Source organism: Amylibacter marinus (assembly GCF_030160015.1).
Taxonomy (GTDB): domain Bacteria; phylum Pseudomonadota; class Alphaproteobacteria; order Rhodobacterales; family Rhodobacteraceae; genus Amylibacter; species Amylibacter marinus.
Window position 1 is genome coordinate 400438 of sequence record NZ_BSNN01000002.1, and the last position, 57671, is coordinate 458108.

51 protein-coding genes (2 of these 51 only partly in view) are annotated in these 57671 nt (G+C 51.5%); 24 read left to right on the forward strand and 27 right to left on the reverse strand.

The window, feature by feature from the left end; genetic code table 11:
• A protein-coding gene (gene uvrA / locus QQL62_RS02830; protein ID WP_284375988.1) for an excinuclease ABC subunit UvrA crosses the window boundary here: on the reverse strand, positions 1–740 show its 5' portion. It extends 2095 nt beyond the left edge of the window; only the first 740 of its 2835 coding nucleotides appear in the window; its start codon is at positions 738–740; the stop codon falls past the left edge of the window.
• A 92-nt stretch (positions 741–832) separates the two neighbouring features.
• Positions 833–1402, reverse strand: a complete 570-nt coding sequence (locus QQL62_RS02835) for a lytic transglycosylase domain-containing protein (RefSeq protein ID WP_284375989.1) — start codon at positions 1400–1402, stop codon at positions 833–835.
• A 147-nt stretch (positions 1403–1549) separates the two neighbouring features.
• On the opposite strand from QQL62_RS02835, the gene ssb reads away from it, so the two are divergent.
• From ssb to gluQRS, 5 genes are all read left to right on the forward strand, one after another.
• The gene (ssb, locus tag QQL62_RS02840; protein WP_284375990.1) at positions 1550–2059 is read left to right on the forward strand and encodes a single-stranded DNA-binding protein; all 510 of its coding nucleotides are present in this window, start codon (positions 1550–1552) and stop codon (positions 2057–2059) included.
• Positions 2060–2168: 109 nt separating this feature from the next.
• Positions 2169–3125 (forward strand): NAD(P)-dependent oxidoreductase, encoded by a 957-nt coding sequence (locus tag QQL62_RS02845; protein WP_284375991.1) that lies wholly within the window; start codon positions 2169–2171, stop codon positions 3123–3125.
• A 155-nt stretch (positions 3126–3280) separates the two neighbouring features.
• Entirely contained in the window at positions 3281–6001 is a 2721-nt protein-coding gene (gene gyrA, locus QQL62_RS02850; protein ID WP_284375992.1) for a DNA gyrase subunit A, read from the forward strand.
• Between the two features lie 670 nt (positions 6002–6671).
• Positions 6672–8024 carry a methylenetetrahydrofolate--tRNA-(uracil(54)-C(5))-methyltransferase (FADH(2)-oxidizing) TrmFO gene (gene trmFO / locus QQL62_RS02855; protein ID WP_284375993.1) on the forward strand — a complete coding sequence of 451 codons (1353 nt, stop codon included), beginning with the start codon at positions 6672–6674 and terminating at the stop codon, positions 8022–8024.
• Positions 8024–8866: a tRNA glutamyl-Q(34) synthetase GluQRS gene (gluQRS, locus tag QQL62_RS02860; protein ID WP_284375994.1), complete on the forward strand. Its 843-nt coding sequence runs from the start codon at positions 8024–8026 to the stop codon at positions 8864–8866. Before trmFO ends, gluQRS begins: the two co-directional genes overlap by 1 nt.
• Here the strand turns inward: gluQRS and hisI are convergent.
• Complete coding sequence (gene hisI / locus QQL62_RS02865) at positions 8847–9209, reverse strand: phosphoribosyl-AMP cyclohydrolase (RefSeq protein ID WP_284375995.1); 363 nt, start codon at positions 9207–9209, stop codon at positions 8847–8849. The genes gluQRS and hisI overlap by 20 nt on opposite strands.
• 77 nt (positions 9210–9286) lie before the next feature.
• On the opposite strand from hisI, the gene QQL62_RS02870 reads away from it, so the two are divergent.
• Positions 9287–9739: an iron-sulfur cluster assembly scaffold protein gene (locus tag QQL62_RS02870; RefSeq protein WP_284375996.1), complete on the forward strand. Its 453-nt coding sequence runs from the start codon at positions 9287–9289 to the stop codon at positions 9737–9739.
• 173 nt (positions 9740–9912) lie between these two features.
• Here QQL62_RS02870 and recG read toward each other — a convergent pair whose 3' ends face one another.
• From recG to sciP, 4 genes are all read right to left on the reverse strand, one after another.
• Positions 9913–12003 (reverse strand): ATP-dependent DNA helicase RecG, encoded by a 2091-nt coding sequence (recG, locus tag QQL62_RS02875; RefSeq protein ID WP_284375997.1) that lies wholly within the window; start codon positions 12001–12003, stop codon positions 9913–9915.
• 3 nt (positions 12004–12006) lie between these two features.
• Positions 12007–14139: an NAD-dependent DNA ligase LigA gene (ligA, locus tag QQL62_RS02880; protein ID WP_284375998.1), complete on the reverse strand. Its 2133-nt coding sequence runs from the start codon at positions 14137–14139 to the stop codon at positions 12007–12009.
• Between the two features lie 83 nt (positions 14140–14222).
• Positions 14223–14936, reverse strand: a complete 714-nt coding sequence (gene ctrA, locus QQL62_RS02885) for a response regulator transcription factor CtrA (RefSeq protein ID WP_284375999.1) — start codon at positions 14934–14936, stop codon at positions 14223–14225.
• Positions 14937–15036: 100 nt separating this feature from the next.
• Positions 15037–15315 (reverse strand): CtrA inhibitor SciP, encoded by a 279-nt coding sequence (gene sciP / locus QQL62_RS02890; protein ID WP_284376000.1) that lies wholly within the window; start codon positions 15313–15315, stop codon positions 15037–15039.
• A 121-nt stretch (positions 15316–15436) separates the two neighbouring features.
• Here sciP and mnmA point away from each other — a divergent pair, with 121 nt between their 5' ends.
• The 5 genes from mnmA (at position 15437) to QQL62_RS02915 (ending at position 20066) form a co-directional block, all read left to right on the forward strand.
• Entirely contained in the window at positions 15437–16573 is a 1137-nt protein-coding gene (gene mnmA, locus QQL62_RS02895) for a tRNA 2-thiouridine(34) synthase MnmA (protein WP_284376001.1), read from the forward strand.
• 61 nt (positions 16574–16634) lie between these two features.
• On the forward strand, positions 16635–17096 hold the full coding sequence (locus tag QQL62_RS02900; RefSeq protein ID WP_284376003.1) for a DUF2059 domain-containing protein: 462 nt from the start codon (positions 16635–16637) through the stop codon (positions 17094–17096).
• A 12-nt stretch (positions 17097–17108) separates the two neighbouring features.
• Entirely contained in the window at positions 17109–18485 is a 1377-nt protein-coding gene (locus tag QQL62_RS02905) for a M20/M25/M40 family metallo-hydrolase (protein ID WP_284376005.1), read from the forward strand.
• On the forward strand, positions 18482–19183 hold the full coding sequence (locus QQL62_RS02910) for a fumarylacetoacetate hydrolase family protein (RefSeq protein ID WP_284376007.1): 702 nt from the start codon (positions 18482–18484) through the stop codon (positions 19181–19183). The genes QQL62_RS02905 and QQL62_RS02910 overlap by 4 nt, the downstream gene beginning before the upstream one ends.
• On the forward strand, positions 19173–20066 hold the full coding sequence (locus tag QQL62_RS02915) for a 2-dehydro-3-deoxygalactonokinase (protein WP_284376009.1): 894 nt from the start codon (positions 19173–19175) through the stop codon (positions 20064–20066). Before QQL62_RS02910 ends, QQL62_RS02915 begins: the two co-directional genes overlap by 11 nt.
• Positions 20067–20109: 43 nt before the next feature.
• Here the strand turns inward: QQL62_RS02915 and QQL62_RS02920 are convergent, their stop codons facing one another.
• The 10 genes from QQL62_RS02920 to gap form a co-directional block, all read right to left on the reverse strand.
• The gene (locus QQL62_RS02920; protein WP_284376011.1) at positions 20110–21063 is read right to left on the reverse strand and encodes an ABC transporter substrate-binding protein; all 954 of its coding nucleotides are present in this window, start codon (positions 21061–21063) and stop codon (positions 20110–20112) included.
• Positions 21064–21121: 58 nt separating this feature from the next.
• The gene (locus tag QQL62_RS02925; protein WP_284376013.1) at positions 21122–22708 is read right to left on the reverse strand and encodes an ABC transporter permease; all 1587 of its coding nucleotides are present in this window, start codon (positions 22706–22708) and stop codon (positions 21122–21124) included.
• Position 22709: 1 nt separating this feature from the next.
• Positions 22710–23771, reverse strand: coding sequence for a quaternary amine ABC transporter ATP-binding protein (locus QQL62_RS02930; protein WP_284376018.1), 1062 nt, complete (start codon positions 23769–23771; stop codon positions 22710–22712).
• A gap of 283 nt (positions 23772–24054) precedes the next feature.
• Positions 24055–24276: a hypothetical protein gene (locus QQL62_RS02935; protein ID WP_284376019.1), complete on the reverse strand. Its 222-nt coding sequence runs from the start codon at positions 24274–24276 to the stop codon at positions 24055–24057.
• 159 nt (positions 24277–24435) lie between these two features.
• A complete protein-coding gene (locus QQL62_RS02940) occupies positions 24436–25407 on the reverse strand; it encodes a glucokinase (RefSeq protein WP_284376021.1) in 972 nt (323 codons plus the stop codon).
• Between the two features lie 42 nt (positions 25408–25449).
• Positions 25450–26106, reverse strand: a complete 657-nt coding sequence (gene eda / locus QQL62_RS02945; protein ID WP_284376023.1) for a bifunctional 4-hydroxy-2-oxoglutarate aldolase/2-dehydro-3-deoxy-phosphogluconate aldolase — start codon at positions 26104–26106, stop codon at positions 25450–25452.
• 10 nt (positions 26107–26116) lie between these two features.
• The gene (gene edd / locus QQL62_RS02950; protein ID WP_284376025.1) at positions 26117–27925 is read right to left on the reverse strand and encodes a phosphogluconate dehydratase; all 1809 of its coding nucleotides are present in this window, start codon (positions 27923–27925) and stop codon (positions 26117–26119) included.
• Between the two features lie 9 nt (positions 27926–27934).
• A complete protein-coding gene (gene pgl, locus QQL62_RS02955; protein WP_284376027.1) occupies positions 27935–28624 on the reverse strand; it encodes a 6-phosphogluconolactonase in 690 nt (229 codons plus the stop codon).
• Positions 28621–30078 carry a glucose-6-phosphate dehydrogenase gene (gene zwf, locus QQL62_RS02960; RefSeq protein WP_284376029.1) on the reverse strand — a complete coding sequence of 486 codons (1458 nt, stop codon included), beginning with the start codon at positions 30076–30078 and terminating at the stop codon, positions 28621–28623. The genes pgl and zwf overlap by 4 nt, the downstream gene beginning before the upstream one ends.
• A gap of 12 nt (positions 30079–30090) precedes the next feature.
• Positions 30091–31092: a type I glyceraldehyde-3-phosphate dehydrogenase gene (gap, locus tag QQL62_RS02965; RefSeq protein WP_284376031.1), complete on the reverse strand. Its 1002-nt coding sequence runs from the start codon at positions 31090–31092 to the stop codon at positions 30091–30093.
• 201 nt (positions 31093–31293) lie between these two features.
• On the opposite strand from gap, the gene QQL62_RS02970 reads away from it, so the two are divergent.
• Genes QQL62_RS02970 through QQL62_RS02980 form a run of 3 tightly spaced genes read left to right on the forward strand, consistent with a single transcriptional unit; the run spans position 31294 to position 33862 of the window.
• Complete coding sequence (locus QQL62_RS02970) at positions 31294–32508, forward strand: acyl-CoA dehydrogenase (protein ID WP_284376033.1); 1215 nt, start codon at positions 31294–31296, stop codon at positions 32506–32508.
• A gap of 38 nt (positions 32509–32546) precedes the next feature.
• Complete coding sequence (locus tag QQL62_RS02975; protein ID WP_284376035.1) at positions 32547–33248, forward strand: DUF502 domain-containing protein; 702 nt, start codon at positions 32547–32549, stop codon at positions 33246–33248.
• Complete coding sequence (locus QQL62_RS02980) at positions 33245–33862, forward strand: LysE/ArgO family amino acid transporter (protein ID WP_284376037.1); 618 nt, start codon at positions 33245–33247, stop codon at positions 33860–33862. Before QQL62_RS02975 ends, QQL62_RS02980 begins: the two co-directional genes overlap by 4 nt.
• A gap of 1 nt (position 33863) precedes the next feature.
• Here QQL62_RS02980 and QQL62_RS02985 read toward each other — a convergent pair whose 3' ends face one another.
• Positions 33864–35678, reverse strand: coding sequence for an extracellular solute-binding protein (locus QQL62_RS02985; protein WP_284376040.1), 1815 nt, complete (start codon positions 35676–35678; stop codon positions 33864–33866).
• Between the two features lie 254 nt (positions 35679–35932).
• Between QQL62_RS02985 and QQL62_RS02990 the strand changes: the two genes are divergently transcribed.
• Genes QQL62_RS02990 through QQL62_RS03005 form a run of 4 tightly spaced genes read left to right on the forward strand, consistent with a single transcriptional unit; the run spans position 35933 to position 38970 of the window.
• Positions 35933–36424 carry an arsenate reductase ArsC gene (locus QQL62_RS02990; protein WP_284376042.1) on the forward strand — a complete coding sequence of 164 codons (492 nt, stop codon included), beginning with the start codon at positions 35933–35935 and terminating at the stop codon, positions 36422–36424.
• A gap of 11 nt (positions 36425–36435) precedes the next feature.
• Positions 36436–37089, forward strand: a complete 654-nt coding sequence (locus QQL62_RS02995) for an MIP/aquaporin family protein (RefSeq protein WP_284376045.1) — start codon at positions 36436–36438, stop codon at positions 37087–37089.
• Between the two features lie 41 nt (positions 37090–37130).
• Positions 37131–37781, forward strand: a complete 651-nt coding sequence (locus QQL62_RS03000) for a DsbA family oxidoreductase (RefSeq protein WP_284376047.1) — start codon at positions 37131–37133, stop codon at positions 37779–37781.
• Entirely contained in the window at positions 37774–38970 is a 1197-nt protein-coding gene (locus tag QQL62_RS03005; RefSeq protein WP_284376050.1) for a multidrug effflux MFS transporter, read from the forward strand. The genes QQL62_RS03000 and QQL62_RS03005 overlap by 8 nt, the downstream gene beginning before the upstream one ends.
• Before the next feature lie 9 nt (positions 38971–38979).
• Here the strand turns inward: QQL62_RS03005 and mfd are convergent, their stop codons facing one another.
• Both mfd and QQL62_RS03015 read right to left on the reverse strand, forming a co-directional pair.
• Positions 38980–42447, reverse strand: coding sequence for a transcription-repair coupling factor (gene mfd / locus QQL62_RS03010; RefSeq protein ID WP_284376054.1), 3468 nt, complete (start codon positions 42445–42447; stop codon positions 38980–38982).
• Between the two features lie 41 nt (positions 42448–42488).
• Entirely contained in the window at positions 42489–42992 is a 504-nt protein-coding gene (locus QQL62_RS03015; protein WP_284376057.1) for a hypothetical protein, read from the reverse strand.
• A 104-nt stretch (positions 42993–43096) separates the two neighbouring features.
• On the opposite strand from QQL62_RS03015, the gene hemB reads away from it, so the two are divergent.
• Entirely contained in the window at positions 43097–44101 is a 1005-nt protein-coding gene (gene hemB, locus QQL62_RS03020; protein WP_284376059.1) for a porphobilinogen synthase, read from the forward strand.
• Between the two features lie 116 nt (positions 44102–44217).
• The gene (locus QQL62_RS03025) at positions 44218–44775 is read left to right on the forward strand and encodes a lipid-binding SYLF domain-containing protein (protein ID WP_284376061.1); all 558 of its coding nucleotides are present in this window, start codon (positions 44218–44220) and stop codon (positions 44773–44775) included.
• 45 nt (positions 44776–44820) lie between these two features.
• Here the strand turns inward: QQL62_RS03025 and rpe are convergent, their stop codons facing one another.
• Positions 44821–45504 (reverse strand): ribulose-phosphate 3-epimerase, encoded by a 684-nt coding sequence (rpe, locus tag QQL62_RS03030; protein ID WP_284376063.1) that lies wholly within the window; start codon positions 45502–45504, stop codon positions 44821–44823.
• A gap of 117 nt (positions 45505–45621) precedes the next feature.
• On the opposite strand from rpe, the gene QQL62_RS03035 reads away from it, so the two are divergent.
• The 3 genes from QQL62_RS03035 to QQL62_RS03045 all read left to right on the forward strand — a co-directional run bounded on the left by QQL62_RS03035 (position 45622) and on the right by QQL62_RS03045 (position 50104).
• On the forward strand, positions 45622–48108 hold the full coding sequence (locus tag QQL62_RS03035; RefSeq protein ID WP_284376064.1) for a penicillin acylase family protein: 2487 nt from the start codon (positions 45622–45624) through the stop codon (positions 48106–48108).
• 79 nt (positions 48109–48187) lie between these two features.
• Complete coding sequence (locus tag QQL62_RS03040; protein WP_284376065.1) at positions 48188–49201, forward strand: SRPBCC family protein; 1014 nt, start codon at positions 48188–48190, stop codon at positions 49199–49201.
• Complete coding sequence (locus QQL62_RS03045) at positions 49202–50104, forward strand: acyl-CoA desaturase (protein WP_284376066.1); 903 nt, start codon at positions 49202–49204, stop codon at positions 50102–50104.
• Here QQL62_RS03045 and QQL62_RS03050 read toward each other — a convergent pair.
• Positions 50101–50997 (reverse strand): LysR family transcriptional regulator, encoded by an 897-nt coding sequence (locus tag QQL62_RS03050; protein WP_284376067.1) that lies wholly within the window; start codon positions 50995–50997, stop codon positions 50101–50103. The two genes, QQL62_RS03045 and QQL62_RS03050, sit on opposite strands and share 4 nt — an antisense overlap.
• A gap of 83 nt (positions 50998–51080) precedes the next feature.
• On the opposite strand from QQL62_RS03050, the gene QQL62_RS03055 reads away from it, so the two are divergent.
• A complete protein-coding gene (locus tag QQL62_RS03055) occupies positions 51081–51710 on the forward strand; it encodes a class I SAM-dependent methyltransferase (RefSeq protein ID WP_284376068.1) in 630 nt (209 codons plus the stop codon).
• Here QQL62_RS03055 and hflX read toward each other — a convergent pair.
• The 5 genes from hflX to ntrX all read right to left on the reverse strand — a co-directional run.
• A complete protein-coding gene (hflX, locus tag QQL62_RS03060) occupies positions 51707–52960 on the reverse strand; it encodes a GTPase HflX (RefSeq protein WP_284377181.1) in 1254 nt (417 codons plus the stop codon). The two genes, QQL62_RS03055 and hflX, sit on opposite strands and share 4 nt — an antisense overlap.
• Positions 52960–53208 carry an RNA chaperone Hfq gene (hfq, locus tag QQL62_RS03065; protein ID WP_284376069.1) on the reverse strand — a complete coding sequence of 83 codons (249 nt, stop codon included), beginning with the start codon at positions 53206–53208 and terminating at the stop codon, positions 52960–52962. The genes hflX and hfq overlap by 1 nt, the downstream gene beginning before the upstream one ends.
• A 132-nt stretch (positions 53209–53340) precedes the next feature.
• Positions 53341–54777, reverse strand: coding sequence for a TrkH family potassium uptake protein (locus tag QQL62_RS03070; protein ID WP_284376070.1), 1437 nt, complete (start codon positions 54775–54777; stop codon positions 53341–53343).
• Between the two features lie 75 nt (positions 54778–54852).
• Positions 54853–56229, reverse strand: coding sequence for a Trk system potassium transporter TrkA (gene trkA / locus QQL62_RS03075; protein WP_284376071.1), 1377 nt, complete (start codon positions 56227–56229; stop codon positions 54853–54855).
• A 77-nt stretch (positions 56230–56306) separates the two neighbouring features.
• A protein-coding gene (ntrX, locus tag QQL62_RS03080) for a nitrogen assimilation response regulator NtrX (RefSeq protein WP_284376072.1) crosses the window boundary here: on the reverse strand, positions 56307–57671 show its 3' portion. The gene runs 42 nt beyond the window's last position; only the last 1365 of its 1407 coding nucleotides appear in the window; its start codon lies beyond the right edge, outside the window — the gene reads right to left on this strand; the stop codon is at positions 56307–56309.

Here is a 57671-nt window from a genome sequence, read left to right on the forward strand (position 1 = left end):
TCTGCTTCGCCATCACTTGGGGCAGTTTCTAGGATTGCGATACCATCGGCCAGATCAAGGGCGGTGCGAAAGCTGTCCGCCAGACGGGTTTCAAGGCCGGGCTTTACAACCAAACGATCCACCACCACATCAATATTATGACGGAATTTCTTGTCTAGCTTGGGGGCATCATCCAGTTCGTAGAACTCACCATTGACCTTAACGCGTTGATAGCCTTGTTTTTTAAGGCCTGCGAACTCCTTGACGTATTCGCCCTTGCGATCTCGTACAATGGGGGCCAATAGATAGGCGCGTGTGCCCTCGCCCATTGCCATCACACGATCAACCATATCGGACACCTGTTGGGCCTCAATCGGCAGGCCCGTCGCAGGCGAATAGGGTGTGCCCGCCCGCGCAAACAGCAGGCGCATGTAGTCGTAAATTTCCGTCACCGTCCCGACCGTAGAGCGCGGGTTTTTAGATGTGGTTTTCTGTTCAATCGATATGGCTGGTGACAGGCCCGCTATGTGATCCACATCAGGTTTTTGCATCATATCCAAAAACTGGCGCGCATAGGCCGATAGGCTTTCTACATAGCGCCGCTGGCCCTCGGCATAGATGGTATCAAAGGCCAGCGATGATTTACCAGACCCGGACAATCCGGTAATCACCACCAGCTTGTCACGGGGAATATCTACATCAATGGATTTAAGATTATGTTCGCGCGCACCGCGAATTTCGATATTTTTCAGCTCAGCCATAATAACCCGTCACAAAAATTGAAAGTGTTGCGGTCATTTGTACTGATTTCTCACCAGAACAAAACAAGAAAATTAAAATACTGCGCCCTGCACTATCGCCCGAGAATTTTCTTTACGTAATTCTGGGTTTCGCGGTATGGCGGAACGCCGTTGTACTTTTCAACAGCGCCGGGGCCGGCATTATAGGCCGCAAGAGCCAAACGCCAGGTGCCGAATTTTCGATACTGTTGAGATAGGTAGCGCGCGCCCCCCTCTAGGTTCTGTTTCGGATCCTTGGGATTGACCCCTAGGCCACGGGCGGTGGCGGGCATCAATTGTGCCAGCCCAATGGCGCCTTTGTTCGAGCGCGCCTTGGGGTTCCAGTTGCTTTCCTGTTGCACCAAGCGCTTAAACAGATCACTTGGTACGCCGTACTTGCGCGCGGCGGCTTCGGCCATGGGGGTATATACACCGCGGTAGCGGCCGCTATAGGCAGGTATATTCTCTTGGCTGCTAATCCCGCGCCCCGTTAGATCATAGGATTTGGTATATTGGGTCGACAGCCGATCATCCAATAGGCGGGTGTGGCTGGGCAGAATAACAGGTTTAGCAAGGGCCAAGCCCCCTATCGAGCAGCTGGCGACGATCAATACAGCGTATTTAAGTCTAATTCTCATCAACATCAATTCCACTATCCCTTGCGCGATATAGAGCAGTTTTTCGCCCAAAGCTCAAATAATTAAATTTGATCGGCGGAAATTCACCTTTTATTCACTCGGTAACAAGGTAATATTAACCAAACTAATTTCGTGGATTCGACAGGGAAACAAATGGCAGGCTCATTAAACAAGGTCATGATTATCGGAAATTTAGGCGCGGATCCAGAAATTCGCACCTTCCAAAATGGTGGCAAGGTGTGCAATCTGCGCATTGCAACATCAGAGCGCTGGCGCGATAAGAACACCGGCGAAAACCGCGAAAAGACCGAGTGGCATACTGTGGCGATCTTTTCCGAAGGTTTGGTGCGTGTTTGCGAACAGTATCTGCGCAAGGGATCCAAGGTGTATGTAGAGGGTCAATTGCAAACCCGAAAATGGCAGGATCAATCTGGAAATGACCGCTATTCAACCGAGGTGGTTTTGCAGGGCTTTAATGGCACGTTAACCATGCTGGATGGCCGTTCTGGTGGAGATAGTGCTGGTGGTGGCTATGGTGGCGGTCAATCTGGCGGGTATGGTGGCGGCCAATCTGGTGGTCAATCTGGTGGATACGGCGGCGGTGGCGGCGGTGGCCAATCAGCCCCTGCCCCAAGCGATTTAGACGACGAAATCCCGTTCTAAATCCATCTGTTTACAGTATTAAATCCTTCGAAAGCGGCGCCCTTGGTGTCGCTTTTTGGCATGCAATGGATGGGAAATTTCGGCTCTGTGGGGGAAACAGGAGCACATGATGAACGTTGGATTTGTGGGATTAGGGAATGTCGGCGGCAAGTTGGCTGGGGCATTGTTACGAAATGGTGTTGATCTCTATGTCAGAGATCTGAATTCGGATTTGGTGCAAGAATTCATCGATCTCGGTGCGAAAACCGCCCCAAGCAATCAAGAGCTGATGCGAATTTGTGATGCGGTGATTACCTGCCTGCCCTCGCCTGTGGCCTGTGCCAGCGTGGTAGAGGGCAAGGAGGGGCTGTTGGAGGGGGTCAGTGATGGCAAGATCTGGATGGAGATGTCGACCACCGATCAGGCCGAGGTCACGCGATTAGGAGCCTTGATTCAGGCCCGAGGTGGGCGCGCAGTTGATTGTCCGGTTTCCGGGGGGTGTCACCGCGCCGATACTGGCAATATTTCGATTTTCGCGGGCTGTGATCGCGAAACTTTTGACATCATTTTCCCGCTATTACAAAAGATGGGTCGCAGGCTGTTACATACGGGGGATTTGGGCTCTGCCTCGGTATTGAAGGTGGTGACCAATTATCTAGCTACGGCGAATTTACTAACATGTTGCGAGGCATTGGTCACCTGCAAGGCAGCTGGGATGGATTTAGCCACAGCCTATGAGGCGATCAAAATCAGCTCTGGCACGTCGTTTGTACATGAAACCGAAAGCCAGGTTATCCTAAACGGATCACGCGATATCAGCTTTACCATGGATTTGGTAAAGAAAGATATCGGGCTGTTTGATACATTGGCCAGACAGCATGATGTTCCATTGGAAATCTCGCCATTGATGGTGAAAATCTTTGACGACGGGATTGAAAAATATGGGCCGCGTGAATGGTCGCCTAACATCATCAAGCGCCTGGAAGATGCCACCGGATTATCGATTACTGCGGCGGGATTCCCTGCAGAAATGCGCGATGATGAACCAGAAGTTGCGGGATATGAGGTTGTGCCAAATTCCGCCTAGCAGATCCACACCCACATTTCGTCATAGAAGCCTGTTTTTAAATTATTTTCTGCGAAAAAACGCAAGTGGGTTTGCCCTGATCAATCCCCAGCTACGGTTTGCCTTTGCGATCCGAACCTGTTATAAATGACACAAATATAACAGGTGAGTAAACCGTGAGCGACAACCCAGAGACCCCGCTAGAGGATCAACCAGAAAATCCAACATATGATGGCCCGCAAATTGCCATCGAACAAGAAATGAAAAGCGCATATCTTGATTACGCGATGTCTGTCATTGTCAGCCGCGCTATCCCGGATTTGCGCGATGGATTGAAACCTGTTCACCGCCGTATTCTTTATGCGATGCATAAAAACGGCTATACACACAATAAATCCTATCGCAAGGCGGCCAAATCTGTTGGCGATGTGATGGGCAGCTTTCACCCCCATGGTGATACAGCGATTTATGATGCTTTGGTGCGCATGGCACAAGATTTCTCGATGTCCCTGCCCTTGATTGATGGTCAGGGTAACTTTGGTTCGATGGACGGCGATAATGCGGCGGCCATGCGTTATACCGAGGCGCGTCTGGATAAACCCACGGTTTATCTATTGGAAGATATCGAAAAAGACACGGTCAACTTTCAAGACAACTATGATGGCAAGGAACGCGAACCCACTGTTTTGCCTGCGCGTTATCCAAATATGTTGGTCAATGGGGCTGGTGGTATCGCGGTGGGTATGGCCACCAATATACCGCCTCATAACCTAGGTGAGGTGATCGATGCCACATTGGCCCTGATTGAGAACCCAGATTTAGACAGTGCCAGCCTGATGAAATACGTACCAGCCCCTGATTTCCCCACGGGTGGGGTTATTTTGGGACGCGCTGGTGCGGCCAAGGCCTATACCGAGGGGCGCGGTTCGGTGATTGTACGCGCCAAAACCCGTGTCGAGGAAATCCGCAAGGATCGCTGGGCGATTATTGTGGATGAGATCCCCTATCAGGTGAATAAGGCAACGATGATCGAGAAAATCGCCGAGTTGTCGCGCGACAAAAAGATCGAGGGCATTGCCCATGTGCAGGATGAATCTGATCGCGTTGGTGTGCGGGTGGTTGTTGAGCTGAAACGCGATGCTACGGCCGAGGTGGTTCTGAATCAACTGTTCCGCTTTACGCCTCTGCAGACCTCTTTTGGCTGTAATATGCTGGCCTTGAATGGCGGGCGGCCAGAACAGCTGACTTTGTATAAATTCTTGGATTATTTCATCACCTTCCGCGAGGAAGTGGTGGCGCGGCGCACGGCATTTGAATTGCGTAAAGCGCGTGAGCGCAGCCATATCTTATGTGGTTTGGCGGTGGCGGTATCAAATGTAGATGAGATTGTGGCGACCATTCGCGGCTCATCGGATCCAGCCGAGGCGCGCGAGAAATTGATGACCCGCCGCTGGCCAGCAGCGGATATCGCAGAATATATCGCGCTGATCGATGATCCCAGCCATACGATCAATGAAGACAAGACCTATAATCTATCGGCAATTCAGGCCCGTGCGATTTTGGAATTGCGCCTACAGCGCCTGACGGCGATGGGTGTCAAAGAGGTGACGGACGAGCTGCAAGATTTGGCCGAGCGTATTACCGATTATTTGGATATCCTGCGATCCCGCGATCGCATCATGGCGATCATTACCGAAGAGTTGATTGAGGTGCGCGAGAAATTCGCTGTGCCACGCCGCACAGAAATCGTCGAATGGGCCGGCGATATGGATGATGAGGATTTGATCGAGAAAGAGGATATGGTGGTGACCATCACCAACTCTGGCTATATCAAACGGACCAATCTGGCCGAGTTCCGCGAGCAAAAGCGCGGCGGCAAGGGTATTCAGGGCATGTCGACCAAGGACGAAGATTTCGTAACCAATATGTTCGTTGCCAATACGCATACGGCGCTGTTGTTCTTCACCACCGACGGTATGGTTTATAAATTGAAAACATGGCGTTTGCCCATGGGCGGGCGAAATGCCAAGGGCAAGGCGATTGTCAATCTTTTGCCAATTGATGCAGGTGTTTCCATCGCCGCGTTGATGCCAATTGATGCACCCGATGATGAATGGGGTGATTTACAAATCGTATTTGCCACATCAGAGGGTGGTGTTCGGCGCAATGCCTTATCAGATTTCACCAATGTTAAGGCCAATGGTAAAATCGCGATGAAGCTGCCTGAGGGTGTTTCCATTGTGAATGTGCATATTGCCACTGAGCAGGATGATTTCTTGCTGACTACGGCACAGGGCAAGGCGATCCGTTTCCCAACCACCGATGTACGCGTCTTTAAGGGGCGCGATTCTACCGGAGTGCGCGGGATTAAGCTGGCCGAGAATGACACGGTGGTGTCCATGGCCGTTATTCGCCACGTAGATGCCAGCGCCGAGGAACGCACCAGCTACTTTAAGATGCGCCGTGCGCTTCTGGGTGAAGACGGTGAAGATGGGGCCGATGCCGTTGAACTAAGCCAAGAGCGCTATGACGAATTGGCGGCATTGGAGCAGTGGATTCTGACCATCACCGCAGGCGGATTTGGCAAGAGATCCTCGGCCCATGAGTATCGCGTATCTGGCCGTGGTGGTCAGGGTGTGGCGGCCGCAAATCTTTCACGGCGTGACGACAAGATAGTCGCGGCATTCACTGTGGAAGAAGAGGATCAGATCATGTTGGCCACTTCCACGGGTCAATCTATTCGCTGTCCGGTTTCGGGTATCTCTCGTCAGGGGCGCGCCTCATCTGGGGTGACCGTTTTCAACACCAAAGACGGCGAAGAAGTTGTGTCCGTAGCCTATATCGCAGACAGTGATGCCGATAGCGAAGACAGCGCAGAGGCGCAGACTACAGACTGATACTTAGATATATCTTTTCTGCACCTAACGATGGTATGAAATTAGGTGCAGAATAACTCGATTGCCAGGTGCGGTGAAACGCCTACGGGGATACTCTAATAAAATATAAATATTCGGAGTATCTATTATGATAAATCACGAGCATCTACTGTTTTAGTCGCCCTTGGCGCCCCTGCCTTTGCACCAACGGAGTTAAGAAAGCAGAAATTTCGACTGCTCATAACCGTATTGATACTGTCGATTACAAACTGGGTGTTGGGTTCACTATTGGTGATGTAGAAATCGAGCTGTCACATAGCGCCAATCGCGTGAATGATTCTGGAAATGTTTTGGCCATCGGCAAAACCCTTGCGGATGTTGGCGTAAATTAGGCCCGCTTTGATCAAAGTGTAAACATGTATAGATTCGAGATGACATATGAAATTGCAGATTTCAGATCGAAGCAGGTTTGCGCAATGCCGACATTGGCGAAGTTAATGGATGTGTCGCTTTTGCAGGGCTGCGCTATACATTTTGTCAAGCTACGCCAAAGGTGACCCCGGTAGCATCCTCCGCGGTGTTGGCTATCAGCAGCCGTTGTTGATCGAAACAACACCTAAATTAAACAATGCGTTTTGATGCGGGCCAATGGCCCCTTTCCTTTTTGTCCTGTGCCGACTAAATCAGCAATATGACAAAACCTATTCATATTATCGGCGGCGGTATGGCCGGATCCGAGGCAGCATGGCAAATCGCCACTGCGGGCCTTCCTGTTATTTTGCACGAAATGCGCCCCAACGTAGAAACATTTGCCCACCAAACACAGGATTTTGCCGAGTTGGTGTGCTCGAATTCTTTCCGATCTGATGATCACGAGGCCAATGCAGTCGGATTGTTGCATTGGGAAATGCGCGCGGCAAACAGCCTGATTATGGAAATGGGCGATGAACACGCCCTGCCCGCGGGTTCTGCACTGGCGGTGGATCGCGATGCGTTTTCAGCTGGTGTATCAAAGCGTATTTTGGCCCATGAGAATATCACCATCGAGCGCGGTGAGATCAGTGAAATTCCATCTGATGACTGGGGACAAACCATTATCGCCACAGGACCTTTGACATCGCAATCATTGGCCAACTCGATTTTGGAAAACACCGATCAGGCATCGCTGGCATTTTTTGACGCGATTGCCCCGATTATCCATGCCGACAGCATAGATATGTCCAAGGCATGGATGCAATCGCGCTATGATAAGGGCGATACAGAAGAAGAGCGTACCGCCTATCTGAACTGTCCGATGGATGAACAGCAATACAATGACTTCATTGATGCGCTATTGGCTGCAGAGAAAACGGAATTTAAAGATTGGGAAAAAGACACCCCATATTTTGATGGATGTTTGCCCATTGAGGTGATGGCAGAACGCGGGCGCGAGACCCTGCGCTGGGGGCCGATGAAGCCTGTAGGGCTGACCAATCCGCACCAACCGGGAATAAAGGCCCATGCGGTGGTGCAGCTGCGCCGCGACAATGCCTTGGGCACGCTTTTTAACATCGTTGGCTTTCAGACCAAGATGAAATACGGCGAGCAGACCCGTGTATTGCGCACAATTCCTGGCCTTGAAGAGGCGGAGTTTGCGCGCCTTGGCGGAATTCATAGAAATACGTTTATCAACTCGCCGCTATTGCTGGATGATCAGATGCGCCTGAAATCGCGCCCTAATATCCGCTTTGCGGGGCAGATAACCGGTGTCGAGGGCTATGTAGAATCTGCGGCCATGGGATTGCTGGCTGGGCGACTAGCTGTGGCACAGGCACAGGGGCGTGATATTGAGACCCCGCGCAACACCACGGCCATGGGCGCCTTGATCACCCATATCACCGGTGGTGCCGATGCAAAGACATTTCAGCCGATGAACGTGAATTTCGGGCTGTTTCCCCCTGTAGAAAACATCAAAGGCGGGCGACGCAATCGCAAGGAACGCTACAAGGCCTATACCGATCGGGCCAAGGCCGATTGGAGCGATTGGCTACAACAGGGGGCGTGATGTCAAAAGGCACCCCAATTGTTGAACGCTTTGCCCCATCACCAACGGGGTTGCTGCATTTGGGGCATGCCTACTCTGCCATCACGGCCTTTCAGGGCGCGCGCGGCGGGCGGTTTCTACTGCGCATCGAGGATATCGATTTTAACCGCTCGAAACCGGCCTTTGAGACTCAGATTTTCGATGATCTGCACTGGCTTGGTATAGAATGGGAACAACCGGTTCTGCGCCAAAGCGATCGCAAGCCCGCCTATGAGGCGGCACTGAAAACACTTTGGGATCAAAACCTTATCTACCCTTGCGAATGTACAAGACGGGATATTTCCATCGCCTCTGCCCCCCAAGAGGGGCACGAGACATTGCTGGGCCCAGATGGCGTGATCTATCCTGGCACTTGCCGCCATAAGACGCGCCCAGAGGACTATGGTAAATCTGCCTTGCGTTTGGATATGCACCAGCTAAACGAGGCTGAATTTCACTTCACTGATTTAGAACGTGGTCAAACAACGTTTAGCAAACAACAGGCTATCGACAGTATCGGCGATGTGGTTTTGGCGCGCAAAGATATCGGTATTTCCTATCATCTGGCGGTGGTTTTAGATGATGCATTTCAGGGGGTTACCCATGTGACGCGCGGTGCTGATCTGTTCGAAGCCACGCGTATCCATGTGATTTTACAGCGAATTCTGGGCCTACCAACACCGATTTACCGCCACCATAATCTGATCCGCGATGATGCGGGCAAGCGTTTGGCAAAACGAGACGATGCGAAATCTATAAAATCCTACCGCGAGGCAGGGTATTCACCTAGTGATCTGCGCAAGCTTATGTCATTGGGCTCATGATTTCGTGCTCAGCGCCATCTTTAACATCTGTATAAAAACAACTGCGGCGGTTGGTATGACAGGCGGCCCCCACCTGATTAACCAGCACCAGTAGGCAATCGCGATCGCAATCAAAGCGGAAATTTACCAATTCCTGGGTGTGACCAGAGGTCAGCCCCTTCACCCAAAAGGACTGGCGCGAACGGGACCAATAGGTCACCTGGCCAGTTTCAAGGGTTTTTTCAACAGCCTCGGCATTCATCCACGCCATCATCAATACCTCGCCGCTATCGGCATCTTGGGCAATTGCGGGGATCAACCCCTTATCATCAAACTTTAGAGAGCTAACTTCGAATTTACGCATTTGTCTCGCCTTTTGCTTTTCTTGCCTGATATTCTGTCCTACACAGGTGTAACACCCCACAGAAAGGCACCCCCTACATGAGCGATAACAGCGATATGATCAAGCTCTACTCTGGGAAAATCCTAGCTCTTGCATCTGACATTGAACTGACCGAGCCCTTAGCCCACCCAGATGGCTGTGCCAAACGCAGATCCCCTCTGTGCGGGTCTAATATTTCAGTCTGCATTGAAATAGAGGATGGCAAGGTGAAGCAATTCCAGCAGGATGTGAAGGCCTGTGCATTGGGCCAAGCATCGGCCAGTATTTTAGAGAAAGCAGTAATTGGCCAAAGCCAAGAGACCATTCAGCGGGGCCGTGATCAGCTGTTTGCGATGTTGGCGCAGGATGGGCCAAGCCCAGAGGCGCCCTTTGCGCAATTGTCCTTGCTGGAACCAGCCAAAGAATACCGAAACCGCCATGCCTCGATCCTGTTGGGGTTTGATGCTACATTAGAGGCATTTGAAACCGCTGCACAAAAAAAACGCGCCTAGTGGCGCGTTAGGTGGCGAGCTGAGGGGCGGCCCTCGTCTCGCTGGCGATAGCTGTGTTGTGTTCGTGATTTGTCTGTCTAGATAGACATTTTTTGTTGTATTTATCTATCACGTCACCCTTTGTTCTATCTATAGACCGGATTGAATGAAGGGTAAAGAACAAATTGAGAACATTACCCTACAGACAGCAATCCGATAGATTGATCTGCACCCATTAGATAGAGTAAAAACCGCAACGCCTCGCCCTGTTCGCCCTCAAGTTTGGGGTTTTGGGCCACAATCAGGCGCGCCTCGTCTTGCGCTGTGGCCATCAGCTCTGTGTCGTATTCCAAATCAGCAATTCGGAATTTTGGCAGCCCCGATTGTTGAACCCCCAGAACATCCCCTGCTCCGCGCAGTTTCAGATCGACCTCGGAAATTTTAAACCCATCATTGGTCTCACGAATGGCTTCTAGCCGTTTTTGCGCGGTTTTGCCAAGTGGTGGCGCATATAAGAGGATACAGCTGGATTGATCGTGGCCCCGCCCTACACGCCCGCGCAGCTGATGCAGCTGTGACAGGCCGAAACGTTCGGCCTGTTCTATCACAATTATCGTGGCATTTGGCACATCGACCCCGACCTCGATCACCGTGGTTGCCACCAGAACCTTGGTTTTGGCGCTAACGAAATCGGCCATTGCGGCGGATTTTTCTGCCGCAGACAGGCGCCCATGTACCAGCCCAATATTCTGCGGCCCCAGTGCCGCGCCTAATGCACGGTGGCGCTCGTCTGTTGCGGCTAAATCCATGACTTCGCTTTCACTGACCAGCGGGCATACCCAATAAATTTGCTTGCCTGAATCAATCGCGGCCTTCAGCCGCTGAACCACCTGATCCATTCGCGTGTTGGATACCATCACGGTTTCGATATCTTTGCGCCCTGCGGGTTTTTCGTCCAGAATAGAGATATCCATATCGCCATGATTGGCCAGCGCCAGCGAGCGCGGGATTGGTGTGGCAGTCATAATCAGGATATCCACCGCACGCCCTTTGGCCCCTAGGTCTAGGCGCTGTTTAACGCCAAACCGGTGTTGTTCGTCTATAACAGCAAGTCGTAAATTGTTGAATTCAATATCTTTTTGGAAAACAGCGTGGGTACCGATCAAAATGTGGATCGCCCCTGACCTCAGCGCATCCAGCTTGCGCTTGCGTTCCGCGCCCTTGTCGGCACCGGTTAGAATTTCAAGCACAACTTGCGCCTGTTCGGCCAAGGGTTTTAGACCTTCGAAATGTTGCTGTGCCAAGATGCCCGTGGGGGCCATCAAGACGCCCTGACCGCCCGCCTCTACTGCCGCCAGTAGCGCCATCAGCGCAACCAGCGTCTTGCCTGACCCCACATCCCCTTGCAACAGGCGATTCATGCGGATCGGCGCGGCCATATCACTTCCAATCTCTCCAACAGCCCGTTTTTGCGCCGAAGTCATTGTAAACGGCAATGCGGTTTCAACCCGATGGGTTAGCACCCCCGTTGGCACGCTTGGTTGGCCTGGTTTTTTGCGGGCAGATTGGCGGGCAATGGCAAGGCACAGCTGATGCGATAACATCTCGTCATAGGCCAGTCGCGCGCGATGTTTGGAATTCAGGGCCATATCTTGGCGGCTCTTTGGATTATGGGCCAGATCAAGCGCGCGGCGCCACGACATAAACCCCATTTTGTCTGCCACAGCGGGTGTAATCCATTCCGTCGCATCCGGCGTCACATTCAAACAGTGGGCGGCGGCCTTGCTCATCAGCTTGTTTGATATCCCTGCACTTAATGGGTAAACGGGTTCGAATTCTGGAATTTCAGCCAGTTGGCTGGGCACAACGATGTGGTCGGGATGCACCATTTGGGGCATGGTATCGAACATCTCGATCTTTCCAGAGATGATACGACGCTGGCCAATAGGCAGGTTTTTTTCAATCCAATCTTTGCGCGGATGGAAAAAAACCAGCTGAAAGCTCTGGGCTGTATCCTTTACCATTACACGGTATGGGCGACCCTTGGTTGAATTGGGGCTGTGAGACAAAATCTCGACCTCCACTGTAACCACATCGGGGAAATTCACGCCCAGAATTGTGTCGCGCGGGGTACGTACGATTAAAGAGTGTGGCAACGTAAACAGAAGATCTCGCGGATTTTCGATGCCCATTTTATTCAAATGAGCGGCAGATTTAGGCCCAACACCGCCCAGTGACGTTAGCGCGCTAAAGAGCGGAAACAATTTTTCGGGGCGATTGCTCATGGGCTAGGAGTCCTGACCGGTGCCAATCAGCGCCAGCCATTCCTCTTCGTTTAGAACTGCTACCCCGAGATCGGCGGCCTTGGTCGCCTTGCTACCGGCACCGGGGCCGGCAACCAAATAGTCTGTTTTCTTGGAGACTGAACCAGAGACCTTAGCACCAAGGGCCTGTGCGCGCACCTTGGCCTCTGCGCGGGTCATCAGTTGTAGCGTTCCGGTGAAGACGACAATCTTGCCTGTAACTGGCGAGTCTTTATCACCCTGTGTTTCCATATCCTGTACATCTAAATGCGCGACAAGCGCATCGATCATTTCGCGCTGCTGTGGCGCATGAAATGTGGACACCAAGGCTTCGACCATCACTGCGCCTAACCCATCGATTTCCAGCAATGTTTGCCAAGCAGAGCTATCGGGGGATGTCGCCTGATCTATGGTGTTGACCAAACGCTGCCAGCTGATGAAATATTGTGCCAGCAATCGGGATGAATTTTCGCCAAGATGGCGAATACCCAAAGAGAATAATAGCCTATTGAGGGGGATTTTGCGTTTATCATTGATTGCAGCGAAGAGGTTTTTGGCGGATTTATCGCCCCAGCCTTCTCGGTTTTGCAATTTGGTCAGGTTCTCTGAATCGCGTTGCTCTAGTGTAAAAATATCGCTGTGTTGACGCACAGATAGGTCTCGATCATCAAAGAACATCTCGATCTGCTTTGCCCCCAGCCCGTCTATATCAAAGGCGGCACGCGATACGAAATGCTTTAACCCCTCCAGCGCCTGAGCCTCACATGTCATCCCGCCGCTACAGCGCGCGACACTATCGCCAGCCTCGGCCACCACGGGGCTATTGCACACGGGGCATGTGTTTGGGAATTGGTATTCAACGCTATCCTTTGGGCGTTTGCTCAGGTCAACATCGCGGATTTTGGGGATGACATCCCCGGCGCGGTAGACCTCGACCCAATCCCCCGCGCGAATATCGCGACCCTCGCGAATTGGCGCACCATTTGAATCTCGCCCAGCGATATAATCGGCATTATGAAGTGTTGCATTTGACACGACCACGCCCCCCACGGTTACTGGTTCAAGTCGCGCCACAGGAGACAAGGCACCGGTGCGTCCGATTTGAATATCGATGGCGCGCAGCCATGTTTGGGCGATTTCGGCAGGGAATTTATGCGCGATCGCCCAGCGTGGGGTGGTAGAGCGCAACCCCAACTTGTCTTGATCAGAGAGCTCATTCACCTTGTAAACAACCCCGTCGATATCATAGCCAAGCGTTGCGCGTTGGGTTTCAATGGATTGATAATGCGCGATTAGTTCCTGTGGCGAGATACACAAGCGTGTTAAGGGGTTTGTGGAAAATCCAAACTCTGCCAGCTGGTTTATCGCGCCCATTTGGCTGTCGGCGAAGGGTGCGCTGATTTCGCCCCATGCATAGGCAAAAAACAACAGAGGGCGCGAGGCAGTGATCGTGGAATCAAGCTGGCGCAGTGAACCAGCAGCCGCATTGCGTGGGTTTGCGAACCGCTTGGCCCCACGGGCCTCTTGGCGCTGATTTAGGGTCTGAAAATCCGCATGGCTCATATAAACTTCGCCGCGCACCTCGAAAATATCTGGTGCGCCAGAGATTTCGTGGGGAATGTCTGCGATGGTTTTGGCATTGGCGGTAACGTTTTCGCCAACTTGACCATCGCCGCGTGTAAGGGCTTGAACCAGTTTTCCCTGCTCGTAGCGCAGCGAAAGGGACAGACCATCAATTTTTGGCTCGGCGCTGTAGGCCAAGTGATCCTGTTCGTTTTTGCCCAGAAATTTGCGAATTCTCTGATCAAATTCGACGATATCGGGCGCGTCAAATGCATTGCCCAGAGACAGCATACGCTGAGCATGTCTCACCTTGGTAAAGGTATCTGAAACGGGGGCGCCAACACGATCTGTGGGGCTATCGGCGTGTTTTAGCGCGGGAAAGGCCTGTTCTATCTCTAAATTGCGCTGTTTCAGGCGATCATATTCTGCGTCGCTGATGGTAGGCGCATCATTTGTATGATAATCTGTATTGGCCCTATGCAGGATATCGGCCAGCCTTGCCAGTTCTGCAATCGCCTGTTGTTTGGTGAAGGAAGATATTGTTGGATCAGCCACGTTTTTCCGCTCAATTTTAGAAATGTTAAGCGAAAAATACGCAACCGATCTTGGAAGGTAAAGAACTTAGTCAGGCAAACCGGTTATCCGACTGCTGCTAGATGTTTGCCATCTGATGTTCCACGCGGATCCCTCAGCACATAACCGCGCCCCCATACGGTTTCGATGAAATTATCGCCTTGGGTTGCTTCGGATAGCTTTTTGCGCAATTTGCAGATGAATACATCAATAATTTTCAGCTCTGGTTCATCCATGCCACCGTAGAGATGATTCAGGAACATCTCTTTCGTCAGGGTTGTACCCTTGCGCAGAGATAAAAGCTCCAGCATTTGGTGCTCTTTACCTGTAAGGTGAACAGGTTCACCGCCCACATCCACTGTTTTGGCATCCAAGTTTACGTTTACCTCGCCCGTGGTGATAATCGATTGAGCGTGACCTTTGGAACGGCGGACAATGGCGTGAATACGTGCAACCAATTCTTCGCGGTGGAAAGGTTTGGTTAGATAATCGTCGGCGCCGAAACCGAATCCCTTAACCTTATCTTCGGCGGCATCATTGCCTGATAAGATTAGGATTGGCGTGGAAATTTTAGCCACGCGCAATTGGCGTAATACCTCTAGCCCATCCATATCGGGCAAATTAATATCCAATAGCATTAAATCGTAATCATAAAGCTTAGCTAGATCGACACCCTCTTCACCCAAATCTGTGGCGTAAACATTAAAGCTTGCGCTGGTGAGCATCATTTCAATGCTTTTGGATGTTGTCGGATCATCTTCCACTAATAATATACGCATTCTGAGTTCTCCGTCCTAAGTGATATCTTTCAGTTAATACGTTAATGGTTAATCAGTCGTTACAACTTAGAACATTAGTGGAAATAATTTAGAAGGCAATCTAAGGTTGTCTATATTTCATCAAGGCTGTGGCCTTAAGGGCCTCTGCGCCATGCTGTTTTGCCATCTTCAGCCATGACAGCAATTCTTCCTCGGATAGCTCGTAGGCCTCGCAGGCCTCTCTAAATGTGATCAATTCATACAAAACAGCATTCACAACCGTCATTTTATGACGTACAACCCAGCGTTTGGTGCCCTGTTCGGGCAGGTTTGAACGATTCAACCGCGTACCATTAGGCAAGACGACCTCTACGGGGCGGTTGTTTTTCTTTAATAACATACGATGCCTCTCACATATATTTGACGGATAAGGTCGTATAATTCGCTTAAGTAGGTGTGAATCATTCACTTGAGAGTATGTAAGGTTTTAATATAAAGCGATGGGATCAAGGAGCGTTGCTATGGCATTGGACAAACCCATGAAATTAAATTCGCTTGGCTTTGCCAAATCCCCACAGGACACCCGCGTTTTGGTGGCCATGTCTGGTGGCGTCGACAGTTCTGTTGTGGCGGCGGTATTGCATGATCAAGGCTATGACGTGGTCGGGATTACGCTACAGCTATATGATCATGGGGCGGCCCTGGCCAAGAAGGGTGCCTGTTGTGCGGGGCGTGACATCCACGATGCACGCCGTGTGGCCCAAGAGCTGGGCTTTCCGCATTATGTGCTGGATTACGAGAATCGCTTTAAGGAAAGCGTGATTGATGAATTCGCAGATGCCTATTTGGCGGGTTCGACCCCGGTGCCCTGCATTCGGTGCAACGAAAAGGTCAAGTTCCGCGATTTGTTGGAAACAGCCAAGGATTTGGATGCAGATTGTATGGCCACTGGTCACTACATTCAGCGCTTTATGGGCGTACAAAAGGCAGAGCTGCATGCCGCGGCGGATGCCAACCGCGACCAGAGCTATTTCTTGTTTTCCACCAAGCAAGAGCAATTGGATTATCTACGCTTCCCCTTGGGGCATTTAAAATCAAAATCCGAAACCCGTGATTTGGCCCGCAAATATGGGCTAGAGGTGGCGGATAAACCCGATAGCCAAGATATCTGCTTTGTGCCCAATGGGTCTTATGCTGCGGTGATTGAGAAGTTACGTCCAGAGGCTGCGGCCCCTGGGGAAATTGTAGATCTGACCGGCAAGGTATTGGGCGTGCATAAGGGTATCATAAATTACACCATCGGGCAGCGCCGCGGTCTTGGCATTGGCGGGGGGGATCCATTGTATGTGGTTAAATTGGATGCGGATAAAAAACAGGTGATCGTTGGCCCTAAATCGGCATTAGCCACCCGCATGGTAAATCTGAAAGAAGTAAACTGGCTGGGGGATGATATCTTTACCGATCTAGCCGAGCGGCGCATTGCGGTGCGCGTGCGCTCTACGCGCCCGCCGACTGATGCGATTCTACGCCCAACGGGGCCGAGCAGTGCCACAATCGAGTTGGCCGTCGCGGAAGAAGGTGTATCCGCGGGTCAGGCCTGTGTATTTTATGATCCAGACGGCACGCGGATCTTTGGTGGTGGCTGGATTACCCGCTAGCCTCGCCTCAGAATAATTGTAATATGAGCGGGAATACTCTCTAATTTTCAGGAAAAATAATATGAAATCTATAGCACTTGCAGCGACTTTTTTGCTGTCTTCACCCGTTTTTGCGGATACCTATGAACAGCGATTGGCCATTGCCACGGAATATGCACACGCCAGTGTCACCGATATGGACTTCCCTGCCCTAATCAAGCAAATGTATCAACCGATCCTCGACCAAGCCAATGCCAGTGGGAAACAGATTACCCCAGAGCAAATTGCATCACTGCAAGAATTATACATGGACACCTTTGAAGCTCCCATGCGCGACCTATTGCTAAAGCAAGATGTGGTTATGGCCGAGGTCTATACATTGGAAGAGATCACTGCATTGCATGATTTTTATCAAACTACAGCAGGCCGCTCTGTGATGCTTAAAATGCCAAAACTGCTGGAAAAACAACAACCTATGATCATTGGGATGATCACCGCTAAAATGCCAGAAGTTGTCCCTGCCATCCAAGAAATCTTAAAATAGTCTGGAAACCCGATGTCTCTTGATGCTGTTCTATCCCATGTGGACAACGACTTTGAAAATGCAATTGCGCGCCTGCTAGATTTGCTGCGCATTGAAAGCATTTCTACCGACCCTGCCTATGCACAGCAGTGCGATGCGGCCGCAGAGTGGCTGGTAGACGATTTGCAAGACATCGGGTTCAACACCGAAAAACGCCCAACCGCCGGTCATCCGATGGTCATGGGTACGGGCGGTACTGGCGGCACGCATGTTCTGTTTTATGGCCACTATGATGTCCAGCCGGTTGATCCATTGGATTTATGGGATAACCCGCCGTTTGAACCCCGCCTAGAAGAGACCGAAAACGGGCCTGTGATCCGTGGGCGCGGATCATCCGACGACAAGGGGCAGTTGATGACCTTTGTCGAGGCCTGTCGTGCCTATAAGGCGGTAACGGGTTCTTTGCCCAGTAAAATTAGTATCTTTTTTGAGGGTGAAGAGGAAAGTGGCTCGCCGTCATTGGTGCCTTATATGACAGAGCATGCAGAGGAGCTGCGCGCCGATGTAGCGCTGATTTGTGACACGGGCATGGTCGAGCCGAACACCCCCTCGATTGTAACGATGTTGCGTGGTTTGGTTGGTGCAGAGATTACCCTCAATGGCCCAAACAAGGATTTGCATTCTGGTATGTATGGCGGGCCATCAATCAACCCAATTCGCGTGTTAACGCGTGCCTTAGCTGATCTGCACAATGATCAGGGCGGCGTAACATTGGAGGGATTTTATGAGGGTGTGCCTGAGTTACCCGAACAGGTGGCGCAACAATGGCAAGGATTGGATTTTGACGAGGCCAAATTTTTGGCAGAGGTCGGCCTATCGGTACCCGCAGGTGAGCAAGGGCGCAGTGTTTTAGAACAAATCTGGTCGCGCCCCACAGCCGAGGTAAATGGTATCTGGGGTGGATATACGGGTGAGGGTTTCAAAACGGTTCTGCCAGCACAGGCTAGTGCCAAAGTCAGCTTTCGGCTTGTTGGAACTCAAGACCCAGATAAAATCCATGCGGCCTTTGAAGCGCATCTTAGATCCTATCTGCCCGCGGATTGCACATTGGATTATCACCGCCATGGGGCATCCAGTGCATCCAACATGAAAATTGACCACCCTGCCTTTGAAATCGCGCGTACGGCGCTAGGTGATGAATGGGACAATGCTGGTGTCTATGTTGGCTGTGGTGGATCGATCCCAATTGCGGGGCACTTCCAAGATATCGTAGGTATTGAAACCATGCTGATCGGGTTTGCACAGGATGATGACAGCATTCACTCGCCCAATGAAAAATACGATTTACGCAGCTTTCACAAGGGTATCCGTAGTTGGGTTCGCATATTAGATGCGCTGTCAAAAACATGAGCGCTGAGGAATTTGTAATCCCGCCTGCCCCACGGCCTGCATTAATTGTGGAGGGCAGTTCCAAGCGATTTCCGGTGCGCAGGCTCTATTGTATTGGCCGCAACTATGCTGCCCATGCGATTGAGATGGGCCATGACCCAGATCGCGAGCCGCCGTTTTTCTTTCAGAAGAATCCAGACAATATCCGCACCGACGGAATATTCCCAATGCCCGCCATCTCTGAGGATGTGCAATACGAGGTAGAGATGGTGGTGGCGCTGAAATCCGGTGGCCATAACATACCCATTGAACAGGCCAATGACTGTATTTTCGGGTACGGTTTGGGTTTGGATATGACGCGCAGGGATCTACAGGCAGAAATGAAAAAGATGGGCCGTCCATGGGAAATTGGCAAGGCATTCGAGCATTCAGCGCCAATGGGTCCCGTGGTTCCATTCGATCAGATCGGGCATCTTAGCTCTGGAGAAATATCGCTATCTATCAATGGGGTAACTGTGCAAACGGGAGATTTGGCGCAGATGATTTGGAAGACCCCCGAGATCATTTCAGTGCTTTCTCGGTATTTCACCCTTTGTGCGGGTGATGTGATTATGACAGGTACACCTGCGGGCGTCGGCCCCATTCAGGCAGGTGATCAAATGCGGGCCAGCCTTGCTGGTGTAGAGGATTTAACAATACAGGTGACAGATGGAATATAATCCAAATTGGATCGCGGTTGATTGGGGAACCAGCAACCTACGCGCTTGGGTGATGGATGCCCAGAACCGGCCGCAGCATGCACTTGAATCCGCGCGAGGCATGGGAACCTTGGAACCCGATCAGTTCGAAGCGGCCCTAATGGCCCTCATCGATCCCTATTTGCCAATTGGGCTGGTAACGGAAGTTCTATGCTGTGGCATGGTTGGCGCACGCCAAGGTTGGGCTGAGGCCGCATATGTGGCCGTGCCTGCCGCCCCGCCTACAGCCAAAACAGCCCTGCGTGTTCCCACCAGTGATCCGCGCATCAGCGTGTCGATTATACCGGGGATGATGCAGAAATCCCCCGCAGATGTGATGCGCGGTGAAGAGACCCAGATATTGGGTGTTCTGCATGATGATCCTGAATTTGATGGCGTGATTTGCCTGCCCGGTACCCACACAAAATGGGCGCATATCTCTGCGGGCGAGGTTGTCAGTTTTCGTACCTTTATGACCGGCGAAACCTTTGCCTTGCTGTCTACGCGATCAGTTTTGCGCCATTCGATGGCTGAGACAGATTGGGATATTCGTGCCTTTGAGGACGGATTGTCCACGGGGCTGACGGATCCCAAGCGTGTGGCGGCAAATCTGTTTTCATTGCGCGCAACGGGACTGGTGGATGAGGCATCAAACCTGAATGCCTATAGCACTCTGTCGGGGCTGCTAATCGGCCTAGAACTGGGCGGAGCCAAGCCATATTGGCTGGGGCAACAGGTTTTGATTGTTGGGTCTGGGCATCAAAGCGAGATCTATCGCCATGCCTTAGTGAAACAAGGTGCTGATGCCAAGATCCTGTCTGGGGATCACATTACTCGGCTGGGTCTTAGCCAAGCTCGCGCATAAAAAAAGGGGCCACTTGGGCCCCTTTTTGTTAATCAGTAAGGATTTACTGGATCCAAGAGTTAATCAGATCCATGTTTTCTTCTACCCACTCTTCTGCAACATCTTGAGGGTCTTCTTCGTCACGACCAATACGCAAAATCAGTGCGTTTACCTCATCAGGAGAGAACTTCATGTTCGCCAACAATTTAGCCGCTGTGGGGTTGCGAGTTTCAAGTGATTTTGAATAGGCGATGAAAACCTCTGCATCATTGTGCTTACATTTAAATGTAGACGCTTCAAGCCAGTCTTCTTGGCCTAATTTTAGATCACGACAGCCTTCGGTTACAGGTGGCTCGTTCAGTGCGGTCAGCTCATATGCCGCGAACAGCCATTCTGGTGTCCAGTAGTAGAACAAGATCGGTTTTTGGTTACCGTAGGCCGCTTTTAGCTGGGCTTTGAAAGTAGCGTCAGAAACAATTTCTGGCTCCCATAGCTCGTCCAGACCGTATGATTTAAACTTAACCTGCCACATTTTTGTAGAGGTCCATGCGGCATCACCTGCCCAATATTCGCCTTTACCATTGCCATCTTTATCAAACAGAGCAGCGATTTCAGGGTTGTTCAGATCCTCAAACGAGGTCACCTTATCCGCTAGGTAATGTGGTACAAACATACCTTGGGTACCTGTGTAGGGCGTGTTCACTGCAACTGTTTCGTTACCATCCACGAATTTATCCCAATTTGCAGCTTGGTTTGGCATCCAAAGGTCGGAATAGACATCCAAAGAACCATCGCCCTTGTCCATACCAGAGAAAATAACAGATGCATCAGATGCACCTGATACGATCTCGGCTTCGCCGCCCATTGGGCCGGTGATGATGGCTTGGATGATGTGTTCGATCGCATTCGCGCCAGTCCATGTTAGGCTGGAAATGCGGACTTTGCCGTCCTGGGCCATTGCGCCGGATGCCGCAACTGCCAATGCCGTAGTGGCCGCCAGTGTTTTTAATAGTTTCATTTTTCTCTCCTTGTTGAATTTTTGACCAAAACCCACCGAAGCAGGTTTTGGTATATTTTTATTGTTGACTAGCTTTGCTGGCCTTTTGCACTACACGATCAATCATCATTGCCAGCAATGCAATACCAATCCCCGCCAAGACGCCCTTGCCGGTATTTGAATTGGCCAATGCCCGGGTAACCAAGAAGCCCATGCCCCCTGCCCCGATCAAGGCCGCAACCACCACCATAGACAAGCTCATCATCACCACTTGGTTCACGCCCGCCATGATAGAGGGTAACGCCAAGGGCAATTCAACCTTAGTCAGCAATTGCCGCGGATTTGCGCCATAAGCCAATGCGGCTTCTTTGGTGGATTCAGGAACATGCTGGATGCCCAGCGATGTTAGACGCACCATCGGCGGCATAGCGAAAATAACCGTCGCCAGAATACCCGGCACCACGCCGATGCCGAAGAACGCCACCGCAGGTAATAGGTAAACAAAGGATGGGATGGTCTGCATGATATCCAATATTGGGGTGACAATTGCCCGCCCCAAATCAGATTTACCAACCCAGACACCCAAGGGCAGCCCAAACAGGATACACACACAGGTTGCCGCCGCCACCAATGACATGGTTTCCATCGCGGTTTGCCAGAACCCGAACAGGGCCAGATAAACCAGTGAGGATCCCACAAAAATGGCAATACGCGGCCCCGCCAAATAATAGGACAGCACCAACAGCCCCCCCATCATAATCGGCCAAGGTGTACCAACGAAAATTGCCGTAACAGCATTCAACAGAACCGTCAGAACACCAACAACCCCATCGAAGAAGTAGCCATAGAAGGCCGTTAGATATCCGACAACATTTTCGATTACACCAGATGTATAGGTGTGTAGGTTTATGGGCTTTTTGCCAGTTTGCGGTTCACGCTTTACAAAGCGAGTCCCGTCTTCGGCGCGTGGATAGCTAATTTTGTCTGGGCGATCGATCCAAAACAGCGTCGGGAAATCTGAAATCACCTTGCAATCAAAGCGATTCTTAAACGAAACGTCCTTGCCCTCGGTTACCGCCCGATCTTGTTTGATACAGGTTCGCGCATCTGGTGCAAATTGTGTAGAGCGATACAGCATCAAAGGTGCGATTAAGGCTACGATAACCGCGCTAAGCACCAACCGGTTCACCCGTAGGTTGGAGTTTTTCGAGCGATCCACCCGCCAGCTATTATATTGACGGTAATAAATACGATCTGCGAGCCAGCCGAACACCAATCGCCCGATGATAAAGATCACAATCGCGGTTAGGAAATTACTGCCCGTCCAATTTTCATAACGTTCTAATAATAGCGTTTTATTGCTGGCGGCAGCACTGTTACCTGCCGCGGTTAGGCTAACAATTTCATCTGCTACATTGATGGCTGCGGTTTTGAATTTATATGAAGCCCCAATATAAACCAGAGCCACCAGATCGATGAAAAAACCGATCCAGAACAACAACCAATTGCCACGCATGCTGGCCCAGATAAAGCTACCAATGGTTGCGGCGATATTGATATGCGCTTTGCCCAATGTGCTTTTCTGAATTTTAAGAAAAGTTTTGGCGTAGTAATCGCCAGCCGCCCCTGCAAAATCATGAAATGGGGTTTGAGTATCTTCAGTCATTTTATTGTTCCCCCTGAATAGCACGTAATAGCGCATCTTTGGTGACCACGCCAACCGGTGCATCATTGTCCATAATCACAACCGGGTTGTCTTGATCCACAGCTAAGCTTACCAAGCGATCCAGATCATCTTCTGGCCCCGCGGTTGGGCAATTTTTCAATGAGCCCAGCTTCTTATTCTCTTTTTCGTATTGTTCGACTGGAACCATCACCGTATGGGCAAAGACCAATTTCAGTTTCGAAATGCCCTGAACAAAATCGGCCACATAATCATCGGCCGGATTGGTTACGATATCTTCGGGCGTACCGACTTGAACAATCGCGCCGTCTTTCATAATCGCAATCCGCGACCCCATTCGAATGGCCTCGTCGAGGTCGTGGGTGATGAACAATGTCGTCTTGTTCATGGTCTTAGATAGGGCTAAAAACTCGTCCTGAAGTCCGCGCCTAATCAAGGGATCGAGGGCCGAGAACGGCTCGTCCATCAGCAAGATATCCGGATCAGCGGCCAAGGCCCGCGCCAGACCAACGCGTTGCTGCATACCACCAGACAATTCCGAAGGCATACGATCGCCGTAGCCTTGTAGGCTAACGGTTTCGATTACCTTGTTGGCCAATTCCGAGCGCGTAAAGGCATCAACATTACGTAATTCCAAGGCAAAGGCGATATTATCCCGCACGCTACGGTGCGGCAACAAGGCCATATTTTGGAAAACCATGCCGATTTTATCGGCGCGCATGATACGCAGGTCTTCTGGGCCAAGCCCACCGACATCCACGCCATCAATTGATATATTTCCGTGTGTGGGCTCAATCAAACGGTTTATATGACGCACCAGCGTCGATTTACCGGATCCGGATAGGCCCATGATACAAAACACTTCGCCTGCATAAACATCCAGCGATACATCACGTACGCCGACAACACATTCGAACCGCTCCAACACCTCTGCTTTGCCGATATTTTCATTCTGGACTGCGGCCATGGCCTCTTCGGCTCGATCCCCAAAAATTTTCCAGACATTTTTAACCTCGACGACTGGCTTGGTCGTTGGTTCTTGCATTCAAAACTCCCCATCATTATTGCCGCATAGAGTGCGATCTGTTCCTTACCTTATGGCATTTGACCCTTCGGTCAAACCCCAAGATCAGATTATTTGCCGAATGGGGAACAGAGGTGGTTATTACGACATAAATGAACAGTTTTGCGAAGTATTTCTATATAAATTTGAAAAGTAACAAATTTTCAGAAGGTTTTAAAATTTATACTCAAACCTTATCATCGTCCGGAAATAAAAAAACCGCCACCCAAAGGCGACGGTCAAAAGTCAAAAAGTGAGATCACGTTTAGCTCAGAGCTGTTTCGCGAAATACATAAGCGTTGATCTGGTCGCGGTTGATGCCGTATTTGTCAGCCAGATCTGCATCTGTCATGTTGTTCATTGCTTTGCTGATGTGGCTGCATGAATTCGCAGCCGCTAGGGCTTCGAAACCTGCTTCAATTTTCGTACCAATTGCTGCAAATGCTGAAACGATTGTCGCAGCGAACGAGCCGTTTAGTGTGTTCATTACATGTGCCATATTCGAAACTCCTATGATCCGTTAGCAATCTAAATCTTAGGCTCACAATGCGGCTTTTCGGGCATAGTTACTACAGACGATACAGAGTTCCCGATATGCGCTAGACGCATATCTATGGCGATTGCCATGCAAATAAACCGCCCCTAGTCAGGCTTGTTTGTGAGTCAGAGCATTTGCAGAGCCCCGCAGGCCAAACATCTCGCTGTTATACAGATAGATCGGTATATTCTGACGTATGGCCGTAAACCGACCCCCATCATTAAATGCCGCCACAAACTCGGCATCTAGCAGCCATGGGTTTTTTGCCAGCACGCCGCCGGTCAGGATAACGCCGCCATGAGCGGAATTGGTGATGGCCAGATCCCCTGCCATTTTGCCCAGATAGCATCGAAACATAGAAATTGCACGCTGGGCAATCGCATCGCTTTTGGATTGGGCTGATGCCATAATCATCTCGGCACTCATATCGGCAATTGTCTGCCCCTGTTCCAGCGCAATAGCACGGTACAAAATTGGCAGACCAGTTCCGCTGAGGATTGCCTCAGCCTCTATACACAATGGGCTATTCGCAAAATCAGCTTCGGGCCAGATTTCAGCAACACGCTGAAATACCCCCAAATCCGCAACACAGCGCGGGGAAATGCCGATATGGCCGCCCTCGCCGGCGATGGCGATATAGCCCTGCCCCTGCTGTGCCAACGATCCAACGCCCAGCCCTGTGCCTGGCCCGATAATCAGGCGGTGGCCTCTGGGTGGTATGACCGGCCCTTGCAGGCAGGTAACATCCGCATCAGAAATATTCACCATTGCCCAAGAGGCCGCCTCAAAGTCATTGATAAACTGTACCTCTTGGCAATTCAGAATATCGCGAACATCAACGCGCTTTATATATTGGTTTGCATTGGTAAGCGTAGCACCTAAGTCATCCACCGGCCCTGCAATGGCCAAACAGGCGCGTTCTGGGGCCCGATCGCCCGCCGCAACAAAATGGCGCAAGCCCTCCAGTACGCCCTGCGGGCCCTTAGAGGGATATTGTTGGATTTTGGTGATCTCGCCATCCTGAAGCGCCGCAAAACGGGCATTGGTACCGCCGATATCCGCTATCAAATTCCAATTCATGGCAATCCCCAGTTGCGCCCTAGACTACGACGGCGCTTGAATTTAGGCAGATTTCAAAGTGGAATGGGCGGTACGCGCTATTTCTTCGATCTGATCCCAGTTCCCCGCTTTTATCACATCTGTTGGCGCGACCCAAGAGCCGCCAACACAGACCACATTGGGCAGGTTCAGATAGGCCTGCGCATTTGTCAAACTTACGCCACCTGTGGGGCAGAATGTAATCTGCGACAGAGGGGAAGATAGTGATTTCAACAGCGGCGCACCACCGGCGGCCTCTGCTGGGAAAAACTTCTGCCATGTGTAACCGCGTTCAAGTAAGGCCATGGCCTCGGATCCACTGGCGGCCCCAGCCAACAAGGGCAGGCCTTCTGCTTCGCAGGCGTCAATCAGCGCCGGTGTCGCACCGGGTGATACGCCAAATTTGGCCCCCGCGGCCTTGGCGTTTTTAACATCTTGGTGGGTGAGCAAAGTGCCCGCACCCACGATCCCGCCTTTGACCTTGGCCATTTCAGAAATCACCTCTAGCGCACAATCGGTACGCAGGGTTACTTCTAGCGCCGGCAAACCGCCACGGACCAAGGCCGCCCCCAAATCGTAGGCAGTGCTGGCGTCATCAACAATCAAAACAGGAACGACCGGCGCCGCTTGGCAGATTTCGGCCGTGCGTTTACAGGCTTCGCTTGCGGTAATCTTTGACATCATTTTTCCTTTAAAACTCAAAAATTGAAGCGCCCGTATCCGCACGCCCCACGGCATTTCTAAACACGTTGAACAATTCGCGCCCTACCCCAAATTCATTGCCCGACAGATCGGGATGATCAACATCACGGGTAAAGAAAGTCTCGTCATGGGCGAACATTTCGCCAGTGTTTGCATTGACCGTCACGATATCCCCGTCCTTTAAAAAGGCCAAAGGCCCCCCTTGCGAAGCTTCGGGGCTGACGTGGATTACCGCCGGAACCTTGCCCGATGCCCCAGACATACGCCCATCAGTCACCAATGCCAAGTTGATCCCGCGATCTTGCAGAACCGTGAGACATGGGGTCAAGCCATGCAACTCAGGCATGCCATTACTTTGCGGGCCTTGGTAGCGGACAACGACCACCACGTCTTTGGTGAATTCATTGGCACGGAAGGCCGCAATGACGCTGGGCTGATCATGGAAGATGCGCACAGGTGCGGTTAGGCTGCGCCGCTCTGGGGCTACCGCCGAGATTTTCATAACCCCCTTGCCCAGATTGCCGTTCAGGCTGGCCAGACCGCCAGATGCTTGGAACGGATTTTCGACCGAGCTGACGATTTTGTTGTTCAGGCTTTTTTGGGGGCCTTGGCGCCATGTAACGGATGCGCCGTCAAGGATCGGATCTTTGGTGAAGTCTTCTAGGCCTTTACCCAGAATTGTGGTGGTGTCGTCATGCACCAGTCCCGCGTTCAGCAACTCTCGGATCACCAAGCCCAGCCCCCCTGCGGCATGAAAATGGTTAACATCGGCCAATCCATTTGGATAGACCTTGGTTAACAGTGGGATTACCTCAGACACTTTAGCAAAATCATCCCAATCCAGAATGATGCCGCTGGCGCGGGCCATGGCCAGTATATGGATCAATAGGTTTGTTGACCCGCCTGTGGCCATTAGGCCTACAATACCGTTTACATAGGCGCGTTCGTCCAAAATTCTGCTTACTGGCGTGTATTTATTACCCAGATCGGTGATAGAAAGCGCAAGTTTTGCGCCCTCTTTGGTAAGTGCGGTGCGCAGATCGGTGCCTGGATTAACAAAGCTCGATCCAGGGAGTTGCAACCCCATGATTTCCATCAACATCTGGTTGGTATTGGCGGTACCATAAAAGGTACAGGTCCCCGGCCCGTGGTAGCTGGCCATTTCTGCGGCCATCAACTCTTCGCGCCCCACATTGCCCTGGGCGAATTCTTTGCGTACGCGGGCCTTTTCATCATTGGTGATACCCGATGGCATCGGCCCTGCAGACATAAAGACCGCCGGCAAATGCCCAAATGTGGCCGCCGCAATTACCAATCCGGGTACGATTTTATCGCAAACACCTAGATAGATAGAGCTATCGAACACGTTATGAGACAGGCCAATGCCAGCGGACATTGCAATTGCATCGCGTGAAAACAACGACAACTCCATGCCTGTTTGGCCCTGTGTAACGCCATCGCACATGGCCGGAACACCTGCTGCCACCTGTGCGGTACCACCATTTTGGCGCACCACTTCTTTGATCAGGTCAGGATAGGTGGAAAACGGCTGATGCGCGGACAGCATATCATTATAGGATGTGATGATGCCCACGTTGCCGGCGGTTGCCTCTACCAATGTATCCTTGTCTTGGCCCATTGGGGCATAGGCATGGGCCTGATTACCGCAGGTGAGATGGGCCCGATTGGGGCCTTCGCCGCGCGCGGCTTCCATCCGATCCAGATAGGCCCGTCTGCTTTTCTCAGAACGCTGTATGATTGCATCGGTTACGTCGCTGATAACTTTATTGAGAGCCATGATAGCCTCCTAGGCTGCGAAATGAACATTCAGCGGGTTGTCAACCTGCATTACAGCCTTGATTGGGGCCTGTTTTACGCTGTTGATTTTCAATGCGCGTCCCAGTGCCATACGCTTGGCGCGTCCCGTGATCAATAGGTGCAAATTGCGTGCTCGGCGCAGGCTTGGGGCCGTAAGGGTTAGGCGCGGTGTTGCGCAATTGGCGGCCTCAATACAGACCACATTGCGCCGTTCTTCATCCCGCAGGGCGGTTTGTAGGTCTTTGGCCCCTGGCAGCAGACTGGCGGTATGCATATCCAGCCCCATCCCCAGAACACATACATCAATCGGCAAATGCTGTTCGATAGAGCGCCCCAATTTCAGGGCTTGGTCTTGTGCGCTGTTGTACGCGCTCCAAAAGCTGTGCAAATTGCACTTGGCGGCATGATTTTGCAGCAGTTCTCGACGTACCATACCAACATTCGAGCGCGCATCGGATTCTGGCACAAATTGGTCAGCGCAAACAAAGGTGTCGATTTTTTCCCATACAAGGCGTTTGGTCGATAGTTCGCGCAGGAAATCTGGTGATGTTGTGCCACCGGGAACCACTAATGTTGCGCGCCCCCGCGCGGCCAGCGCGCGCAACAGCTCGTCTGCGACGCGATTTGCCAATCCGATGATTTGGATTTGGCGCTCTTCGTAATTGACAATATCTATCATGTTTCCCCCATAGGTTGCCAGCGCCGTGCATCGCGCGCCAATAGCGCAATGGCATCCTCGGGGCCGGTGCTGCCTTGATCATAACTGTGGGGCTTGCTGCTAGAGGCGTCCCACTGGGCGATGATGTGATCTACCCACGCCCATGCGGCCTCGACTTCGTCGCCGCGCATAAACAATGTCTGATTGCCGCGTACCGCATCCATAATCAAACGTTCATAGGCATCAATGGTCACCCCCTCGGGCACCACATCCGCAAAGCTCATATCCAGCGGCACCTCAGTTAGACGCATCCCCCCCGGCCCTGGTTCTTTAACCGACATATGGAGGGTGATGCCCTCTTCGGGCTGTAGACGGATGATCAGCTTGTTTTGAAAACCCTCATTGCTGTCGTCAAATATCGAATGCGGCACAGGTTTGAACACCAGCGTGATTTCAGATACGCGTTTTTTCAGCGCCTTGCCGGTGCGCAGATAGAACGGTACACCTGCCCACCGCCAGTTGCCGATCTCGGCCTTTAGGGCCACATAGCTCTCGGTATTCGAGGCGCTGTTCCCGACATGGTCAAGAAAGCTGGCGATCTCACCCTCGCTGCGGTATTGGCCTCGAACGGTATTGCGCATCGAAACCGGCTCTAACGCGCGGATAACCTTTAGTTTTTCATCACGAACCGCATCGGCGTCAAAGCGCGATGGGGGTTCCATGGCCACCAAGCAAAGGAGCTGCATAAGGTGGTTTTGCACCATGTCCCGCATCGCGCCTGACAGATCATAGTATTCACCGCGCCCGTCCACGCTAACGGTTTCGGCCACGGTGATTTGCACATGATCTACGTATTTGCTGTTCCAAAGGGGCTCCAACAACACGTTCGCAAAGCGCAGCGCCATAAGGTTCTGCACAGTTTCTTTCCCCAGATAGTGGTCGATGCGGTAAATTTGGCGCTCTTCGAACACATCTTTTAGGGTTTTGTTCAACGATTTGGCACTGTCTAGATCCGTGCCAAGGGGCTTTTCCACCACCACGCGGGTCTCATGGGTGATCAGCTTGAAACTTGCCATTTGTCGCGTGGTTGGCGTGATCAATGTCGGGCTGATTGAAAGGTAGAATGTACGAATGGCGTTGTCGCCCATCGATAGGGTATCGGCCAATTTGGTCCAGCCCGCATCCGAAAACGCATCTACGGCGCAATACTCGACCATCAGCAAAAAGGCCTCTAAATCGGCGGCCTTAAATTCCTTGGCTGGTACGAATTCATTGATGGACTTGCGCACCATCTCGCGGAATTCATCTGCCGTTAGTTTACTGCGAGAAGCCCCAATAATGCGGCTCCCCTCAGGGCATTGCCCCGCCATAACACGGCGGAACAAGGCAGGTAATATTTTGCGCCGCGATAGATCTCCCGTGCCACCAAAAACAACCAGATCAAACGGTTGAACAGGGATAATCGAAGAGACCATGACGCTTGACCTTTAAATCAACTGACCAAGAACGCGGGCAGTATCAATCATTCGGTTAGAAAAGCCCCACTCGTTGTCATACCACGACACAACCCGTACCAGACCATCGGCTGTTACACAGGTCTGGGGGGCGGCGTAGTTACTGGATGTGGTCGTGTGATTGTAATCCACAGATACCAAAGGTGCATCTTCGTATTGCAAAACACCGGCCAAGTCATTCGCAGCGGCGGCCTTCATGGCGGCATTGATTTCTTCAACGGTCACAGGTTTTTCTGGTACAAAGGTCAAATCGACCATGGACACATTCGCTGTTGGGACACGAATGGCGCTGCCGTCCAATTTTCCGGTCAACTCTGGTATAACCAATGAGATCGCGCGCGCCGCCCCCGTTGAGGTTGGTATCATCGACAAGGCTGCAGCCCGTGCACGATACAGATCAGAGTGATCGGTATCATGGGTTGGCTGATCACCCGTATAGGCGTGGATTGTGGTCATGTACCCAGTTTTGATACCAGCCAATTCGTGCAGCACCTTTGAAATCGGTGCCAAGCAATTGGTCGTGCAAGATGCGTTTGAAACGATCACATCGTCCTTGGTCAATGTCTGGTGGTTCACGCCATAAACGATTGTTTTATCGGCATCTTTGCCAGGTGCAGAAATCAGCACACGCTTAGCGCCGCTTTCCAGCAACAACGCCGCCTTGTCGCGGGCGGTGAAAATACCGGTACATTCCATCGCGATATCAACATCGCCCCATGGCAATTCGCGTGGGTCACGGATTTCTGTGATGCGAACAAATTTCCCATCCACTTCGATGCCGCCGTCAACGACCTCTACACTCTTGGAAAAACGCCCATGAACGCTGTCGAAGCGCAACAAATGCGCCAGTGTCTCGTTATCAGCCAAATCATTGATCGCTACAATCTCAACGTCCTGTGCCTGTTGTTCGAACACAGATCTGAATACCGAACGTCCAATGCGCCCAAAACCATTAATAGCTACTTTAAGTGTCATTTTATCTCCATTGCCCAAGGGGCAGAATCGTTAACCGTTAGCGCTAACAGACCTATACTGACGTTAGGTAAAATGCAACGCTTCTGGCGGCAAAAATAAATTTCCTGATCACAGATTGTTATGCATTGCTCCGAAAATGCGCTTTCGCTCGGTGGAAAAATGGTCTTAGACTTGCGCATTAGTTAATCAAGGAGCGGCAGTATGGCACAAAACACACCAGAGATTGCACGGGCAAAACCAGCAAGCTTTGATTGGCAGGATCCCTTTCTTCTAGACCAACAGCTTAGCGACGAAGAACGCATGATCCGCGATACCGCGCGCGCCTATTGCCAAGACAAGCTGGCCCCACGTGTAATCGATGCCAATCGCCACGAGAATTTCGACACCAATATTATGCGAGAAATGGGCGCATTGGGCTTGTTGGGGGCCACCCTACCCGAAGAGTTTGGGGGGGTAGATGCCAACTATACATCCTATGGTCTGATTGCCCGCGAGGTCGAGCGCATCGACAGCGGCTATCGATCAGCAATGTCTGTACAAAGTTCGCTGGTTATGCATCCAATATTTGCATATGGCACCGATGACCAGCGAGCCAAATATTTACCAAAATTGGCTAGCGGCGAATGGATTGGGTGCTTTGGGTTGACGGAACCGGATCATGGTTCTGATCCCAATGGTATGCTAACGCGTGCGCGCGAGGTTGACGGTGGATTTATGCTGTCTGGTGCCAAAAACTGGATCACCAACGCGCCGGTTGCAGATGTATTCGTGGTTTGGGCAAAGTCAGATGCCCATGATGGAGCAATCAAAGGTTTTATTCTGGATAAGGGTATGAAGGGGCTAAATGCCCCCAAAATCGAGGGCAAGTTTTCTTTGCGTGCTTCGGTCACGGGTATGATCCAGATGGACGACGTTTTTGTGCCCGACGAGAATTTGTTGCCCCATGTGGCAGGCTTGGCGGGGCCATTTGGCTGTTTGAATCGCGCGCGATATGGCATTGCATGGGGATCAATGGGCGCGGCCGAGTTCTGCTGGCACAGCGCGCGGCAATATACGCTAGACCGTGTGCAATTTGGTAAACCATTGGCCCAAACCCAACTGATCCAGAAAAAGCTGGCAGATATGCAGACCGAGATTTCATTAGGCCTACAGGGTTGTTTGCAATTGGGACGTCTGTTTGACGAGCATCGCGCCCCTGCCGAACTGATCAGCCTGATGAAGCGCAACAATTGCGGCAAGGCCTTGGACATTGCCCGCCAGTCGCGTGATATGCATGGAGGTAATGGTGTCTCCGATGAATACGGTGTTATTCGCCATGTAATGAACCTAGAGGCCGTAAACACCTATGAGGGAACACATGATATTCATGCCTTGATCCTTGGGCGTGCACAAACAGGATTGCAGGCCTTTGCCTAACGTCCTATTCTGCCTTCGTAAAACCCAAAGAAGATCCGATGACACAGCCTCAAAAATTGAAAAAACCCGGCCTTATTTCGCGCCTCAGAAGCAATTTCTTTACCGGTTTGGTGATTGTACTTCCGGTAGCCCTGACGATTTGGATGATTTGGTCTTTCATGGGGTTTGTGGACAACCGCGTTCTGCCTTTGGTACCCAAAAGCTATAACCCGCAGTCTTATATTGATTTCAATATTCGAGGCTTTGGTGTGGTGTTCTTTTTGCTGTTTACCACAGTGATTGGCGCGCTGACCAAGGGGTTGTTTGGGCGTTCCTTGGTGCGTGTAGGCGAGCGCTGGGTTGACCGCGTGCCTGTGGTACGCTCGATCTATAACGGGGCGAAACAACTGGTAGAGACGATCACCAATTCCACGGATGCCAATTTCGAGAAGGCCTGCCTATTGCAATACCCCAGACAGGGGGTTTGGGCGATTGGGTTTATCTCTAAGACCACTGGCGGTGAAGTATCGGATAAATCTGGTGCCGCCCCCATGTACAGCGTGTTTCTACCAACTACACCCAACCCAACCTCGGGGTTTTTGCTGTTTGTCCCACAGAAAGATGTGGTGGTTTTGGATATGGATGTGGAGACCGCGGCGAAATTGATTATCTCTGCGGGTATCGTTGAGCCGCCAACCGCTGCTGAGATTGCGGCTGGCAAGACTCTAGCGCCCAAGAGCGATGATACGCCTACCAAATGATGACCGCTGTTTTAACGGGGTTCTTTACGGCCCTTTCGCTTATTTTGCCAATTGGCGCCCAGAATGCACTGGTGCTGCGCCAAGGGCTGGCAAAGTCTCATGTTTTCTGGACATGTATGTTCTGTGCGCTTAGCGATGCTATTCTAATCTGTGCTGGCGTGGCGGGGTTGGCCAGCGTGATGGCGCGCTTTCCCAACCTGCCATTTTACATGACGTGGGGCGGGATTATCTTCTTGGTTTCCTATGCCGCACTGCGCCTGATCGCGGCCTATCGCGGGCAATACGAGGCCGAGATTGAAGGCAAGCCACGCAGCCTGCGCAGAATTATAGCAACATTGGCCGCCGTTACATGGCTGAACCCACATGTCTATCTGGATACAACGGCGCTGCTGGGAACGGTATCGTTGCAATTTGAAACTGTCCCTTTGAAAATCGCCTTTACGTTGGCGGCCGTCAGCGCCTCGTTCGTTTTCTTCTTCACCGTGGGATATGGGGCGCGCTTGGTCGCCCCCGCGTTCAAATCGCCCCGTGTTTGGCGATACTTGGATGTGGCAATCGCCGGCGTGATGCTGGCGATTGCGCTTGGGTTATATGTGAGCCTAGCGGCCCATTAGCCTATTGTTCTAGCCACCATACATCGGGCAGAAAACCGCTCCAGTCGCCATACATCGGTAGGCGGTCTGGGAAGTTCAGCTCTTTCTTATGGGCCAGTCGAGAAACCTCGGAATACCACAAAGGCACAACATAGCGCCCGCTGGTCAGAATGCGATCCAATGCTTTGGTGGCCGCTACCGAATGTTCTGCGCTGTCGGCAGTCAGCATTTTTTCCACCATGGCTTCGGCGGCGGGGCTGTTCATGCCCATATAATTACGCGTACCAGGTGTGGTGATACCATTGGCGCCCCAGTACAGGGTTTGCTCGTTCCCAGGTGACAAAGACAAGTACCAGAAATTGTATATCATATCAAAATCATAGGCCTTGCGACGCTCGTTATAGGCGGCACTATCTACCAGCGTTATGCGGGTGTTAATGCCCAATCGTTTCAGGGCATCGGCGTAGATATTGAATACACCTTCGGTCTCAATTCCACCGACAGTGCCCCCAACCTTTAGCAAGACTTCGATCTCGAACACCTCGCCCGCCTCGTTTTTCAGAACGCCCTCTTGGATCGTCCAGCCTGCGGCGGCCAGCTGTTTCATTGCGACGCGCAGGTTTTTTCGATTGGCCTCGGAACCATCAGAAACAGGCAGACTATAGCCCTCGATCGCACCGGGGATCAGCTGATCCCGATAGGGCTCTAACAGCTCCAAAACCGCGCCTTGTGCCGCATCATGAGACATGCCCAATACCGAGTTCGAAAAATAAGAACTAGAGCGTGGCGCATCCACCGAATTTCGATTGCGCACGATAAACTCATAGTTAAATGCATGGATTAATGCATCGCGCACACGCCAATCGGCGAATTTATCCTTACGGGTATTAAACACGAAGCCTTTCATGCCCGAGGGGCGCGCGTGGGGCACGATAGATTTCACCACATCACCGCGCTGAACCGCAGGGAAATCATAGAGCTCGGCCCATTTTCCTGCATTGCCCTCGCGGTGCCAAGATGTATCGCCTGCCTTAAATGCCTCGAACAAGACATTGCCATCGCGGAAATATTCGTAGCGCAGGGTATCCGCATTATGGCGCCCCGCATTCACCGCCAAATCTTTGCCCCAATAATCTGGATTGCGGCTAAATTCGATAAAACGGTTAGGTTCAAAACCAGAGACGACATAAGGCCCAGATCCGGTGACGACATCGAGGCTGCTGTCCTCGAAAACCCGCCCTTCCCAATCGGCCTTACGCAAAATCGGGCGCAATCCCATGATCAACGGTGCCTCGAAGTCCACCACATTAAAAGTGAACCGCACACTACGATCCGCTGTTTTCTCGGCGGTTTTTATTTTCTGCCAAGCGCTTTGATAGCGAGGGTGCCCTTGGGTTCCTAAGGTCTCAAACGACCACAGAACATCTTCGACTGTTACGGGGGATCCATCCGAAAACTGGGCCTCTTTTCGCAGGGTAAACTCTACCCATTCGCGATTCGGTCCAGTTTCGACTGATTCTGCCAACAGACCATATAGCGTAAATGGTTCATCATAGCTGCGCATCAACAACGATTCGACCGTATGCGCGCGCACCCCCCACGGGGCCTTCCCCTTTAAAATATAGGGGTTCATTGAATCAAACCCGCCCTTTTCACCAAAAATAATTTTGCCGCCTTTGGGGGCATCAGCGTTAGCGTAGGGCAACGAAGTAAAGTCTGAGGGCAATGCAGGATCGCCATACATAGCGATTCCATGTTGGGGTTCAGCCCAAAGCGATTCCCCAGACATGGCGAAAACAGCGGCCAATACGCCGAGCGATTTTATATTTAGTGTCATCTACGCAACAACTTCCCTTGGATTCGTTCGATTTGTGCACAACAATACCCCGCCTTTTTCAAACTTCAAATTTTTCCTTGGTAATTCAGCGCCCAATCGCCTATAAATATTTTACTGCTCGATAGGTTTCTTGCCTGTATGAAACCTGCCTCAAGACTTGGCGCCCTCTCACGAGGGCGTTTTTTTTTGCACATAGGCGAGTTTGGGGCTGTTCTCGTCATAAAACTGTTATCAAGATCGGATTAAAGGTGAGTATGAATGTACTTATCCTCTGCACAGGCAATTCTGCCCGCTCTATTCTGCTCGAAGCGATATTTGATCACTTCGGTGCGGGACGTATCACCGCGCATTCGGCGGGCTCTCAGCCCACGGGTGTTGTAAATCCCGCAGCACTGGCTCTTTTGAAATCGAAAAAATTTCACACAGATCGTTTCAGTTCTAAATCATGGAATGTTTACTCTGGCCCACATGCACGGAAAATGGATCTGGTTATAACCGTTTGTGGTAATGCTCGAGACGAAGAGTGCCCCTTTTGGCCTGGTGCACCCCTGCGGACGCATTGGGGGGTCGAAGACCCTGCTGCGGTTGAAGGCCCGCCAGAAGAGATCGAGAAAGCGTTTAAAACCGCTTATAAAATTTTGAAAAACCGCGCCAAACGGTTCTTGGAGCTTGATTTCGAAACCATGACTCGTGCAGAACTGATGCGGGAACTAGAGGAGATTGGCACCTTGATGCCAAAAAAATAGCAGTGGGTACAATGGATAAATTCATCGCAGAGCTTCTAGGCACGGCGTTTTTGCTGGCCACTGTTATTGGCTCTGGGATCATGGGGGAAACCCTAGCAGATGGGAATACAGCTATTGCGCTGTTAGGCAATACAATCGCTACGGGGGCAATTTTATATGTGCTGATCACCATTTTGGGGCCGGTTTCCGGTGCACATTTCAACCCGGTTGTCACAATTGCCTTTTGGATCAAGGGTGAAATATCGACACGCCCTGCGCTTGTTTACATAGTTGTTCAAATTTTGGGCGGAATTATCGGCGTTTGGGCGGCACATTTGATGTTCGAGCAACCCATATTTCAGGCCTCGCAAAAATTGCGTGCTGGGCCAGCACAAGGGTTTTCAGAGATTGTCGCGACCTTTGGGCTCTTGATGGTGATTTTTGGTGGCATACGTCATCGCCCCGATCAAGTGGCAGGCCTGGTTGGTTTTTACATCACCGCGGCCTATTGGTTTACGGCCTCGACGAGCTTTGCCAATCCGGCAGTGACCCTAGCGCGAACGCTATCGGATACATTTGCGGGGATAAATGCCTTAAACGCACCGATGTTCGTTATCTGTCAGATTGTCGGTATGTTCTGTGCTTTGTGTGTAGCACGGTGGGTTTTTCCGCCAAGCGATGCCTAACGCACCTTGCAACTGTCTGATCTTTGGCGCACATACAGATTATGACAAAAATCGATATTATTTCTGACCCGATTTGCCCATGGTGCTATATCGGCAAAACCCGCCTTGATCGCGCCCTAGAGGCCCTGCCCGAGCATGATTTCATCATCGAGTGGCATCCATTTCAGCTGAACCCAAGCTTTCCACCCGAAGGCATGGATCGGCGCGAATACCTAGAGCATAAATTCGGTGGCCCAGAACAGGCTGTAAAGGTTTATTCTCAGATCGACCAAACAGCGAAAGATACGGGCCTGGATCTAAATCTGGCGGGTATAAAGCGAACGCCCAACACCATTGATGCCCACCGCTTGATCCATTGGGCCGGTATTGAGGGCAAACAAAATGCTGTGGTGGATCGCCTATTCAAGGCTTTTTTCAAAGAGGGGCGCGATATTTCCGAGCATTCTGTTCTGGTGCGTATCGCTAGCGGTGCGGGCATGGATGGCGATGCGGTACGCCGCTTGTTGGAATCGGATGCTGATACCGATGATATCCGCGCGCGCGATGCAGATGCCCGCAAGAAAGGTGTCAGCGGGGTTCCCTGTTTTGTTGTGGCAAACCAATATGTTGTCCAAGGCGCACAGCCCCAAGAAATGTGGGAAAATGTAATTCGCGAAATCAACGAAAAAGCGGCCGAAAGCCACGATGGGTAGGCGCTTAGGCCAGCGCGAGTTCGTCGCACTGATCGCGTTTCTTTTTTCAATGATCGCAATTGGCACAGATGCCATGCTGCCTGCCCTACAACAGATGGGGATGGATTTAGGCGTGGTAGAGCGCCGCTGGGATCCGGTGATTATAACCATATTCGTTTTAGGCACTGGCGTTGGCCAAGTGTTTGCAGGCCCCCTGTCGGATGCATATGGGCGTAAGCCGGTTTTGATCTCTGGACTTGGCCTCTTTGTCCTCGCCAGCATTTTTTGCCTGTTCACAGCCAGCTTTACCCATTTGTTGATTGCGCGCTTCATTCAAGGGCTTGGAATTTCAGCGATCCGATCCGTGGCCATTGCCCTTGTACGTGATGTTTACAAAGGCCGTGAAATGGCCAAGGTTATTTCACTAGCGATGATGCTTTTTGTCTTGGCCCCAACAATAGCGCCATTTTTAGGGCAGACCTTGATGCTGGCCTTTTCGTGGCGGGCAATCTTTTTCGTTTTTGTATTAACCGGTTTACTGGCGATCCTTTGGTTAGGTTTACGCCAAGAAGAGACCCTGCGCGTAGAGGGGCGCATTCCACTGTCTGTCCCGTCCCTAAAGGACAATACAATAGAGGTGTTAAGCCACCGGAGAGTTCAAATTTCGTTGATATGTCAATCCTTGGCCTATGGTATTGTCTTTTGTTACATTTCATTGGCCCAGCAAGTCTATGTCGTCTGGTTGGATGTCGGGACTGATTTCCCCCTATATTTCGCCATCACATCTATGATCGCATTGTTCGCAAATGCCCTAAATGCACGACTGGTCGAGAAATTGGGAATGTGGGTTATATCCACCTCTGCCCTACTAATCTTGTTTATATTTTCGGGCGTGTATGCGGTGTTGATCTGGGGCGGTCTGATATCAGCAGATCACCTACTGTTCAGCTTTGTGTTCTGGTCTTGTTTTGCATTTTTCATGAATGCGCTTTGCTTTGGCAATTTAAATGCGCTGGCCATGGAACCGATGGGGCATATGGCTGGGATGGCGGCGGCGATCACTGGCGCTATTTCCACCACATTTTCGGTGCTTATCGCCATGTTCGTGGGGTGGCTCTACAATGGTTCTGGTATCACATTGGTGCTGGCGGTTGCCTGCCTGTCGCTCTTGGCATTTTTGGCAAGCCTCTTTAACCCGCGCAAAGTTTAGCGCGCAGGGTTATTTTACTTTGGCGGCCTTTTTGGCCTCTTGCACCATCACGGCAAAATCGCGGGCAATGATATAGGCACCTTTCACCTTTTTATCATCATTTGGCCAATCTCGGCGCACTACGATCTTGTTGTCCTTCACCTTGGCGGTGCCATTGGATTTGGTGAGATATTGCGCCAGCCCCGCAGGATTGGCGAATTTATCTCGGTGGAATTGAACAACCGCCCCATTTGGGCCGCCGTCTAGTTTTGCAATACCCGCCGCACGACACAGCCCCTTGATACGCACAACCTTCAACAGGCTATCGACCTCTGCAGGCAGGCTGCCAAAGCGATCAATCAGCTCCGCGGCAAAGCCCTCTAGTTCTACCTTCTTGGCAAGGCTGGAGAGGCGGCGATACAGCCCCAAGCGCACATCCAAGTCAGGCACGTAGTCCGTGGGAATGACCACAGGTACGCCAATGTTTATCTGTGGAGACCAAGAGCCCTCGTCTACCAAACCCTCTGCGCCGCCAGATTTGATCTTGGCAATCGCCTCTTCCAACATTTCTTGGTAGAGCTCATAGCCGACCTCGCGCACATTGCCGGATTGCTCTTCGCCCAACAGGTTCCCTGCCCCGCGAATATCCAGATCCTGAGACGCAAGCGTAAACCCAGCCCCCAAGCTATCCAATGAGCCAAGTACGCGCAGGCGTTTGGTGGCCGCGGGTGTTAAAGGCTTGCGCGGGCGGGTGGTTAGATAGGCATATGCACGGGTTTTAGAGCGCCCAACGCGGCCGCGAATTTGATAAAGTTGTGCCAACCCAAACATATCTGCTCGATGAATGATAATCGTATTGGCCGTGGGGATATCCAGCCCACTCTCGACAATGGTGGTGGCCAGCAAGACCCCGTATTTACCGTCATAGAAGGCATTCATGCGGTCATCCAGCTCGCCTGCTGCCATCTGGCCGTGTGCCACCACATGGGTGACCTCAGGCACTTGAGTTGTGATAAACTCCTCGATCTCGGCCAAATCGGAAATGCGCGGCACCACGAAAAAGCTTTGGCCACCGCGATAATGTTCTCGCAGCAAGGCCTCGCGTAGGGTCACCGTATCAAATTCGGAAACATAGGTGCGAATGGCAAGGCGATCCACCGGCGGTGTACCGATGATCGACAATTCGCGCACACCAGACAGAGACATCTGCAAGGTTCGCGGAATAGGCGTGGCGGTCAGGGTCAACACATGCACATCGGATCGCAATTGCTTTAGCCGCTCTTTATGGCTGACGCCGAATTTCTGTTCTTCGTCGATAACCAAAAGGCCCAAATTAGCAAAGCTGACGTCCTTGGCCAGTAGCGCATGCGTGCCGACAATAATTTCAACTGCTCCGTCGCGCGCCGCTTGGCGGTTTTTCTTCATCTCGGCCGCACTGACGAAACGGGATAATTGACGCACCCGAATGCCCGTACCGCGGAAACGTTCCGCAAAGGAATTATAATGCTGACGCGCCAACAATGTGGTGGGGGCAATCACCGCCACCTGTGTGCCCGCCGCCGCTGCCACAAAGGCCGCACGCAAGGCGACCTCGGTTTTGCCAAATCCCACATCACCACAAATCAAACGATCCATAGGCGTACCCGACCCCATGTCGGACAACACGTCCTCAATGGCATTCAACTGATCATCGGTTTCTGTGTAGGGGAAACGCGCACAAAAGCGATCCCATTGATCTTGGGGCGGTTCCATCACCTCGGCGCGGCGCAAGGCGCGCTCGGCGGCGATGCGGATCAATTTGTCCGCCATCTCGCGGATGCGTTCCTTTAACTTGGCCTTTTTGGCCTGCCATGCTCCGCCCCCAAGCCTATCCAGCATGCCCGTTTCATGGCCAAATCGTGACAGCAGTTCGATGTTTTCAGCAGGCAAATACAAACGAGCATTATCTGCGTATTCGATTTGCAGACAATCATGGGGCGCCCCTGCGGCGGTGACAGTTTCCAAACCTTGATAACGACCAACCCCGTGATCAACATGGACGACCAGATCGCCCACAGATAGGCTAGCGGCCTCGGTCAGGAAATTTTCGGCGCGCCGTTTGCGTTTTGCACCACGAATTAGGCGATCACCCAGAACGTCTTGCTCAGATATCACCGTCAGGCCTTTGCCCTCGAACCCCTGCTCTAATGCCCAGACCACCACAAATACGCCACCGGTTTGTGTCAGCGGTATATCGCGAAAGGCCCCGACAGCGGTGGATTGTATACCCTGATCTTCTAGCAAGTTTTTCAATCGCTCGCGCGCGCCTTCGGAAAAGGACGCTAGTATCACTTGTGATGATTTACGTTTTTCGGTGATGTGATCAGCCAGTGTTTCAAACAAGCTGATGCCGTCATCTTGGCGTTCCGGAGCAAAGCTACGCCCCAAGCGCCCGCCAAGGTCGGTAACGGCCTGACCTGTTGGCTGTGGCAAGACCACCATGTTGCGTGTCAGCAATGCGCCGCTGTGTTCGGCGAATTTCTCTGGCGATAGATACAGTAAATCCGGGGTAATAGGTTTGTAAACGGTGTCCAGTTTCGCCTTGGATTTCAGAGCCTCGGCGCGGGCCTCATATTGATCGTTTATGCTATCCCAACGCGCGGCCATAGCAATCTGGGTATTCTCGTCACGAAACACTGTTACATCTGGCAGGTAATCAAAGAGGGTCTCCATACTGTCATGGAAAAAGGGGGCCCAGTGCTCTAGGCCTTGATGCTTGCGCCCTGCCGATACGGCCTCGTACAGCGGGTCATTGTTACCCGCCGCACCAAATTCAGTGCGGTAGTTCTGGCGAAATCGCGTGATCGAGGCCTCGTCTAGAATCACCTCGGAAACCGGTGCGAACTCAACCTTGGATAGCTTTTCAACCGTACGCTGGGTGGTTGGATCAAAGCGGCGCGCGGATTCGAGCACATCCCCAAACATATCTAGGCGCACAGGGCCAGTTTCACCGGGGGGATATACGTCAATAATACCCCCGCGCACCGCATAGTCCCCAGGTTCGGTTACCGTGGGTGTTTGCACAAAACCCATACGGGTGAAATAGGCGCGCAGCTTGGCATCATCCACGCGGCCAGTTACCGATGCCACAAAGCTAGACCCCGCCATCACTGCGCGACTGGGTAGGTATTGTCCCGCACCAGCAACAGTCGTGAGTACGACAAAGGGGGCCGGATAATCCCCTGCCAATGCCGCCAGGGCTGCCATGCGTTGCGCCGAGATGTCAGAATTTGGCGAAACCCGATCATAGGGTAGACAATCCCATTCAGGAAAGATCAACACCGGAATTTCGGGGGCAAAAAACCACAACGCACGGCGCATTGCCTCTAGGCGCTTGGAATTGGCTGCGATGAACAGCGCAGATTGATCAGAATCAAGCACAAATTGCGATAAGATGCGCGCATCGTAGCCCTCGGGCAGGCCAGACATGGTGACAGATGACTGTTTGGAGATTTTCATATCAGCGATTTATCCAACCTTTATGGATGGTGCAAGGGACACTAGATACCCGATTGTGAAACCCCGTAAATGCTGATCACTGTTACACAAAACATCCCCAGAAATTGCTTGTGCTTTTGGTGGCGGAAATAGGCCTGAACCAAGGGTTGGCCTGATAAACCACCCTGCATCAATTTTCGCGCGAACCGCAGGGCAATAACTTCTGCGATTACCACAAAAATCAGCAGCAGAAACATCGCCTGCAAAACCTCGAAATCGAAGAGAAACCCAAGAGTGCCCATTGTGGCAAGCAGAAAGGAAATGAACGCGACGAAAATCACACCATAGCTGTCAAAACTAGCGCAGAACCGGCGCGCATTGATCGCCAGTAAAATCTCGAAATCTTGTATGTTTTGCTCTGAATCCCGCCACGCTGCGCGGGCAATACTTAGGGGAACGCCGACAGACACATAGGTGATGCGCGACCATGTAACCGCCAGAAACAGCCAATACCACAGATTGAAGAAACTGCCTTCGTTTAGGATTTTAACCAGATCAATAGTCATGCGCGCCTGTATTTCGATGTTTTGAGAAGAGAGCGAATCCCGTTTTCTCTTGATTATCATTGCGAGTTTAGGCCAAACCATTGGGAAACAAAATCGAGAATCTGATGCCCTTTGAAACTGCTCCCTTTCCCATGTCCCGTCCGCGGAGATTACGCCAATCTGATTGGATGCGTCGGCTGATCAGCGAAACCCAATTGTCCGTGAATGATCTGATTTGGCCGTTGTTTATTACCGAGGGTACGAATGTGAAGGAGGAAATCCCCTCGATGCCAGGTGTTTATAGGTATAGCATCGATTTGGCGCTAGAGGCCGTGAACGAGGCCGCCAATTTAGATATCCCCATGGTGGCCCTATTCCCCCATACGGATGCGGCCCTAAAAACCCCCAGTTGTGATGAAGCCTTTAACCCTGACAATTTGGTCAGTCGCGCAACCCGTGCGATAAAGGCGGCGATCCCCGATATTGGTGTGATGTTGGATGTGGCCTTGGATCCCTATAATTCTGATGGGCATGACGGGATTGTACGCGATGGGCAGATTTTAAACGACGAAACCCTGTTTGCACTAGAAAAACAAGCTCTTGCCCATGCCGAGGCCGGTGCCGATGTATTGGGGCCCTCGGATATGATGGATGGGCGCATAGCCGTTATCCGCCAAGCACTAGAACAAAACGAATTCCAAAACGTATCTATCATGGCCTATTCAGCCAAGTTCGCCTCGGCGTTTTATGGCCCGTTTCGCGATGCGGTTGGCGCATCCGGGGCGCTAAAAGGCGATAAGAAAACCTATCAGCTGGATCCCGCCAATAGCCGCGAGGCCATTCAGATGGTCGCGCGCGATCTGGCCGAGGGCGCGGATATGGTGATGGTGAAACCCGGCATGCCCTATTTGGATATTTGCCAGCGGGTAAACACAGAAATAGGCGCACCTTGCTTTGCCTATCAGGTATCGGGTGAATATGCGATGATTGCTGGGGCGGCAGACAACGGCTGGATCGATCGCAACAAGGCGATAACAGAAAGCCTGCTGGCGTTCAAACGCGCGGGGTGTAGCGGTATTTTAACCTACTTCGCTGTGGAATTTGCCAACATGCAAGAAGATTTCCTGTAAGCACCTGCAGTTTTCTGCCGATCACAGGGATGCTAGGTGACAGCGCCGTGCAAATCCTTTATATTAAGGGTGAAATTCGCCACAGAGCGAAACAGGCAGTTTACAGGAGTATCCTCATGAGTATCTCTAACCGCAGAGACTTCATTCTTTCGTCTGGTGCCGTGGTTGCGGCGTCGGCACTGGCCAGCCCTGCGTTGGCCGCATCGCGGGGTAAAATTGATCGCCGCGTTCGCAGCGCAATCAACGTCATCCGCACACAAATGCCGCAGGTCTCTCGATTATATGATCAATCCGCAGGTGTTTTGATGATGCCACGCGTGCGTCGCGCTGGGCTTGGATTTGGCGCGGCATATGGCGAGGGTTCTTTGCTGATTGGCGAGACCCCCGTTGATTACTACTCGGTGGCCGCCGCTTCTTTTGGGCTACAGTTTGGTGTTCAGCAATATTCATCTGCACTGTTCTTTTCCGACAGCGAAAAGCTGACCAAATTCCGCCGCCAAGATGGCTGGACTGCGGGGGCAGATTTAGAATTCACCGTTTGGGATCAAGGCGATACCATCGATATTGATACCAACACCGGATCTGACCGCATTTATGGCGTGGTGTTTAGCCAAGAGGGGCTGCATCTGGGTGCCACCCTTGAAGGATCGAAATATTCGCGTATTTCGCGCTAGTTTCACATGCCTTAGCGCCACGCTATGCGCGCTAAGGCATTGATTTTAAGCGCAAGAATTTCTGATAGCATCCATATTGCGCTGATAATCCGCAGGGGTTCCCCCCTTAAACACCGCAGAACCAGCCACCAAGACATCCGCGCCGGCATTCCAACACAATGGTGCAGTATCGGGTGAAACCCCACCATCGACCTCTAGGTAAATTGGACGCTCGCCAATCATTTTGCGTGCGGCGGCAATTTTGTCCACCACAGAGTGCGTGAACTTTTGCCCCCCAAAACCGGGATTGATGGTCATCACTAAAATCAAATCGATCTTATCCAAGCAATATTCGATCACCGACAGAGGTGTGGTAATATTCAGCGCAACCCCCGCCAAGGCCCCCTGATCGCGAATGGATTGTAGCGATCTGTCCAGATGCGGCCCCGCCTCTGCATGTACAGTGATCACATCAGAGCCAGCCTTGGCAAAGGCCTCGATATAGGTATCGGCAGGTGAAATCATCAGATGCACATCCATCACCGTTTTTACATGCGGGCGAATCGCGGCCACAACATTTGGGCCAATGGTTAGATTAGGCACGAAATGACCATCCATAGGATCCACATGTATCCAATCCGCGCCCTGTGCCTCTACATCGCGAATTTCCTCGCCTAATCGGGCGAAATCCGCCGAAAGGATCGATGGGGCAATTTTTAGCGGGCGTTTCGGGTCAAATTTTGGGATCATTGGGGGCCTCTTGGCGGTTAGCGATGCGCGATGTTTACTGATGGCAAAGCGTTGCGTCTACTGTCAATTATTTATCCGTGGCGCGTTGCGACAACTAGCCTCGGCTGATATGAGGAAATGATACGTTTCGGAGCAGAGAATTTGGGCCATATATTTCGTTGGTTAATGCGCGGTTTTTTAGCATTGGCGATGCTATCTGTGCTTGCTGTGGTGTTGGTGTATTATTTCGCCTCGCGCTCGGTTCCCGATTACACACAGAGCTATACTGTTCAGAACCGCATTCAAGGCATTGAAATTGTGCGAGATAACAAGGCGGTACCCCATATTTTTGCCCAGAATGACGCGGATGTGTTTTTTGGGTTGGGTTTTGCACATGCACAGGATCGTTTGTGGCAAATGACATTACGACGGCGCACTGCTCAGGGTCGGTTATCGGAAATTTTCGGGGCCGAAACCGAAGAGGTAGATGCCTTTATGCGCCGCTTGGATATTTATGCACTGGCGCGGGTTTCGGCGTCTGATCAACCTCCGGAGGCCCGTAGCGCCCTTCAGGCCTATGCAGATGGGGTAAATGCATGGATCAAGACTGTTCAGGGCAATGCACTAGGACGCGGCGCTCCTGAATTTTTCCTGTTTCAACCGTCTATCGCCCCTTGGACTCCTGCAGATAGCATTGCACTGTTAAAACTTATGGCAGTCGAGAGCAGTAAGCATTTGCAAACAGATATCCTGCGCGCGCGTACCAGTATAACTATTGGCGCAGAATTATTACACGACATCATGCCCGAAGACCCCTCTGAGGGCAAAACCTCACTGCCAGAATATGCGCAGATGTTTCACGTCCCGCGCACCCAAATCGCCGCCCTGCCCGAACGCCATGATTTACATCCTGTGAAACCATTAGGCTTTGCGGGGGCATCAAATGTTTGGGCAGCACAGGGCATTAGAACCGCGGGCAAGGCAAGTCTGTTGGCCGTTGATCCGCACAATGCCCTAAGCGCCCCCTCACAATGGATGTTGGCGCGGCTAGAATTGCAATCAGGTGGCGTGATTGGCGCAACCATTCCCGGTATTCCGGTGATAATGGCCGGACGCAGTGATAAATTGGCATGGGGCATGGCGGCCAGCCATCTGGATGACTTGGATCTCTATGTGGAACAGTTAGATCCACAAGATCCGACCTCTTACAAAACCAGCACTGGGTTTAAAAAATTCAAAACCCGGCAGGTGATTTTAAAGATCAAGGATCAAAAGAGTAAAACACTTGATCTTCGCTGGAGCGATAACGGGCCGGTTTTACCACGCAGCAGTTTCGGGCTGGAAGAGATCACCCCTAGAGACCACGTGGTCTCGCTGCGCTCTACGGCGCTAGGCCATCAGGATAAATCTCTGGCCGCGTTGATCGCCTTGATGATGGCCCCCAATGCCAAAGAGGCGCGCAATCTATTTGTGGATTACGAGGCACCATCGCTTAACTTAGTGGTGGCGGATTCTGATACAGTCGCACTACAATTGATCGGCAAGGTACCATCGCGCCGCTTGGGCCATATCGGACAAGGGCGCATCCCCTCGCAGGGTTGGTTACAGCGCAATCAATGGAAGGGGTATTTCCCATTTGAACAAAACCCCTTTGATTTAAACCCCAACAGCGGCATCGTAGCCAACACGAATAACAAAATTACAGAGGCCGCCTTCCCACATCATATCAGCCATTCCTGGGGCGATAGTTACAGGTTTCAACGGCTAAGCAAGCTGCTGACAGAACGAAAAATCCACACCAGAGACAGCTTTATGGATGCGCAGCTGGATACCATCAGCTTCTCCGCCCGCGCGCTCTTGGCCCTTGTGGCCAAAGAGTTGTGGTTCAAAGAGGCCCCCGCCCCCGTAGGCACGCCGGCGTACCACAGAAAAACCGCGTTAGAGCTGTTGGCAAACTGGAATGGCCGCATGAACGAACATGACCCAGAGCCGCTGATTTACGCCTCTTGGATGCGCCATTTCCAGAACTATCTAATGCGGGATGAACTGGGCAAATTGACCAGCGAATTCGCACAGGTTAACCCTGTATTCATCGAACGCGTAATGCGCGATATTGATGGCGCCAGCGTCTGGTGCGATATTCGCCAATCCAGTCGTGTTGAAACCTGTACCGAGATCGCGCAATCTGCGCTGGATGCTGCACTATTAGAGCTGATCACAGATTACGGAGACCGCATCGAAAGCTGGCGCTGGGGACAGGCGCATCAAGCCCGCCATGACCATCCAATTTTGGGTCATATTCCCCTATTGGCATGGGTGACGAATATCCACCAAGACACATCTGGGGGCGATCATACATTGATGCGTGGTTTGACCAAAAATATCGGTGACGCACCCTATACAAATATCAATGCGGCTGGGTTTCGTGCCTTGATCGATTTCGCAGATTTAGAAAGCTCGCTGTATGTGGTGTCAACAGGCCAGTCAGGGCACCCTCTGTCGCGCCACTATGATGATTTGGCACAGTTGTGGCGCCGAGGTGAATATATCCCAATGTCGCTGGATCCCGATCTGGCACGCGCGGGCGCTGTGGGGATTACAACCGTGATGCCTAAGGCGAACTAACTTAGATCCCTCTAATTTGTTTCAATAAAGAGCCCATATAAATTACATGGCGCGCAAGATTAAGTTCCGGAGTTTTAGAATGCTGACATATCGACAGGTCAAGAGCGCTTGGCCGCATTTTACGGCCACCTCTCTTGGGCTATATTTTGCTTGGTCTGTATCGCAAGGCCCCTATCTGCGTAGCTCTATTCAGTTTACTGGCCCTGCTCTATTGGTTCTGTTGTTTCACATCACTTGGTTGCTCTATGCGCGTGGATTTCACGCAGGCTTTAGCGCAGAGGTACATCGCCGTACCGCGATCAGCGCCTGTGGTCTTGCCCTTGGTGTGATTAACGCCAGTCTGTTTGCCCCAATGCCCTCTCAGGCGGCCCACGCTGATAACACTGTGGAAACTTTACTCATCGTTATCGTTTGTAGCGCAGTAATTGCTCTGATTACTGGTATTATCTCTGGCGTACTTTATCTTTTGTTTCTTGTAACGCGCGCCTTACTAGGTATGCTGAAAACGGGCAAAGACGATCAGAACAGCACCCGTCTATTTGAATTTGCCAGTGTTGCCTCATCCATATTAATCTTGTTACTCACCAGCCTAGAGGGCCTCCCCCAGAGCTTTACCTTCGATACGCATCAGCGCAGTACCGCGCGACAGCATATTGACGCCGATGCAGATACCGTATGGGCAGCCCTAGAAACAGCAACATCTCCAAGCTTTGCTGTCCCTCAGGCCCTTAGATTATTACCCATTCCAGTCGCGGTAGAGCTAGACGAAGGCATCGGCCTGAATGCCAAGCGTAGGGTTCGATTTGAGGGTCGAGAGGGTAGCGGCCATATGTCCTTACAGGTTATTGAACGTACGGAAGAGTATGTGGTTTTTGAAATTCAATCAGATAGTAGCCCCATGGCACAGTGGATAACCCATCGAAAGTTAAAATATCATGTAATACCCCAAGCCCAGGGAACCGAGCTGCACGTATCATTGGAATTTAACAGGCGCCTTGCCCCCGGTTGGTTTTTTAAACCCTTTATGGGGGGGGCAACCTATCTAGCAATGGATGTATTAGCCCGCGATGTAAAATTGAGAAGCGAGACTTAGATGTATTTGATTGCAACGGATCGTGTGCATCCAGATCACATGACATGTAACCTGACTGGTGAAATCGCGTTTAGGCCTCTTAAGTCATTGTGGCTATTTACAAATATCACAGGGCTTGCAATCGCAGCATTCTACTTTTGCGATATTCTTGCAATTCTATGGTGCCTTGGATTAACCGCGATTACAATCTGTATGGGGCATTCCGTGGGGATGCATCGATTGTTAATTCACCGCAGCTTTCACACCTATAAACTGATCGAATATATTCTGGTCTGGCTGGGGGCATTGGTTGGCATGGCTGGTCCGATAGGAATGATCCGTGCCCATGATATGCGCGACTGGCACCAGAGACAGGTTGATTGCCCCCAGCATCCTGCACATAATACCGGATTTTGGCGTGATGCTTGGTGGCAATTGTGCTGTGAATTCCAGCTTAGGAACAGCCCAGATATCTTGATTGAGCCAGAGGTGAACGAGGATATCTTATATCGACTTTTAGAGCGTAGCTGGATGTTACAACAGCTACCAATAGCGCTGATTTCCTATGCTATCGGGGGGTGGGCTTGGGTTTTATGGGGATGCTGTGCTCGCATATCTATATCTCTGATTGGGCATTGGATGATTGGCCACTACGCCCATAAACAGGGTCAGCAAACATGGCGGATTGCTGGTCTATCGGTGCAGGGCTTCAATATCAATGGCTTTGGATTGCTCACCTTCGGAGAAGCATGGCATGGTAATCACCATGCTTTCCCGCACTCTGCTAAATTGGGTCTTGATGATGGTCAATCTGATCTCGGGTTCCAATTTATTCGCCTATTGGAAAAATCGGGACTGGCCTGGGGCATTCAGCTACCCAATAGCAAACCCAACAGAACAGGCCTAGAGCGCCTAACACCCTAGGATCTGAATTGCGCGTTCAGCTCTGCTGCCAGCAGATCAAAAACCAGCCGGATACGCGGGCTGGAATGTACCTCTTGATGTGTTACCAACCAAATTGGCACAGCAACACCTGACTTACTTGCCAAAACCTGTTCAAGCCCCGCTGCCTGCGCTATCGTTTTCACCACCGCTGATACCCCCAACCCTGCGCGCACATAGCTCATAACAGCACAACCAGACGCACAGGTTATCACCATATTTGCCTCGTTTATATCAAGGCCAAAGGAATTCAGGTAATCCTGCATCCGTGCTGAGCGCGCGTAAACAATGAAATCAGCACTCTTCAGCCGCGCCAAAGTACAAGGGCGCCCCAAACGATCTAGGTAATCGGGGCTTGCAAATAGACCAATGGGCATGTCTGCCAGCTTGCGCGCGGTTAAATTGGGTTCTTGGGGGCGTTGATGGCGAATGGATATATCTGCTTCGCGTTTATGCAAATCTTGAATATCGTCACGGGCAATGATCTCTAGGGTGATATTGGGGGCCTCGCGGCGCAGACGTTCAAAAACCCGCGGCATAAAATGGGTGGCAATGATATCCGTGGTTGTAATGGTCACGTGACCCTCGGTGGTTTGTACCTGCCCCGCGGCGCGCAAGGAAAAGGCCTCGGCGCCGTTAGACATAACACGTGCATGTGGCAGTAGGTTCTGCCCCGCTTCGCTAAGTACCAGAGATTTTCCATTGCGCTGGAACAAGATCACGCCCAGCTCTTGTTCCAACGTACTTACCTGACGGCTAAGCGTTGGCTGAGTTAACCCCAACCGACGCGCCGCGCCAGAAAGAGACCCAGTTTCAGCGGTCGCCAGAAACGCTCTGGTTTTATTCCAATCAAGGGTTTTAGGCAATTTATCCATACATTTATGTATATATAGGATTGAAATTTTAGCAATTACACAAATTCACGTATACTATTAGGGTGATCCCAAAGGAGACCCAGATGGAAAAAAATGCGACATTTTGGAACAAAGCCGCCGCCAGATATAGCAAAAGCCCCGTAAAGGATATGGAGGCCTATGCCTATACGCTAGAACGGACAAAAGAGTATCTAAACACGGATATGGCAGGGTATGAGTTCGGTTGTGGAACCGGTAGCACAGCCATCGAACTGGCCCCCCATTTGGGGCACCTAACGGCCACTGATTTTTCGACCAATATGATTGAGATAGCTCAGGAAAAGGCGCGCACAGCAGAGATCGAAACCTTGGATTTTCGCGTAGAGACCCTGGTCGATATTGCAAATGTGCATCCACGCTATGACGTCGTGATGGGATTTAACATCCTACATCTCTTTCACGATATCGAGCACAATCTTGCAATTGCCCATGGATTGCTAAACTCGGGTGGTCTGTTGATAACGAAAACTCCCTGCTTAAAAGGAAGCTTAATCCTCGCGCTTTTGCGCCCGATTTTAACCCTTGGGCGCTGGATCGGGAAAATCCCTTATGTGGACTTCTTAACCACAACAGAGCTAGAGAAAATGGTGATTGATCAGGGGTTTGAAATTATCGAAACCGGCGATTATCCCAAATCCCCCCCCAGCCATTTTATCGTCGCGCGAAAACCTTAGACCTTGGCGAATTCACCCTCTTGCTTCTCTGTCCAACGCACTGTTAATTCGATGAAATTCCCATTCATCTCTTCGGATTCAACGATGCCCTGTTTATAAAGCCATGCGCGGCGTTTTCCCTCGGCGTGAGAGAGCGTCAGCACCTCTTCTGTCCAGGGCTTCTGAAGGCTGGTCTCAACACGGTCTAACAGTTGCGCAACACCCGTGCCTTGAACTGCCGATACGGCACAAATTTTATCGTGACGCTGAGCAGAGTTTTGTGCGGCGGCCAGGTCTTTTTCTGATAGCAAATCAACTTTGTTCCAGACCTCTAGCATCTCTTCCTTAGCTTCGTCAGTGATGTTCAATTCGTCCAGAATATTATTCACATCCACCGATTGCGCCACCGTTTCAGGATGCGATATATCGCGCACATGCAAGATCAGATCCGCGTCCAGAACCTCTTCAAGTGTTGCACGAAATGCCGCCACTAATTGGGTCGGCAATTCGGAAATAAAGCCCACCGTGTCTGATAGGATAATTTTCTGACCAGAATCTAATGTGACCTCGCGCATTGTCGGATCTAGGGTCGCAAACAGCATATCCTTGGCAAAGACATCCGCCCCGGTAATACGGTTAAACAGGGTCGATTTACCAGCATTGGTATAGCCCACAAGGGCCACAATTGGATAAGGAACCTTGGCGCGTGCGGCGCGGTGAAGCCCGCGGGTTTTCGCCACCTTGGCCAATTGTTTTTTCAGGCGTACAATTGCGTCATCAATGGCACGGCGATCAGCCTCGATCTGAGTTTCACCAGCACCACCAACAAATCCCAGACCACCTCTTTGACGTTCAAGGTGTGTCCAAGAGCGTACAAGTCGACTGCGCGCGTAATTTAGGGCCGCCAGATCAACTTGTAGAACGCCTTCGCGGGTTTGGGCGCGATCGCCAAAAATTTCTAGGATCAGGCCGGTGCGATCAAGAACCTTGATGCCCCATTCCTTCTCAAGGTTGCGTTGCTGGATTGGGGACAATGGCCCATCCACCATAACCAGCCCGATGTCCTCGGATTTAAAGATACTGCCCAGCTCATCTAATTTACCCGATCCGAACAAAACGCCGGCATGGGGCTTTCGCACGGGGACAACCGCGCTGTGGACTATATCCACATCCAATGCACCGGCTAAGGACACGGCCTCTTCCAGACTGTGCTGGGGGCTTCGCATCTTACTTTCATTTGCAATGTCGGGGTGTAGAACGCTAACGCGCATCATTCGCTAGCTTGCGCCTCTTCACCATCATACAGCACCACAGGCTGTGCAGGCATAATTGTTGAAATTGCATGTTTGTAGACCAATTGTGACTGACCATCCCGGCGCAGCAGTACGCAGAAATTATCAAACCAAGTGATATTGCCCTGAAGTTTCACACCGTTGATCAAAAAGATCGTTACGGAAATTTTTGCTTTGCGCACATGATTGAGAAATGCGTCTTGCAAGTTGCGGGTGTCGGCAGCCATTGTCCCAGCTTTCTTGTTGTTGTCTCGTCCACTGATGGGCGATTTTGTTATAATTGTTCTAAGTATGGGGAAAGGATTTCCTGCTGACCAGTAAAAAAAGGCCTATTTGGCGCAATTAAACCTAAACCCGTGTCATTTTCGCCAGAAGTTCGGGTTTAACACGGCAATAATCGCCAAAGGTTCCAGACGCCCTAGGATCATCGCGACACAAAACACCGCCTTGGCGCTGGGGTCGAGCAAAGCATAGGACAGGGAGTTATCCCCCGCAATATTCAAAAGTGGCCCTGTCGTCGACAGGCCTGCCACCGATAATAAGAGGCTATCCTCGAAGCGAATACCCATAAGTGAAAACAACAGCATCAGGCCAGCGATACTGACCAGAAACAGCATAAAGAAAACCCACGCTGCATAGGCACCCTCTCGCCGGATATTGCGCGCCTTTTGCCCAGATCCGGCAACCGAGCTGGGGAAGCTTAACTTTTCCATCTCGCGTAGGCCATGCTTGTACAATGCATAAATGCGCAGCAATTTAACCCCACCAGCAGTCGTCGCAATCCCGCCCCCCATCACCGCCAACCCCATCAATATAATCCCGGTTGTGCCCAGCCCAGACCACGCGCGCGCCTCGTCCCAGAAATGTGACTCGAAACCTGTGGTGGTTAGGAAAGACATCACCATAAAAGCTCCGCCCCACAGGGAGGACAACGCCGCAGGCGCATTATCCACCGCATCAATATCATAGGCCGCCGACCAATGGCGGGCAAACAGCAACAACGGGATAACCGTGACGCAAATCAGCATCAGATTGATCTCTTTATCTGATTTCAGCAATCGATACCCGCGTCCGTCTTTATCTTGCTGAAACATAAACCGAGAGACGGCGAACAACAGAAACGCAAAGATTATCACCTCACCCATCAGACCGGAATGGGCCTGTGTCAGCCCACCAATATTTGAAATACCGCTGGTCGAGAACGTAGACATCGCGTGAATTACCGCCACCAATGGCCGATCACCGTTTACAATCAACAGAACCGACATCACCATCGTCAGCCCGAAATACAGTGGAAATATGCTGATAGAATAGCGCTGCATACGGGCGCGAATATCTGCGCGTTTAATCCTGTGCTGTACAATTAGCCCCGTGTCATTGCGCGCATAAACCTCAAACCCGCCAAGGTTTATCGGCTGAAACAGTCCCAGCGCCACGACCAGCATCAAAAAGCCCCCCATCCAGCTGATCGTTGCCCGGTAAAGATGCAATACATCTGGAATACTATGTGGATCATCAAACAGGCTGGCCCCTGTGGTCGTCAGGCTTGATAGCATTTCAAAATATGCATCAAAGTAGCTGATATGGGGCACCAAAAAATCCAAAGGCATCGCCAAAAACACTGGTACGATCAAAAACCCAAAGATAAGATCAAGGATGCGCGAGGCCGATTTTTGCCCCAATTTACGCGAAGAAAACCCGATTGCCATCAAAAGCGTCAGGATCAGGAAAAATGTCCCATGGTAGAAAAACGTACGCGCAGGTAACCATGCATTGATGCGGATTGCATAGAGCATAGGTACATACATCAACAGGGCAGATATGCCGATAAGCAGCACAAAGAGCGGTTGGTTGCGCAGGTTTACCATCGCCTAGAAAAAATCGATGCTAACTTGGAACAGGCGTTCGACCTCGGGCACATCATCGGCGAGTGTGAAGATAATAACAATATCGCCCTCGTTCAGCTTGGTATCCCCTGTCGGGCGAAGCACCTGGCCGTTTTTCAAAATAGCTCCGATAACAGAACCATCAGGCCAATCAATCTGGCGTAATGTCATACCCGCAATTGGCGAGGTCGACATGATCTGCGCCTCGATCACCTCGGCCTCGGCATCACCAAGGGAATATACGGCCCGCACCCGCCCATGGCGAATATGGCGCAGGATCGAGGACACGGTTGTGGCACGCGGGTTAACCGAGGAATCAATGCTGAGCGGGCCCATCAGATTTGATAGCGTGGGGTCATTAATCAGCGCCACCACCATTGGGCACCCCAATGATTTTGCACGCGCAGCCACCAACAGGTTGGTTTTATCATCGTCTGTAACCGCCAAAACCGCATCCGCGGTATTGATACTGGCCTCTTCCAGCAATTCCATATCCAGACCATCACCATGCAGAACGATGGTGCGCTCTAGTTTATCGGCGACCTCTTCTGCCCGATTGCGATCCTGCTCGATCATCTTGGCATGCAGGCGCTTTTTGCCTTTTTCCAGATCCTGAGCCACCATCATGCCGACATTGCCACCGCCAACCACAATAACGCGCTCTTGCTCTTTGCTGGTTTTACCAAATATCTCAAGAGTGCGGGCCTTATCATCGGCATGAGTACAAATATAAACTTGATCGCCGGCCTCTAGGGTAGAATTGCGATCCAAAACGAACAAAATGCCATCTCGGCGCAGGGCCACAACCGTTGCGCGTAGTGTTGAAAACAGTTCAGACAGCTGGCGCAAAGGCGTGTGAAGTACAGAACAATCGTCCCCCAGAACAAGGCCAATTAATTCGGCCTTACCATCCAGAAACGGTTCGTTGTCAAACGTCGCAGGCGAGCGCAATTGCCGCAAGGCCTGAATAGCAACCTCGCGTTCAGGCGAGATTACCACATCGATGGGCATGTGATCGCGTTGATACAAATCAGAATAGATAACCTCTAGATAGGCGCTGCCGCGCAGGCGGGCGATTTTACGAGGGATCTTGAACACAGAATGCGCCACCTGACAGGTGACCATATTCACCTCGTCAGAAAAAGTGGCAGCAATAATCATATCCGCATCTTCTGCGCCTGCCCTCTTTAGCACATCAGGATATGAGGCATTTCCAGCGATACCATTAACATCCAGCGTATCAATCGCGCGAGCGATCAATGCGGCATTGTTATCCACCACCGTTACATCGTTGCGTTCTGACGATAGGTGACGCGCAATCTGCCAGCCAACCTGACCAGCACCACATATGATGACCTTCATTTTGGTCTCCTTGGCGACCGGGTATACCGGCCAATCCGTTCATATCTGACAAATCACCCCACTTGGGTCAATCCTAATCAGCCATCCGTGCCAGTCTGTTCCAGTTTTGCAACCCGCGCCCCAGAGGCACTGCTGGTCACAACATTCAGAGTTTTCAGCTTTCGATGCAAAGCAGAGCGTTCCATCCCCACAAAATGTGCGGTCTTGGATATATTGCCACCAAAGCGGTTTATCTGAGTGACCAGATAGTCGCGTTCGAATAATTCGCGCGCCTCGCGCAGGGGGAGGCCGATAAGATTTCCGCCAATCGCCGAGGCTTCGTTCTCAGCGTTTGCATCCTTAATCTGCAATTCGGTGGCATCAATATCACCACTGCCATTGCCGAGGATCAACGAGCGCTCTAACACATTGCGCAGCTGGCGCACATTGCCTGGCCAATCGCGGGTCTGAAGATGGGCCAGCGCTTTATCTCCCAGCTTTCGCTTGGACAAGCCTTGTGTCTTGTTCAATTCTTCTATGAAATGCTCCGCAATTAACGGAATGTCATCGCGGCGCGCCTCTAGCGAGGGCACGGTGATTGGCACGACATTCAGGCGGTGGAACAGTTCCTCGCGGAAATTTCCGGCATCAATTTCAACCATCAAGTCTCTGTTTGTGCTGGATATTACGCGCATATCAACGCGCACCTTATCCTTGCCACCCACACGTGTGAATTGCTGTTCGACCAATACACGCAGGATTTTTGATTGCGTACCCAGCGGCATATCCGCCACCTCATCAAAGAACAAGACCCCGCCGTGGGCTTGCTCTAGCAATCCCATTTCCATACCGCGTTCTTTGCTTTCGACACCGAATAGCACCTCTTCCATTTTATCCGCAGAAATCGAGGCAGAGTTCACACAGACGAAAGCCCCCGATGCACGCTCTGAGCTAGAATGAATATAGCGCGCCGCCACTTCTTTACCCGCACCAGAAGGCCCCGTAAGCATCACGCGGCTGTTGCCGACGGTGACCTTATCCAGCTGTTGTTTTAGAGATTTAAAGGCGGTGGATTTACCAATCATCACCGAAGAGGCCACATCTTTAACCCGCAGGGCCGCATTTTCTAGCCGCAGGCGTGATGTTTCCATAGCCCGCGAAATCACCACCATCAACTGGTCAATATTAAAGGGTTTTTCGATAAAATCATAGGCGCCCTGTTTGATCGCCGCCACCGCTATTTCGATGTTCCCATGGCCCGAAATGATCACAATTGGAATATCTGGATTATTTTGGCGCACATGTTTCAGGATATCAATCCCGTCCAATTTGCTTTCCTTCAGCCAGATATCCAAGATGATCAGCTTTGGTGCCTCAGCATTGATCGCATCAAAGGTTTGATCCGAATCCGCTGCTAGTCTGGTGGAATACCCTTCGTCTTCTAGGATATCAGAGACCAACTC

Excerpts from the sequence above, each read along its gene's own strand:
- QQL62_RS02835 (WP_284375989.1), bottom strand. The coding sequence starts at position 1,402 with ATGTTGATGAGAATTAGACTTAAATACGCTGTATTGATCGTCGCCAGC.
- ssb (WP_284375990.1), top strand. The coding sequence starts at position 1,550 with ATGGCAGGCTCATTAAACAAGGTCATGATTATCGGAAATTTAGGCGCG.
- QQL62_RS02845 (WP_284375991.1), top strand. The coding sequence starts at position 2,169 with ATGAACGTTGGATTTGTGGGATTAGGGAATGTCGGCGGCAAGTTGGCT.
- trmFO (WP_284375993.1), top strand. The coding sequence starts at position 6,672 with ATGACAAAACCTATTCATATTATCGGCGGCGGTATGGCCGGATCCGAG.
- gluQRS (WP_284375994.1), top strand. The coding sequence starts at position 8,024 with ATGTCAAAAGGCACCCCAATTGTTGAACGCTTTGCCCCATCACCAACG.
- hisI (WP_284375995.1), bottom strand. The coding sequence starts at position 9,209 with ATGCGTAAATTCGAAGTTAGCTCTCTAAAGTTTGATGATAAGGGGTTG.
- QQL62_RS02870 (WP_284375996.1), top strand. The coding sequence starts at position 9,287 with ATGAGCGATAACAGCGATATGATCAAGCTCTACTCTGGGAAAATCCTA.
- recG (WP_284375997.1), bottom strand. The coding sequence starts at position 12,003 with ATGAGCAATCGCCCCGAAAAATTGTTTCCGCTCTTTAGCGCGCTAACG.
- ctrA (WP_284375999.1), bottom strand. The coding sequence starts at position 14,936 with ATGCGTATATTATTAGTGGAAGATGATCCGACAACATCCAAAAGCATT.
- sciP (WP_284376000.1), bottom strand. The coding sequence starts at position 15,315 with ATGTTATTAAAGAAAAACAACCGCCCCGTAGAGGTCGTCTTGCCTAAT.
- mnmA (WP_284376001.1), top strand. The coding sequence starts at position 15,437 with ATGGCATTGGACAAACCCATGAAATTAAATTCGCTTGGCTTTGCCAAA.
- QQL62_RS02900 (WP_284376003.1), top strand. The coding sequence starts at position 16,635 with ATGAAATCTATAGCACTTGCAGCGACTTTTTTGCTGTCTTCACCCGTT.
- QQL62_RS02905 (WP_284376005.1), top strand. The coding sequence starts at position 17,109 with ATGTCTCTTGATGCTGTTCTATCCCATGTGGACAACGACTTTGAAAAT.
- QQL62_RS02910 (WP_284376007.1), top strand. The coding sequence starts at position 18,482 with ATGAGCGCTGAGGAATTTGTAATCCCGCCTGCCCCACGGCCTGCATTA.
- QQL62_RS02915 (WP_284376009.1), top strand. The coding sequence starts at position 19,173 with ATGGAATATAATCCAAATTGGATCGCGGTTGATTGGGGAACCAGCAAC.
- QQL62_RS02920 (WP_284376011.1), bottom strand. The coding sequence starts at position 21,063 with ATGAAACTATTAAAAACACTGGCGGCCACTACGGCATTGGCAGTTGCG.
- QQL62_RS02925 (WP_284376013.1), bottom strand. The coding sequence starts at position 22,708 with ATGACTGAAGATACTCAAACCCCATTTCATGATTTTGCAGGGGCGGCT.
- QQL62_RS02930 (WP_284376018.1), bottom strand. The coding sequence starts at position 23,771 with ATGCAAGAACCAACGACCAAGCCAGTCGTCGAGGTTAAAAATGTCTGG.
- QQL62_RS02935 (WP_284376019.1), bottom strand. The coding sequence starts at position 24,276 with ATGAACACACTAAACGGCTCGTTCGCTGCGACAATCGTTTCAGCATTT.
- QQL62_RS02940 (WP_284376021.1), bottom strand. The coding sequence starts at position 25,407 with ATGAATTGGAATTTGATAGCGGATATCGGCGGTACCAATGCCCGTTTT.
- eda (WP_284376023.1), bottom strand. The coding sequence starts at position 26,106 with ATGTCAAAGATTACCGCAAGCGAAGCCTGTAAACGCACGGCCGAAATC.
- edd (WP_284376025.1), bottom strand. The coding sequence starts at position 27,925 with ATGGCTCTCAATAAAGTTATCAGCGACGTAACCGATGCAATCATACAG.
- pgl (WP_284376027.1), bottom strand. The coding sequence starts at position 28,624 with ATGATAGATATTGTCAATTACGAAGAGCGCCAAATCCAAATCATCGGA.
- zwf (WP_284376029.1), bottom strand. The coding sequence starts at position 30,078 with ATGGTCTCTTCGATTATCCCTGTTCAACCGTTTGATCTGGTTGTTTTT.
- gap (WP_284376031.1), bottom strand. The coding sequence starts at position 31,092 with ATGACACTTAAAGTAGCTATTAATGGTTTTGGGCGCATTGGACGTTCG.
- QQL62_RS02970 (WP_284376033.1), top strand. The coding sequence starts at position 31,294 with ATGGCACAAAACACACCAGAGATTGCACGGGCAAAACCAGCAAGCTTT.
- QQL62_RS02975 (WP_284376035.1), top strand. The coding sequence starts at position 32,547 with ATGACACAGCCTCAAAAATTGAAAAAACCCGGCCTTATTTCGCGCCTC.
- QQL62_RS02980 (WP_284376037.1), top strand. The coding sequence starts at position 33,245 with ATGATGACCGCTGTTTTAACGGGGTTCTTTACGGCCCTTTCGCTTATT.
- QQL62_RS02985 (WP_284376040.1), bottom strand. The coding sequence starts at position 35,678 with ATGACACTAAATATAAAATCGCTCGGCGTATTGGCCGCTGTTTTCGCC.
- QQL62_RS02990 (WP_284376042.1), top strand. The coding sequence starts at position 35,933 with ATGAATGTACTTATCCTCTGCACAGGCAATTCTGCCCGCTCTATTCTG.
- QQL62_RS02995 (WP_284376045.1), top strand. The coding sequence starts at position 36,436 with ATGGATAAATTCATCGCAGAGCTTCTAGGCACGGCGTTTTTGCTGGCC.
- QQL62_RS03000 (WP_284376047.1), top strand. The coding sequence starts at position 37,131 with ATGACAAAAATCGATATTATTTCTGACCCGATTTGCCCATGGTGCTAT.
- QQL62_RS03005 (WP_284376050.1), top strand. The coding sequence starts at position 37,774 with ATGGGTAGGCGCTTAGGCCAGCGCGAGTTCGTCGCACTGATCGCGTTT.
- mfd (WP_284376054.1), bottom strand. The coding sequence starts at position 42,447 with ATGAAAATCTCCAAACAGTCATCTGTCACCATGTCTGGCCTGCCCGAG.
- QQL62_RS03015 (WP_284376057.1), bottom strand. The coding sequence starts at position 42,992 with ATGACTATTGATCTGGTTAAAATCCTAAACGAAGGCAGTTTCTTCAAT.
- hemB (WP_284376059.1), top strand. The coding sequence starts at position 43,097 with ATGCCCTTTGAAACTGCTCCCTTTCCCATGTCCCGTCCGCGGAGATTA.
- QQL62_RS03025 (WP_284376061.1), top strand. The coding sequence starts at position 44,218 with ATGAGTATCTCTAACCGCAGAGACTTCATTCTTTCGTCTGGTGCCGTG.
- rpe (WP_284376063.1), bottom strand. The coding sequence starts at position 45,504 with ATGATCCCAAAATTTGACCCGAAACGCCCGCTAAAAATTGCCCCATCG.
- QQL62_RS03035 (WP_284376064.1), top strand. The coding sequence starts at position 45,622 with ATGATACGTTTCGGAGCAGAGAATTTGGGCCATATATTTCGTTGGTTA.
- QQL62_RS03040 (WP_284376065.1), top strand. The coding sequence starts at position 48,188 with ATGCTGACATATCGACAGGTCAAGAGCGCTTGGCCGCATTTTACGGCC.
- QQL62_RS03045 (WP_284376066.1), top strand. The coding sequence starts at position 49,202 with ATGTATTTGATTGCAACGGATCGTGTGCATCCAGATCACATGACATGT.
- QQL62_RS03050 (WP_284376067.1), bottom strand. The coding sequence starts at position 50,997 with ATGGATAAATTGCCTAAAACCCTTGATTGGAATAAAACCAGAGCGTTT.
- QQL62_RS03055 (WP_284376068.1), top strand. The coding sequence starts at position 51,081 with ATGGAAAAAAATGCGACATTTTGGAACAAAGCCGCCGCCAGATATAGC.
- hflX (WP_284377181.1), bottom strand. The coding sequence starts at position 52,960 with ATGCGCGTTAGCGTTCTACACCCCGACATTGCAAATGAAAGTAAGATG.
- hfq (WP_284376069.1), bottom strand. The coding sequence starts at position 53,208 with ATGGCTGCCGACACCCGCAACTTGCAAGACGCATTTCTCAATCATGTG.
- QQL62_RS03070 (WP_284376070.1), bottom strand. The coding sequence starts at position 54,777 with ATGCTCTATGCAATCCGCATCAATGCATGGTTACCTGCGCGTACGTTT.
- trkA (WP_284376071.1), bottom strand. The coding sequence starts at position 56,229 with ATGAAGGTCATCATATGTGGTGCTGGTCAGGTTGGCTGGCAGATTGCG.